We start from the raw sequence: 56,437 nt of genomic DNA, 5'->3' as shown, positions 1-56,437 counted from the left end.
GGGGCCGCCATCGCCCAGGCGGTTACCGCGCCGTATGAGAAGGAGGGCCTGGCATCGCTCGACCTCGCGCTGTCGATCAACCAGCCGCCTCCCTGCCTGACCGGCTTTCTTCCCGCATCTGAATGGCGGTCTCCGGCGGACACCAGCTCACAGCCGTTGCCGTCCGGGTTGTACTGCAAGATTCCGCAGGAGACACCGGCGAACGTGGTGCGCGGATCGCGCAACGTTCCGTGTGTCGACGTCCCCGGCAAGCGCGCTGCCACGCCGCGGGAGTGCCGCAGCGACCAACCGTACATCCCGTTGGGCACCAACCCCTGGTATGGCGACCCCAACCAGATCCGCAACTGCCCGGCGCCCGGGGCCCGGTGCGATCAGCCGGTGGATCCGGGCAGGGTGATACCGGCGCCGTCGGTCAACAACGGCCTGAACCCGGCTCCCGCCGACAAGCTACCGCCGGGGGGCTCACCGCCGCCGATCAGCGATCCGCTGCAACGGCCGGGATCAGGCACCGTGCAATGCAATGGTCAGCAACCCAACCCCTGCGTCTACACTCCCAGCCGGGGTCCCGCGGCAGTCTACAGCCCCCAAAGCGGTGAATTGGTGGGGCCCGACGGTGTGAAGTGGACGGTCGAAAGCTCGAGCAATACGGGAGACGACGGATGGCAGGACATGCTGACCCCGGTCGGCTGACTCCTACCGGCGCCCCTGATCCGTCGCTTTCGGAGGTGACGGCCGCGGATCCGGGGGGATCCGGGGCCGGAGCCGACCCGACCGGCCCGGAGGTGACGGCCGCGGATCCGGGGGGATCCGGGGCCGGAGCCGACCTGACCGGCCCGGAGGTGACGGCCGAAGTCCTGACCGGGGGCGGTGAGGATGCATCATCCGAAAGGGCGCTCGCTGTGGAGCGGGGCGCCTCGCGCCTGGGCGGTGGCTGGCTGCTTTGCATCGCCGCCGCCCTTGTGCTCCTCGCCGGCGGTGTCAGTGCGGGTGGCTATTTCGCGTTGCGAGCCCATCGTGAAGACCAGCGGATCGCCCGCGCCGACCGGACGGCCGTTGCGGCCGCGAAGGATTGTGTCGCCGCGACGCAGGCACCCGATACTGCGGCGATGGCCGCCGCCGCACAGAAGATCATCGAATGCTCTACCGGCGCTTTCGGTACCCAAGCCGTGTTGTACAGCGGCTTGCTCGTCGAGGCGTATCAGGCCGCCAACGTCCACGTTCAGGTGTCAGACATGCGGGCCGCGGTGGAGCGCAACAACGCCGACGGTTCCATCGATGTGCTGGTTGCACTCCGCGTCAAGGTGTCCAACGCTCAAGCCAAAAACCAGGAGAATGGCTATCGCCTGCGGGTGACGATGGCGCCCGATGAGGGGAAGTACAAGATTTCCAAGCTCGAACAGGTGACGAAGTGATAGCAGTGGCCGGGCAGACGACGGCCACGCATGCCGTTCGGGAAGAATCGCCGAATGACCTGGCGCGCTGGCACTTACGTGCCGGTGCTCTTGCGGTAGATCTACTGCCCGGTGTCGCGGTGGTGGTGACGACGGGGCTGACCGCCAAGGCTGTGGCGTCGCCGCTGCACGACACCTGGTTTTGGTTCTCGGTGGCTCTTGGTGGACTCGCGATCTTGCTCATGGCGGTCAACCGGTTGCTAACACCGGCAATCACCGGCTGGAGCCTGGGTCGTGCGGTTGCCGGCATCAGGGTGGTGCACCGTGATGGCGCGTCGGTCGGGCCGTGGCGGCTGCTGCTCAGGGATCTGGCCCACTTGCTGGATACCTTGTCGGTATCGGTGGGTTGGCTGTGGCCGCTGTGGGACTCGCGACGGCGGACCTTCGCCGACGTGTTGTTGCACACCGAGGTCCGGCGCGTCGAGCCGGCCCGGCGTCCCGGTGTCGTTCGTCGGTGGACCGCAGCGGCGGTAGCGGTGGCCGCGCTGGCTTGCGCATCAGGTGCCGCAGTGAGCTATTTCGTGGTGTACCTGCGTGACCGCGCCATCGACCGGGCCCGCGCGCAGATCGCCACGCAGGGCCCCAAGCTCGTGGCAGAGATGCTGAGCTACCACCCGAAAACGCTGGAGCAGGATTTTGAGCACGCACGCTCGTTGACGACCGATAACTACCGCGAGCAGCTGGCGACCCAACAGCGCGCCGTACAGAAAGGACACCCCGTCAACAACGAATATTGGGTGACCAACAGCGCGGTGCAGTCGGTGACACCGGATCGTGCGACCATGCTGTTGTTTTTGCAAGGTCAGCGCGGCGCTCCGCCCGACGAGCGGTTTATCAGCGCGACCGTTCGGGGGGCGTTTGTCAAAGGAGCGGATGCACGTTGGCGCATAGACGACCTCACCGTGCTGACTAAACCTAGAGCGGCCGGGAGCCGTAAATGAGCCCGCGCCGAAAGCTCCAGCCTGACGAGGGGCCGGTTGTTTTGGTACAGACAAGCCGGCCGCGCAGACGATTGTGGATTGTGCTGCCAGGGCAGTGGAAGCCACCGCAACACTGGGGCGTACCGCTCGCTATCAGCCTGGCGACGGCGGTCGCGGCAAGCGCCATCTCGGTGTGCGCGTTCATCCTGGTCCGGCACGAATCGCATCAACGAGTGGCAGCGAACGACAAGACGGTGCTCATCTCCGTTCGATCGTTTATGGCGGAGTTCACGTCCGTGGATCCGTTTCATGCCAACGACTATGTCGATCGCGTGTTAGCGCATGCTACCGGCGACTTCGCCAAGCAGTATCGCGGCAAGGAAAACGAGATTCTGCTACACGTCGCCCAGGCGGAACCAACCACGGGAACCGTCTTGGACGCCGGTGTGGAACGGTGGAACGACGATGGTAGTGCCAATGTCCTGGTGGTCACCGACGTGACAGCGAAATCTCCGGACGGCAAGCAGGTATTCGAGAAGACGAGTCGCTGGGCGGCAACGGCTAAGAAGGAAGGAGATCAGTGGAAGATCAGCAGTCTGCTGCAAGTGATCTGACCGACAAAACTTCCGATATCGCGTCCGCGGCCGATGCAGCGCACCGCAGCCAAGCGCCCGACACCGGTGCATGGCGAGTCGAGTCGCCAGCTCCGGAAGCTGAATCCACGCTCAATACCGACGAAAATAACTGCGCGTCAACACAATCCATCGACGATGCCCTCGATGACGCCGATGCTACCCAGGCGGACGGCATCACTGCCGACGGGGCAACGGACGAGGCCGGGGCCGCCGCTGAACAAGATGACGGGGTGGCCAGGAACCCGGTTCGCAAGCGTGTCGCCATCGCCGTTGGTGCGGCGGCGGCGTTGTTTGTGGGCTCCGCCGCCTTCGCTGGCGCAACGGTGCAGCCCTACCTCGCCGACGAGGCTACCGTGGCCACCAAGATCAACATCGCGCGGACGGCGGCCAATGCCGTCACAACGCTGTGGACCTACACCCCGGACAACTTGGATAAGCTTCCCGACCGAGCGGCGACGTATCTGAGCGGTGATTTCGAGGCCCAGTACCGCAAGTTTATCGATGCGATAGCGCCGGCCAACAAACAGGCGAAGATAACCAACAACACCCAGGTGGTCGCGGCGGCGGTGGAATCGTTGAACGGACCCGAGGCGGTCGCTATCGTCTACACCAACACCACGTCCACCAGTCCAGTGACCAAAGGTGTTCCCTCACTGAAATACCTGTCCTACCGGTTGTTCATGAAACGCGACCACGCGCGCTGGCGGGTAACCAGGATGACGACCATTACCTCGCTGGATTTGACGCCGCGCGTATAGGGCATGCGATAAAACCCGGACCCCATGACCGCTCGCCGGACCTGCCCGGGCCATGCTGAGCCTATTGCAGAAAATTCGCCGAATGACTGTGCCGTCCGTCATTGTCCCGGCTCACACTGACCCGACTTCCGCAGTTCGTAGGCATATTTCGGGGTAGCGCGGAGCGATTGTGCTGGTAGGAGGCTTGCAGAGTCACCGAAACGGCGGATTCGTGTAGGCACACGAGTTCTGGCGTGTCGCTGGACTTCACCAGCGAATATGTGCTAGCAGTGTAGGGGTGTACCTGCGGGAGACGAAGCGGCGCAACCGCGACGGGTCGACGGTGTCGTATCTGCAGCTGGCGCACAGCGAACGCCATCCGGTCACCGGGGTGCCCTCGGCGAAGGTGATCCACAACTTCGGCCGCGCTGACACCGTGGACCGCGACGCGCTGGCCCGACTGGTCGCCTCGATCTCGCGGTTCCTCGACCCGGCACAGGCGATCGCGGCCGCGCACACCGGCGAGATCGAGATCTTGGACTCGCGCCGCTTCGGCGGGGCATGGGTGCTCGACCAACTCTGGGACCGGCTGGGTGTGGGCGCGGCGCTGCGCCGGGTCGCCGCGGACCGGCGCCTGGACGCCGCGACCGTGGAGCGGGTGCTGTTCGCGCTGGTGGCGCAGCGGGCGCTGGAACCGGGCAGCAAGCTGGGCGCCACACGGTGGGTCGCCGAACGGGTCGCGATCGCCGAGTGCCCCGGGTTTTCCGATGACGCGGCGTATCGGTCGATGGACTTTTTGCTCGCCGCGCTAGGCGAGATCGCCGCGCAGATCTTCGATTCGGTCGCGCACCTGCTCAACCTGGACGTCGACATCGTCTTCATCGACACCACCTCCACCTACTGGGAGGTCGATGTGCCCGACGAACTGGCCGACCTGGCCCCCGAACCCGAGGTCGACGACGGCACCGCGAAAGCGGTCGAGCGGGCCGCGCGCCGGTTCGGCAAGTCCAAGGACCACCGCGACGACCGGCCTCAGGTGGTGATCGCGATGGCGGTGACCCGCGACGGAATCCCGGTGCGCTGCTGGACCTTTCCCGGCAGTGAGAGCGATCAGCGGATCATCCGCACGGTCAAAGACGATCTGGGATCGTGGAATCTGCACCGGCTGGTGTGGGTGGCCGACGCCGGGTTTGCTTCCGCGGCCAACCGCGCCTATCTCACCCGCGGCGGCGGGCACTACATCCACGCCGAGAAGCTGCGCCACACCAACGCCGAGGCCGCCGACGCGCTGGCCCGCCCCGGCCGTTACCACGACGTGGCCGACAACCTGCGGGTCAAGGAGATTCGGGTGGCACCCGGCGGCGGCAACAACGAGGGGGTGCGTGCGGAGCGGTTCGTGGTGTGCCACAACCCGGATGCCGCCGACCGTGACGCAGCAGTGCGTGAGCGGCTCATCGAGCACCTCTCCGGGCTGATCGATGGCTCGGACGCCTGGCCGAAACGCAAGCGCGACGAGTTCGTCGGCTCCTTGAAGGGCAAGCCCGGGCTGCGCAGGCTGTTGCGGCGCACCAAGACCGGGCTGCTGCGCATCGACCGCGCCGCCGCCCAACGTGAAGCCCACTACGACGGCAAGTGGCTGCTGCGCACTTCCGACCTCACGCTTACCGCCGAGGATTTGGCCGCCGCCTACAAGCAGCTGCTCGCGGTGGAACGCGGCTGGCGCGACGCCAAGAGCTCGCTGGGGCTGCGCCCGGTCTACCACCACCGCGAGGACCGCATCCGCGCTCACGTCCAACTGTGTTGGCTGGCACTGCTTCTCATCCGCGTCGCAGAAACCCGCACCGGCGACACCTGGCGCAATCTGCGCCACGAACTCGACCGCATGCACCTGGTCACCTTCGCCACCGCCGACGGCCGCGTGGCGCAACGCTCCGCCCTCACCGGCGATCAGAAAACCATCCTCGCCGCGCTCGACCTACCCGAACCACCCAAGTACCTCGCCTTCACACCCGGCATCGACGCCGCCGTCGCCGACTGACGAACCCCGCCCGGATCGCTGGCGTCGTGTAGTAACACGACCCAAATCGGCTCATCCCACGTTTGCGCTAGTAAACGCCCAAATCCGGCGATCCGTGTGCCCACTATCTGCGGAAGTCAGGACTGAGGGCGCCGGGTCATTTCATCACAGGAGTGCGGCTGACGTTTGCGCGAACGAGAAAATACCGGCGGCTGCTCTCAATTGAACGCGAGCCAGCCGGGCAGCGCGCGTTCATGGGAATCGCATAGCACCTGGCGGGTATCGCAGTTTCCCTTCGGCGCTCCGGAGCCGGCCCACATCCCCCCGGTATCACGGCGCAGCACGATCGCCGATGACCCGCCACCGTCGAGCAGGATCGCGGTATCACTGCCCAGACCGCGGAACAAGTCTTGCATATTGTCCGGCGTGTAGCTGCCGCCTTGGAATACATACATCTCGTCTTTCGCGGCCGAATAGCCGATGGCGGTTCGGGCCGCACTGGGCCCGCCGTCGTTGAGCTGCCCGGTGTCGCCGGGAGACAATAGCCCGATCCCGCTCACCGCTACAAACCGTGCGCCCTTGTCCACCAGGCCCTGGATGACGGGACTGGCGGCGTCGTAATCGGTCTTGCTTTTGGGCCGCACCACATATGGCGCGCCGTCGGCGGGCAAGATCATCGTTGCCAGCGCGCTCCAGTGGCCATCCCCGCCGGTGAGTGCTTGTTTGCCGGCGTAGGCGATGGTACCGGTGACCGCCTGGTTGGCCCGGCCTTGGCCGCGGGTGTTGTCGACGTAAGCGCCCACGGGTGAGCTGCAGCCCGTCTGTCGCCACGAGCCACCCTTCTGGGGGCGCACGTCGAAGAAGTTGGCATTGATGGCGATCGTCGGCTGCCCCAACACCTGCCAGGCCTGCAGTGGGGGATAGGTCTCCGAAGCCTGCCATAGCCCTTCGGATGTACGCGCGCCCGGGTTGTGTTCGCAGCGTGCCTGGTAACCGGTATGGGTATCTACCAGCAGGTGCGGTGAAAGTCGTTGTGACGCTGCCTTGATGATCATGAGATGGCCGCCGTTGTTCATGTCATACCAGTTACCGTCGGCGTTGCGCATGGGTGTGGGATGACCGGGGCCGAAGTTGTAGACCAGGTACGAGCCGCGCGTGGTGGCGATGGCCGTTGCCAGTTGGTCACGCCCTTCGGCGCGGGCGAGTGGCTGCCCCGCGGTGGCTCCCAGCGCAGCCCACAGCATCATCGCTGCGCAGCACGTCATCAGCCGACGGAAGCCGGCGGCACGACGCGGCGCGGCGCAGGCGCAGACACCCATACAACAACCACAACATCAGCCACGCAGGCAACAGCGTTGATTTGAGTAACGGTCTCGTGACGTTTTGGCGACCGAGCAATTACCTTTAGCTGCAGGGGCTTTCCCCGGCTAGCCAACAACCGCTGCCGACCAGGCGAAAACTTGCGCGATCGCCGGCCACTAACCGCCCAGTGCGGCGTTCATCTCCCAGACCAGGATTTCCGACGGCGCGCTGGCCGTTATCCGCCGGCCGTCGGCGGCGGTGAACCGCACGGCGTCACCCTCGGCAAGGTCGCCGGCACCGTCCACGTCTTCCCAGCCTTCCAAGACGAGTCGCCCACGCGCGACGAACAGGTGCACATAGGGAGCCGCCGGCAAGTCGACTTCTTTGCCGGGGTCCAGCCGTGCGCAGAGCAGCGCGGCGTTTCGGTTGTGGATCGCAATGGCGGCGTCTCGACCGGGTATTCCCGACGCGATAGGCGCCAACGCGTTGCGCAACACCTCGGTATCGAATTGGTGCTGTTGGTAGCTCGGAGCGATCCCAGTATCATCCGGGACAACCCACATTTGCACGAAACGCACTGGTTGCGTGGCCGACGCGTTCTTTTCGGAGTGCTGGATGCCGGTTCCTGCCGACATCAGCTGAGCCAGGCCGGAATTGATCACCCCGCGATTTCCGGCGGAATCTTGATGCACCAATGAACCCTGCAACACCCAGGTCGTGATCTCCATGTCGCGATGGGCGTGGGTGTCAAATCCTGCTGCTGGCGCGACGATGTCGTCGTTGTTCACCAGCAACACCCCATGGTGGGTATTGCGCGGGTCGTAGTGATCGCCGAACGAGAAGGAATGCCTGGAGATCAGCCAGGGGGTTTTGGTGATGGCCCGGTCCGCGGCGCGCCGGACCTCGACGACGGCGGGCATGGTTACAGCCTAAGCCCGAGTCCGAGCACCTTCGGCGGGGATCCTCTTGCACAAGTTCACCGTCGGGATCCTGGCCCCCGGCGTCCCGCGCCCGGCGAAGGCAGAACCATCCTCGGGTGGGGACAGTCGCGACAAACGGTCTACGCTGCCCTTGATGACGACCAGCCGGCGGGAACGGGCCTTCGCGGGTGCGGGTGGCGTGCGCATCGTCTATGACGTCTGGGAGCCCGACACGACGCCAAACGCTGTGGTTGTGCTGTCTCACGGTCTCGGTGAGCATGCCCGCCGCTACGACCACGTCGCGCAGCGGTTTGGCGAGAGCGGGCTGGTGACCTACGCGCTTGACCACCGCGGACACGGCCGCTCGGGCGGTAAGCGCGTGGCGCTGAGGGATTTGTCCGAATACACCCGGGATTTCGCCACCCTCGTCGGCGTCGCCACCAAGGAATATCCCGGCCTCACGTGTGTTGTGCTGGGACACAGCATGGGTGGCGGCGTTGTCTTCGCCTACGGCGTCGAACACCCTGATAATTACGACCTGATGGTGCTGTCGGGACCGGCGGTGGCGACACCGGCCTTCGTGCCGGCACTGCTGGCAATCACCGTCAAGGCCATGGGCGTTGTCGCGCCGAGGCTGCCGGTGCAGGAACTCGACGTCAGCGCGATATCCCGCGATCCCGCGGTGGTCACCGCGTACGAAACCGATCCGCTGGTACACCACGGCAAGGTTCCCGCCGGTATCGCCCGCGCGCTGCTGCGGCTCGGCGAGGGCATGCCCCGGTGGGCGGCGGCTTTGGGCGCGCCACTGCTGGTGGTGCACGGTTCCGAGGATCGGCTGGTGCCGGTCGAGGGCAGCCGCCGCCTGGTCGAATGTGTGGGAGCCTCCGACGTCGAGCTGAAGGTCTATCCGGGGCTCTACCACGAGGTCTTCAACGAGCCGGAGCGCCACCGGGTGCTCGATGACGTCGTCTCCTGGATCACCGCACGGTTGTGAGTATGGCGGTGCCCGGAAATGTCGTACCGCTGCTTTAGATTGGCGCTATGACTGATGAGAAGATGCTGGCCCGTATCGCCGCCTTGCTACGCCAGGCCGAAGGGACCGACAACCCGCATGAAGCCGAGGCGTTCATGGCGGCGGCGCAACGACTGGCCACGGCGACATCCATCGATTTGGCGGTGGCCCGATCGCATGCCGCCCAGCGTTCGGCCGCGCAGACGCCGATCCAGCGGACCATCACCATCGGGCCGGCGGGAACCAAGGGGTTGCGCACATACGTGCAGTTGTTCGTGCTGATCGCCGCGGCCAACGACGTCCGCTGCGACGTAGCGTCGAATTCGACATTTGTCTACGCCTACGGCTTCGCCGAGGACATCGACGTCAGCCACGCCCTGTACGCCAGCCTCGTGGTGCAGATGGTGCGGGCGTCGGACGCCTATATCGCCAGCGGGGCTCACCGTCCCACACCGGCGATCACCGCCCGGCTGAACTTCCAGTTGGCTTTCGGGGCCCGGATTGGTCAGCGGCTGGCCGAGGCCCGAGAGCAGACCCGGCGAGCGGCCGAGGGGGATCGCGATCATGCGCCGGGAACAGCTATCGCACTGCGGAACAAGGAAATCGAACTGCGTGACTATTATCGCAGTGCCTCGAAGGCGCGCGGCATCTGGCGAGCCAGCAGGGCCTCAGCCGGGTACTCGTCGGCGGCTCGGCGGGCCGGCGATCGAGCCGGCAGGCGCGCACGTCTTGGGAACAATCCGGAGCTCTCGGCGGCCTGTGCTGCGCTGGACCGGTAGGCACGCGCATGGACGCTGGGAGGTCCTCAGCCCGAGATGTCCAGCGGTCCAGGGTCTATGCGGCCGAGGGGTTCGTTCGGACCTTGTTTGACCGTGCGGCCGAGCACGGTTCACCCGCTGTGGAGTTCTTTGGCACGCCGTTGACGCTGCCACCGGAGGCGCGGTTCGGCTCGATTTCCTCGGTGCAGCGCTACGTCGACGACGTGTTAGGGTTGCCCGCGGTACGCCGCCGTTGGCCTGCGCCACCACCGCTGACGGTGCGGGCACGACGGGCCGCCACCGCGGCACACTACGAAAGCCGCGAGGGCACTGGGATTATCGCAGTGCCCGACCGGGATAGTGCCGACTGGGCGATGCGCGAGCTGGTAGTGCTCCATGAAATTGCGCATCACCTGTGCGGCGCGCAACCGGCGCACGGGCCGGAGTTCGTGGCGACGATGTGTACCCTGTCCGAGCTGGTGATGGGGCCGGAACTTGGGTACGTGTTGCGCGTCGTGTACGCCCAGGAAGGCGTTCGATTAGCGGTGAGCGGGTGAATTCCCGGCGCCGGCCGTGGTCATCACTAGCCGCATGCGCCGATGACCATGCCGGGCACGATCCAGGGGCACGCGCCGCGGGTGTGGATTCGAGCGGGTCGACAGGGGGCCGGCTCGCGGAGGGTGGTAGGCACATCCGCTGCTGTTTGCCGCGGTACGCAAGCACCCATCGACACGAGTCACGGGCTTGCCAAGGCTTTTGACAAGCCCGTGAATGCGCGCCGGATCGGTTGTTAGCTGACGGGAACCATTTCACTGCCGCAGGTGCATCGATACGAGGCGCCAGCGCCGGGGCAGTGGCATTCGTCCTCGATGCGCACCTTACAGCCGCAGCCCTCATGCGCACAGGTCAGCACGGTTCCGGACTCATAGCTTGCCATTGACGTCACCCCTTATCTGTAGGGACCGGTGATCACTTGGTGTGGGGACCGGTGATCACTTGATTACTCATTGGCGTCCTCGACCAGCCGGACGGCCGATTAAAGCATATACCCCGTATGGGTATAAAGTCACCACCTTGTGCCGTCGGCACGGTTCCGTGACGGGCTCCTCCCGGCCGGCGCGGGGCGTGCCGTCGTGTCGCTCGGGCCCTGCGGGCCCGCATCGTCGCCGGGCTGGGTGTGATGGCCCGGCTCCTTTTCGGGCCCTGCGGGCCCGCATCGTCGCCGGGCTGGGTGTGATGGCCCGGCTCCTTTTCGGGCCCTGCGGGCCCGCATCGTCGCCGGGCTAATGTGGGCTGCATGAGCCGGGAGCCAACCGCAGCGGACGTTGACGCGTTTTTGGACCACACCCTGGTGGGCGACGATCCGACGTGGTCGGCGGTGCTGGCAGCCAGCGATGCCGCCGGGCTGCCGCGGATCGCCGTCTCGCCCCAGCAGGGCAAATTCCTGTGCTTGTTGGCCGGCGCCATGCAGGCACGCCGCATCCTCGAGATCGGCACCCTGGGTGGCTTCAGCACCATCTGGCTGGCACGCGGCGCCGGGGCAGACGGGCGGGTGGTGACGCTGGAATACGAGCCCAGGCACGCGGCGGTGGCGCGCGCCAACCTGGCTCGGGCCGGCGTCGGCGACCGGGTGGAGGTGGTGGTTGGCGCCGCCTTGGACACCTTGCCCGCGGTGACCGGCGGACCCTTTGATCTGGTATTCATCGACGCCGACAAGGAAAACTATCCCGCATATGTGGAATGGGCCGTGCGGCTCACGCACCCCGGCTCGGTTATCGTGATAGACAACGTCATTCGCGACGGGGAGGTTTTAAACCCACCCGCCGAGAGCCGAGAAGCGCAGGCGACGCGCCAAACACTGCAGCTGCTGGGGGAGCATCCGCAGCTGGACACGACCGTGATCCAGACGGTCGGCGCCAAGGGGTGGGATGGGTTTGCATTCGCTTTGGTGAAATAGCGTGGCCAGCGGTGTCATCCGCAGGGCAGCAGATCCGTGGCCGCCTGCACGGCCACGGTGATCTCACCGGTCCCAGCGCCATTTGCCGGCGATGCGATCAACCTGGATCCCCGGCATTTCGGGGAGCGGCGCCAGCGGCCTGAAGCGGACGAGGGGCGACCGCCGTCGTAGCAAGCTGCCGGCGTCGAGACGGCCGAGCACTGACTGCGCACGGCTGCCCGCGTTCACAGCGACAGCGACGGGAAGCGTCGTGACCCTCCCATCACGGCAGCACCACCGTTGCGTGGCGCGGCCGACGCGGCCCGAGCCGCAGCCCGCGCGTCATCCGGTTTGGAGTTTGCTGGGCGCTACCAGCCCGAGCGTTACAACGCGGCACGCCCCGGCGACCGTGCCGGCCACTGCCGCATCGGCCGGCCCGCCTCCCATACCGGCTTGCCCCCGCGGAGTATCGCTGTGGGGGTGATCCGCGATGCCCATGGCTTACCTCGGTTTCGGCTGGTAATGCTGCGTGCCGGAGGGCGCGGGGAGGGCATCACCGCGGATGCGACGGTGGCTGCGGCGAGGGGTGTAATCGGTCCGGCGCCGAGGCTACGGGTTTTCGGCCGCGCCGGGGGCGATACTCGCCTACTCGTCGTTGCTGGCATCACGATAACGGGCGTAATCTTGGACCGGATAGAGGGGTTGCGGTAAGCCCAAAAGGCTTGCGGTATAACAGAAAGGTCACAAAATGAGCACGGTACATCCATCAATCGAACAGCACCCCGATTTGTTGGCTCTGCGGGCCGGTTATGAGCGCGCAGCCGAGTCGATGACCGCGCAGTTCACCTTCGGCCTGGCCCTGCTGACCGGGCTGTACACGGCGTTGTCGCCGTGGATCGTGGGATTTGCCACGACGAGGCAGCTAGCGCGCAACGATCTGATCGTCGGGATCGCGGTCGCGGTGCTGGCGTACGGGTTCGCGGCGGCCCTGGACCGTACCCACGGCATGACCTGGACGTTGCCGGTTTTCGGTGTCTGGCTCATGATCTCGCCGTGGGCGGTACACGGCGTCCACCCGACTGCCGGCATGATCTGGTCGAATGTGATCGCCGGGGCGCTGCTGGGCTGCCTGGGTATCACCGCCGTGTACTTCGGCATGCGCGCCCGGAGCTCCGCAGCCAAGCGGGAGTAGAACCGCAGCAGGCTCCATAACGCTCTCGATAACGCCGATGCCGACTCGCCTTGCCCGGGCCGGTCTTCCCGGTCCGGGCAGGGGCGGGTTGCTGCAACTGCGACAGGGCTCGTTTAACCGCAGACCGCCCCGATCGCTGCAGAACCTACCAGCTTGACATACTTGGCCAGCACGCCGGTGGTGTACCGGGGTGGCAGCGGCGTGAAACCTGAACGACGGGAAGCGAACTCGTCGGTATCGACGAGCACGTCCAGGGTTCCGTTGACGACATCCAGCCGGACCCGGTCACCGTCGCGCACGAACGCGATCGGACCGCCGTCGGCCGCCTCCGGAGCCACGTGTCCCACACAGGGGCCGGTGGTTCCCCCGGAGAACCGGCCGTCGGTCAATAGCAGCACATCTTTGCCCAGGCCAGCGCCCTTGATTGCGCCGGTGATGGCGAGCATCTCGCGCATTCCGGGGCCGCCCTTGGGGCCCTCGTAGCGGATCACCACCGCGTCGCCCTTGGTGATAGTTCCATCCTCCAGAGCGTCCAGTGCGGCCCGTTCTCGGTCGAAAACCCTCGCAGTGCCCTCGAATACATCAGAGTCCAGGCCAGCGGTCTTGACCACCGCGCCCTCCGGGGCGAGCGATCCGTGCAGGATGGCGATCCCACCAGTCCGGTGCAGTGGATTCTCCAGCGCGCGAACCACCTTCCCGTCCGGGTCGGGGGGGGCGATGGCGGCGAGGTTCTCGGCCATGGTCGCACCGGTTACCGTCAGGCAGTCACCGTGCAGCAGGCCGGCGTCCAGCAGCGCCTTCATGATCACCGGAACACCGCCCACGCGGTCGACGTCGAACATCACGTGGCGGCCGAACGGCTTGACGTCGGCAAGGTGGGGAACTCGCGCCCCGATGCGGCTGAAATCCTCCAGCGACAGCTTGACGTTTGCCTCATAGGCGATGGCCAGCAGGTGCAGCACCGCGTTGGTGGAGCCGCCCAACGCCATCACCACCGCAATCGCGTTCTCGAATGCCTCTTTGGTGAGGATGTCACGCGCGGTGATGCCGCGGCGCAGCAGTTCGACGACGGCCTGGCCGCTGCGGCGCGCGAAACCGTCGCGTCGCCGATCAGTGGCCGGCGGCGATGCGCTGCCCGGCAGCGACATGCCCAGGGCTTCAGCGGCACTGGCCATGGTGTTGGCGGTGTACATGCCGCCGCACGCGCCCTCGCCGGGGCAGACGGCCCGCTCGATGGCGTCGACGTCTTCGCGCCGCATCAGGCCCCGCGCACAGGCGCCCACCGCCTCGAAGGCGTCGATGATGGTGACCTCGCGCATGCTGCCGTCGGACAGCTTGGCCCAGCCGGGCAGAATCGTGCCCGCGTACAGGAAGACCGCCGCCAGGTCCAGCCGTGCGGCCGCCATCAGCATCCCGGGCAGCGACTTGTCGCAACCGGCCAGCAGCACCGAGCCGTCGAGCCGTTCGGCCTGCATCACGGTCTCGACGCTGTCGGCGATCAACTCCCGCGACGGCAGCGAAAAGTGCATGCCCTCGTGGCCCATCGAGATGCCGTCGGACACCGAAATCGTCCCGAACTCAAGGGGGTAGCCGCCCGCGGCGAATACCCCATCCTTCGCGGCTTTGGCCAGCCGATCCAACGACAGGTTGCACGGGGTGATCTCATTCCAGGATGACGCCACCCCGATCTGTGGCCTGGTGAAGTCGTCATCGCCCATCCCGACCGCCCGCAACATTCCGCGGGCGGCGGTTTTCTCCAGGCCGTCGGTGACGTCTCGGCTGCGTGGTTTGATGTCAGCGGCCTTGCGCGTCTCGGGTGTTTCGACCATCGTCCAAGTATGCGCGCTGCGCTATGCTCTCCAAAATCGGCGCAAATACCCGGTGGGGGTATCCAGGACGGAGGTGGCCCATGACGGCTGGTAGACCCGGCATCGCCGAAGCGCCGGCGGCGCCGAGAGCAACGCCGAAGACGCTAGGAGGAAAGGTGACACGCGCACACGGGTATTCGCAGCGGAAGGACGACTATGCCAAGCGGTTGCGCCGCATCGAGGGCCAAGTGCGTGGCATCGCGCGGATGATTGAGGAGGACCAATACTGCATCGACGTGCTCACCCAGATCAGCGCGGTGAACAGCGCGTTGCGGTCGGTGGCGCTGAACCTGCTCGACGAGCATTTGGGCCACTGCGTCACCCGCGCGGTGATCGCCGGGGGTGACGAGGCCAGCGTGAAGCTTGCCGAGGCTTCTGCGGCCATCGCACGACTCGTTCGCTCCTGATGTACGCGGACACACCGACCGCGTGATTGAGTAGTGGCCGTGGGGCCAGCCCGAGCGGTAGGAGCAGCGCGATCGCGCCGGCGGGCGGTCGACGCCGCGCCGCTCGGGCCCGTCGGCGAAACCCGGCCCGGTCGCACCTGGACACCGCGGATCGCCGCGCAGCTGACCGTGCTGGCCGCGGCGACCTTCATTTATGTCACTGCGGAAATCTTGCCGGTGGGCGCGTTACCCGCGATCGCGCGCGATCTGCGCGTCAGCGTGCCGGTGGTGGGCACCTTGCTCGCCTGGTATGCCCTGGTCGCGGCGCTGACGACGATCCCGTTGGTGCGCTGGACCGCGCACTGGCCGCGGCGCCGGGCATTGCTGTTGTCCCTGGTGTGTCTCACCATTTCCCAGCTGATCTCGGCACTGGCGCGCGATTTCGCGGTGCTGGCCGGTGGGCGGGCACTGTGCGCGATCACCCATGGCCTGCTGTTGTCGGTGGTTGCCCCGATCGCCACCAGGCTGGTGCCTGCCAGCCACTCCGGACGCGCGACGACCGCGATCTACGCGGGTATCAGCCTGGCCGTGGTGGCGGGCAGCCCGCTTACCGCGGCGCTGAGCCTGTCGTGGGGCTGGCGGCCGACGGTCGCCGCCGTCACCGTGGTTGCCGCGAGCGTGACCCTGGCGGCGTGGGCGGTGCTACCGCCGCTGGCGCTGAGCGCCGACCAGCTCGTGCGCGTCGGGGCCCGCGCACACCATCACCGCAACCTGCGGCTGGTCACCGTGAGCCTGCTGACGTTGATCGCGGTGACCGGTCACTACATCGCCTACACCTATATCGTGGTGATCATTCGCGACGTCGTGGGGGTGCGCGGACCGAACGTGGCCTGGCTGCTTGCCGCCTACGGCGTCGCCGGCCTGGCGGCGATGCCGCTGGTGGCCCGGCCGGTGGACCGCCACCCCAGGGCGACCGTCATCGTCTGCATGGCCGGCATTTCGGGGGCCTTCGTCGTGCTGAGCGCCCTGGCCTTCGGCGCGCGGCCGACCACCGTGACAGCCCTGGCCGGCGCCGGCGCTTTCGTGCTGTGGGGCGCGGCGGCCAACGCCGGGTCACCGATGCTGCAGGCCGCGGCGATGCGCGCCGGCGCCGACGATCCGGACGGCGCATCGGGCCTGTACATGGCCGCGTTCCAGGTTGGCATCATGGCCGGTTCGCTGGCCGGGGGGCTGCTCTACCAGCACAGCGTTCCGTTGATGCTGGTCGCATCGGCGATTCTGGTGGGGGTGGCGCTGGCCGGGACGATGGCGAGCCGGCACATGTTCGACGTCCCCGTCGTTAGCGAACGCCGGTAACGCCCATGCCGGAGGCGCCCGGCAGGCCTCAGGCGCGCCGCATACGGCGGTTTTGCCGGAAAAATCGGGGCGCTGCCGGGATGCGCGGCGGCAGAAACGACGACCGGCCTTGGCGCTGTGCGACACTGGGCGCAGTAGGTGACTGGAGGTATGCAGAGGTATGCAGATGTCGCGATCGACGAGGGGGACGCTTCTCGCGGCTCTCAGCACGGCCGGCCTGGCGCTCGGGCTGACATTGGTCAGCGGGCCGGCCACGGCCGACCCCGACCAGCCGCTCCCCGGTGAGCCGTCGGCGGCGGACGCCCCACCCGCGGGCCCGCCGGCGCCGGCACCTGACCCGTCGGAAAGCTCTCCGGCGCCCCTCCAGGCTGCCGCGGCGCCCGTGGGCCCCGTCGCCGGACAAAACCCGGCGCCCTTCGTCGGCGAGCCACCGTTTCTGCCGCCGACGTTCAACCCGGTCAACGGCTCGACGGTCGGGGTGGCCCAGCCGATCATCATCAACTTTCAGCGGCCCATCGCAGACCGGCCGATGGCCGAGCAGGCGATTCACATCTCGTCGGACCCGCCGGTTCCCGGCAAGTTCTACTGGCTGACCCCGACCCAGGTGCGGTGGCGTCCGTTCAGCTTCTGGCCGGCCAACACCGTGGTCAAAATCGATGCGGCCGGCACCACGTCGAGTTTCCGGACCGGGGACGCGCTGGTGGCGACCGCCGACGATGCGACCCATCAGCTGACCGTCACCCGCAACGGGAAGGTGGAGAAAACCATCCCCATGTCGATGGGCATGGCGGCGGGCAACCATCAAACCCCCAACGGCATTTACTACGTTCAAGAGAAGATGCCGACGGTGGTGATGGACTCCTCGACATACGGGGTTCCGGTCGACTCCGCTTGGGGCTATAAGGTGACGGTTACCGATGCCGTCCGCTTCGACAACAGCGGCGATTTCGTGCACAGCGCGCCATGGTCGGTGTCGGATCAGGGCTACCGCGACGTCAGCCATGGCTGCATCAACATCAGCCCCTCCAACGCGAAGTGGTTCTACGACAACTTCGGTGCCGGTGACCCCATCGTGGTGAAGAACTCCGTGGGCACCTATTCGAAAAACGACGGATCCAACGACTGGCAGATGTGACCCGCTAACACCGCGCCGAGGGTGCGACCAGCGGTCATGTTAGCCGGGCAATGCGCCGCTGGTTGCACGTTCGGCGACGGCTAGTTCCAAATCTTGACCCGCCGCTGTGGCTCCAGGTAGAGCCGGTCGCCTGGGCTGACACCAAAGGCGTCATAGAAGGCGTCGATGTTGCGGATCACGCCGTTGCACCGGAATTCCGGCGGCGCGTGCGGATCCACCGCCAGCCGGCGGATCGCCTCAGCCGCACGTGATTTGGCGCGCCACACCTGGGCCCAGCCGAAGAACACCCGCTGCACCCCACTCAGGCCGTCGATAACCGGGGCCGGCCGGCCGCCCAGCGACACCTGGTAGGCCAGCAGCGCGATGGACAACCCGCCCAGGTCCCCGATGTTCTCCCCTACCGTGAACGCACCTTGGACATGAGGCGGGTCGGGTTGGCCCACAAGGTCTCTGGGGATGTAGGCGTCGTACTGCTCGATGAGCGCCTTGGTGCGGGCGGCGAACTCGGCGCGGTCCTCCTCGGTCCACCAGTCGACCAGGTTGCCGTCCCCGTCGAATTTGGCACCCTGGTCGTCGAAGCCGTGGCCGATCTCGTGGCCGATCACCGCTCCGATACCGCCGTAGTTGGCGGCGTCATCCGCCTCGGGATCGAAGAAGGGTGGTTGCAAAATCGCTGCCGGGAAAACGATTTCGTTCATCCCCGGGTTGTAGTAGGCATTGACCGTCTGCGGGGTCATAAACCACTCGTCGCGATCGACGGGTCCGCCGAGCTTGGCCAGCTCGCGATCGTAGTTGACCGCGTAGCCGCGTTGGTAGTTGCCGTACAGGTCGCCGCGGTCGATCACCAGCGTGGAGTAGTCCCGCCACTTCCTCGGGTAGCCGACCTTGGCGGTGAACTTGTCCAGCTTGGCCAGCGCCCGCTCCCGGGTCTGCGGCGTCATCCAGTCCAGAGCGCCGATGCTGATCCGGTAGGCCTTGAGCAGGTTGTCCACCAGGGCGTCGATGCGGGCTTTGGCGTGGGGCGGGAAATGCCGCGCGACGTAAAGCCTTCCGACGGCATCGCCCATCAGCCGCTCCACCAGGGACACGCCCCGCTTCCAGCGCTCGCGGATCTGCTCGGCGCCGGTGAGCAGCCGGCCGTAGAACGCGAAGTCCTCGGCGACCAAATCGCTGGTCAACCATGCGGCGCGGGCGTGGATCACCCGCCAGCGCGCCCAGTGTTTCCAGTCGTCGAGGTGTTCGCTGCCCCACAGCCGGGCGAACGCGCTCAGGTAGTCGGGCTGGCGCGCCACCAGCTCCGCGGCCGACTCCGGCGAACTGCCCAGCGCATGCACCCAGCCGGCCCAGTCGAAACCCACCGCCGCGGCCTGCAGCTCTGCAAAAGTACGCAGGTTGTAGGCGAGATCGGCGTCGCGACGCTTGACGACGTCCCAGTGCGCGGCCGCGATCTTGGTCTCCAGCGCCACGATCCGCGCCGCGGTGTGGGCGTGGTCCGCGGGCGCTCCCCCATACACCAGGGCGAACATCCGGGCGATGTGACCCGGGTAGGCCGCCAGCACGTCGGCGTGCTGCTCGTCGCGGTAGTAGGACTCGTCGGGCAAGCCGATGCCGGACTGGGTGAGGTTGACGAGATAGCGCGTTGAGTCCTTGGCATCGGTGTCGACGTACACCCCGACGCCGCCGCCGACCCCGGCGCGTTGCAGCACGCCCATGACCGTCGCCAGGCCGGCGGGATCGGCGGCGGCGTCGATCAGGGCTAACTCGTCGAGCAGCGGCTGCACACCCCGGCGCTCGACGGTGTCTTCGTCGAGGAAGCTGGCGTACAAGTCGCCGATGCGCTGCTCATCGGTTCCCGCCGGCGCCGCGGTTTCGCTGGCCTCGGTAAGCAGATCCCGTACGTGGGCTTCGGCGCGGTCGAACAGGGCCCGGAAGGCGCCGTCGGTCGCGCGGTCGGCGGGTATGGCGTAGTCCGCCAGCCAGCGGCCATTGACGTGCCCGAACAAGTCGTCTTGGGGGCGGATGTCAGCGTCGAGATGGCTCAGGTCGATACCGGATCGCAGGGCTGGTGCCGTCACGTCGCCATCCTCGCATGTGCGGCGGCGCGGGCACCGCCGCGGTGGTCGCCGCCGGGGTCGAAACCACTGCCCGGGGCCGGGTACCCTCACGGCCATGCCAGAGACGGGGCCCACCGAGTCACCGGACGACCGCGACGCCGTTGCGCCCCCGAACGGCCGGGTCTTCTCGGCCTATGGAATCGCGTCTGCCGCTTTGGGAGTGCTGTCGGCCGGGGCGGTCGCGCTGGCCGTGGTCATCTGGCTGGCGCACCGGGACGACGTCGGCGAGCGCCATTACCAGAGCCGGGTGCTGCGGACCGCCGCCGAGTGGACGGGCGTGCTGATCAATATGAACACCGACAACGTCGACGCCAGCCTGCGGCGCTTGCACGACGAAACCGTCGGCGAGCTCAACGTCGATTTCGATGCCGTGATGGCGCCCTACCGGCAGGTGGTGCAGCGGCTGAAGGCGCGCAGCACCGGCCGCATCGAGGCGGTGGCGATCGAATCGGTGCGCCGCGATCCGGGCGCCCAGCCGGACACCGGCCGGCCCACCTCGGATCCGCTGCCGCGCGCGCTCGCCACCCGCACCGACACCGTCATGGTGGTCGCCACATCGGTCGCCGAAAACGCCGGCGGTAAGCCACAGACGGTGCGCTGGAATCTGCGCCTGGACGTCTCCGATGTCGACGGCAAACTGATGATCTCGCGGGTCGGGTCCATCCGATGAGAAACCTGTGGCGGGTAGTGGCGTTCGACCTCGCGGCACCACTGGGCGCCGTCGCCGCGCTGCTGATGATTGGCGTGGTCCTCGGCTGGCCGCGGTGGTGGGTGGCGGTGTGCTCGGTGCTGGTGCTGCTGATCGTGGAGGGCATGGTAGTCAACTTCCTGCTGTTGCGCCGTGATTCGGTGACCCTCGGCACCGATGACGATGCACCCGGGCTGCGCCTGGCGGTCGTCGCGGTTTGCGCGGCCGCCCTGGTGGCGGCGGTGTGGACCGGGTATAGCCGCTGGTCGATACCCGACCGCGAGCTGAAGAGCGACTCGCAAGAGGTCGTGCGGATCGCCTCCGGTATGGCCGAGGCGACGGCGACGTTCTCCCCACACGATCCGATGGCCTCCATCGACCGGGCTGCGGCACTGATGGCTCCGGAGCAGGCGACCGCATTCAAAGACCAATTCGCCAAGTCCACGGCGGATCTCGCCCACCGCGATGTCACCGCGCAGGCGCAGACGCTGGCCGCCGGCGTGGAGGCGATCGGGCCGTCGGCGGCCAGTGTGGCGGTGATCCTGCGCTCCACCCAGGACACGCCGGGCCAGCAGCCCAGCCGGGCGGTGCTGGCGCTGCGGGTGGCACTGACCAAACGCAGCGGCCACTGGCTGGTCCTCGACGTGTCGCCGATCAATACCCGTTAGTGACCCGTTGATGGCGAACGCTAAACCGGCCGAACGCTAAACCGCCGAACGCTAACCGGCCACGCTGACCGGGCCAGCGACGCTGCGCGCCGATCAGCTCAGGCGTCGCCGCCGGAACGGCGGGACCTGACTTTGACGAATCGGTCGGACAGGCGACGCATCCGGATCATCAGCGACGCCGATGGGCTGACTTCGGCGTTGAGGTAAGCGGCCAACTCTTCCGGGAGCACGCCGATACGAGACGCGAACTCCTGCTGGCCCAAGCCGGATCGTGCCATCAGCAGCCGCACATGGCGGGCCACCTCCGCGCGTTCGTCGGCCTCCAGGTGGGCGCGGGCGCGCTCGAGCACCTCCTGCAGCGCCTTGGAAATGCCGTACGGCCGGCTGCCTTCCAGGATCTCCTCGACTTGGCGGGCGGTCCGCCCGTAGGGGTCGCGTTTAAGGGCCGCGGCGATGTGTTTCCAGGTCGTGATGTCCCCGCCGTCCAACGCCGAGCGGATAGCGGCCGTCGACCAGAGTTCGACGGGCTGGCTGGCATCGCCCGGTGGTGGGGCGCTGGATGGGTGGGGCATCGCTTCAACGGGTGGGCCCGCCGGCGGCGGCTGAGCACCCGGCGAGGGCCGCCGGTCCGCCGCAGACGGCCGGGGGAGGGACCCGGAGCGCCGGTCCGCCGCCAACGTCACCTCACCTCGCCTCCTCCAGCATCGCCACGGCCACCGATAGGCAGCGCCGCCTGACTTCCTCCCAGTCTGCCGCGTCCGAGGGGGACCACGGCTCATCATCGACCGCAGACGGATGTGGATCCGCGAGCCGGCGAACCAGTTGGGTGGCGATCCATCGCTGCCGGGATGGTTGACAACCGTAATACCTATCCATTCCGGCCAGCACCGCCGCGGCGGTTTCGGGTTCCACCGCATCAACCAACTCGGCAAATTCCGCATAGTCACGGCTGCTGTTGCGGCACATGATCAGGTAGGCCTTGAATCGCAGCGTTTCGGCGCAGGTCGGGATCTGTAACCGATCACCGGTGGGCAGCTGGACGTTGGTGGTTTCCACCGGACTGCGCCGCGTGTACGCCGGGACCGCAACGCCCGGACCGGCAGCCCCGGTCTGCAGCGCGTCGAGGGCGACGGATAGCCGTCCCCGCCACAGGGTGACCGGATGAAGCGGCCCGACGGTCCGCGGATTGGCACGACCATTGCGGTGCGGCAAACCACCGACGAGCTTTCTGGCCAGATAATGGCCGTCGCCGGTCGCCGCCTGGGCCAGCGCTGTCCGCTGTGTCGGGGACTCGTCGCCGCTGGTGACCCGGCGTTGCGGATCCCCGCGGGGTAGGCAGCCGGTGAAGGCCAGCGGGTCGGCCACGCTGACGGTGTCCGGAGCCAGGCGCGTGAACTTGGCTGCCGATTTGAGTACCGCCCGCAGGTCGGATCCGGGCACCGCCGCCGCGGGGATGTCGTCGGGGATGACGGTGACACCGCAAAGATCGACTTCAGGCAGTGGCCGTTCGAAGTCCACGGAGGGCAGAACGCGGGCCAGCCAGCGGGGCAGCCACCAGTTCCACTGGGCGAACATCGCCATCAGGGCAGGGACCAGCACCAGCCGCACCACGGTGGCGTCTACCGCGATCGCGATGGCGTTCGCGACCCCTAGCTCGGCGACCAGCGGCATGCCGGCGAACGCGAAGCCGATGAACACCGCGATCATGATCAACGCCGCACTGGTGATGGTGCGCGCGCTGGTGCTTACACCGCAGGCGACCGCGTCGCGGGTGTTCCCGGTTTGCAGGAAGCGTTCCCGGATGCGGGTCAGCAGGAAGATCTCGTAGTCCATCGACAAACCGAAGGTCAGCGCCAGCACCAGCGGCGGGATCGTGCTGTCGATCGAGCCGGTGGGCGTGAATCCGAGCTTTTCCAGCCAGCCCCACTGAAACACCATCACCAGGCCGCCGTAGGCGGCGGCCACCGACAGCGCGGTCATGAGGACACCCTTGAACGCCAAGAACACCGAACGAATGGAAATCAGCAACATCACGAACGCGATCGACGCGACGAAAGCCAGCACCAGGGGCTGGGTTTTCGACACCCGCTCGTCGAAGTCTTTGATCAGCGCGGTCGGGCCGCCCACGTCCACCCGCGCCGACCCGATGCCGGCCACCTGGGGTAGATGCGCTCGCATCCAGTCGACGGTTTGCCGGGCGCGCAGGTCCTCGGGATCCACCGATAGCACCGCATTCAGCAGCGCGCTGCCGTTATCGTCGGCGAACAGCGGCGGCGGCACCGCGGCGATGTTGGGAGCGCGACCCATTTCGTGGCGGATCGCGCTGAGTGCCCGGCGGTGCGCGGCGGAGGACGCATCGGCGTGGGGAAACGTCACCAGCACGTGAACCGGCCCGAGTGCTCCGGGCCCGAGCGCTTGGGCCGCCGCGGCCGCCCCGGCGCGGATTTCGTGTGACGAGTCGAACTGCCGCAGCAGGCTGTTGCCCAGCGACATCGACAACGCCGGAGCCGCCATGGCAATCAAAAATGCCGACGCTATCAGCGCGGACGCCCAGGGGCGGTGCATCACCCCGCCTACCCAGCGGGCCCAAAAGCGCGACTGGGTGCTCTCCGGGCGCCGCGACCAGCGCAGCATCGCCGCCCTCTTGGCGGTCGCGCGGCCGAACGTCGCCAGCACCGCCGGGGTCAGGGTTGCCGAGGTCAGCATCGCGACCGTGACCGCGAGAATCGCGCCGGTAGCCATCGACGCCAACGCCGGGGTGTCGATCAGGTAGATGCCGGTGAGTGAAGCGATGACGGTCATCCCGGACAACACCACCGCAAGCCCGGAGGTCGCCATCGCCGCGTCTACGGCCTCCTGCGGCTGGCGCCCGACGCGCAGCTCCTCGCGGAAGCGCATCAAAATGAACAGGGAGTAGTCGACGGCGAGCGCAATTCCGAACATCGACACCGTCGAGCTCACGAACACCGACATCGTGACGTAGGTCGACAGCCGGTAGACCAAGCCCATGGTGATCACCACCGTGCAGACACCAAGGGCCAGCGGTATTGCCGCTGCGGCAAGCGAGCCGAAGACCGCAAGCAGGACGATCAGGATGATCGGCAGGTTCCACCGTTCCGCCTCGGCGATGTCGTGTTTGGTGTTCGCCGCCGCGGCCGCGCTGAGCGCGCCCTGCCCGACCACATACAGCCGCACCCGCCCGTTGCCGATCTGTCCGGGCCGATCACCGTTAACGCCGATCTTTTGGCGAAGCCTTTTAGCGGCGTCGCTGGCGCTGGCGCTGGCGGACGTCAACCGCAGCGGCACCACGTAGGGCCGGTCGGGCTGTGGGGCCGGCTGGGGCGGGCCAGCCACCACCGACAGCCCGGGGACCTCGCCGGCGACCCGCTTCAGCAGCTCGACGGCGGTGGCCATGTCCTGGTAGCTGGCATCGGCACGGGGCGCCGCTACCAGCGCCAGCGGCGAAGCCCCCTGCTCGGGGTAATGCTCCTCGAGCTGGTCGTGGACCCGCAGTGACTGCGACCCGGTCACCTCGAAACCGCCGCCGGTGAGGTGGCCCGCCTGGGTGATCGCCAGATAGATCGCCGGCACCAACGCCAGCACCCACGCGGTGAAGACCAGCCAGCGAAGTTTACGCAGCTTGCCGCTGAGGTGCATCATGAACTGTTGGATTTTCGGTCTCCCCCTCCGGCCTTCTTCGGCGTTTTCCGGTGTTACGTGCCAGCGAGCCTACCGCAGCGTGGGGTGCAGCAACCCGGCTTTTCGGTCGCTGAACTGCTACGACTCGACAGCGACGGGCCAGCCGCGACGACGGGCACACCCAGGAACGACCGTCGCCGCCGATAGTGGCGATCGCACCGCCGAGCATGGCAGGATGACGCATGGTCGGTCGCGGGGTTGGAGATCGGCTGCCGATGAAGCTTACCGGCGACGAGACCCGCCGCGTAGCGTCGGGCGGGTGACCGGGAGATCCGACCACCGCCGTTTGCCGAGCACCGACATTTGTCATCATTTGTCATCCGTGAGGAGTTATCGATGAAGACGAGCGCTGCGTTGCTGGGTATCCTGATCGCCGCGGGGCTGGGTGGCGGCGCAGCCGGTGCTCTCACCGGGCCGGCGGTGCGCGCGGCATCCGATCCCTGCGCCGCCAGCGAGGTCGCGAAAACAGCCGGCGCGGTCGCCAAGTCGACGGGTGACTATCTGGACTCGCATCCGGAGACCAACCAGGCGATGACCGCCATCTTGCGCCAGCCCGCCGGTGCGCCATCCGTTACTTTGCTGAAGAACTACTTCGACGCCAACCCCAAGGTGGCGACCGATCTGCAGACGATCTCCCAGCCACTGACCGGCCTGTCCGCGCAGTGCAACCTGGCGATCACGATACCGCAGGTGCTCGGCTTCATGCAGGCGGCCCAAGGCCAGGGCGGGGCACCCGGTTTGTCACCCGGCTTGTCCGGTCCGGCCGCTGCACCGCAGCCGGCGACCGGGACCCCGGTTAGCGCGCCCGGGGCGCCCAAGCCCCCGGCCCCGCCGGTACCGGCGGGGCCCCTTCCAGGCCCCCCGCCGACGGCGCCGGCCGTTAGCGGCTAGACCCATCCGCGGCCAGGCCGAGGGGCCAGCGGTGCGGCCGTTTACTCCGGCGTCATCGGCTACTTCGGCGTCGTCGTCGGGCCCAAACCGCCGTTTTCGGTGTCGGGCTCGGCCTCGTTGGCGGTGCGGAACATGACGAAGAACACCACCCAGCCGATAGCCGCGATGAGCAACCAACTGATCGCCCGATAGATCAGCATGGCCGAAACGGCGTCCGGTAGGGACATGCCGCTAGACACCAGGCCGGGCACCAGCACCGCCTCGACGACCAGCAGGCCACCCGGCATCAGCGGGATCGTGCCGACCGCGCGGGCGGCCGCGTAGGCGACCGTCAACCCGGCCACCGAGGCGTTACCGCCGGCGGCGTACGCGGCGAAGCCGAGGCAGGCGACATCGGCGCCCCAATTGAAAAGCGACCAGCTAAACGCCGCCGTCAAGTCGCGGCGGTTCAGGGTGACCGACTCCAGCTGGGCAAGCGTCTCGCGCCATTTGTCCACACCGGTGCCGGGTGCTTTGCCGCGAATGGAGTTGGCCCACGACAGGACGCGCACCCCGATTCCGTCGATCAGCTCGGGCCGCGACGCCACCGCCTGAGCCAGCAGCAGCAATGCACCAAAGCCACCGAGCGTGAACAGCAGCGAGAACGGGTTGTTCTTCGCGCCGAGGAAAAAGGCCCCGCCCAGGCCGAGCACCGCCAGGCCGGCGGCCTGCAACACCCCCGACATCACCAGCTGCCACGAGGCCACCAACGTCGAAGCCCCCCACATCCGTTGCTGCCGAAGCAGAAACGTTGCCGACAGCACCGGCCCGCCCGGCAGCGTGGTGCTCAGCGAGTTAGCGGCGTAGTAGGCGGCTTCCGACCGCCATTGCTTGACCCGCACTCCGGCAGATTTCAGTAGCGTGCGCTGGATTTGGGCGAAGCTGTGCATCGAGGCGCCCGCCGCCAGTCCCGCGGCGACCAGCCACCACCAATTGGCCGAGAAGAGACTCGTCCACGCCTTGGCCAGCTGGTCCCATACCAGCGCAATCTCCACCGCGAGCACGGTGGCCACAACGCCAAGGGTGACCCACCGGATCCACCAGTATCTGCCGCGGGCAGCCTCCTCGTGCTGACGGCGGACGTTACGGGCCGGTGCGTCAAAGGGCACGTGGTTTAGGGTAGCCGTGCCGGTGCCGCCACAAGCGCTTTCGCGGCCGGCGGTCGTGTCGCTTGCCGTTGGCCGGCGCAGCGGGCGGACGCCGGGGAACCGCAAGATTACGCTTACCGCATGCCGGCGAGCCGCGACGACGACTCGGTTGAGCCCATAGTTCGCAAAACCGCGGCCTGGGCTTGGCGCTTGTTGGTGATCCTGGTCGCGCTGGTGGTATTCCTGTGGGCCGTCGAGCGGCTGGAAATCATCGTCGTTCCGGTGTTGCTGGCGTTGATATTGTCGGCGCTGCTGGTGCCGGCGGTGGACTGGCTGCACCGGCGGGGCGCGCCGCGCGGCGCAGCGGTGACCCTGGTCTTGCTCGGTGGCGTCGCGGTGGTCGGCGGCATCCTGGCGTTTGTCATCAGTCAGTTCGTCATCGGTCTGCCCGCCCTGGTTGCCGAGGTGACCCGCAGCATCGAGACCACCCGCCGGTGGCTGATCCACGGTCCGCTGCATTTGAGCCGCCAGCAGATTGACAACGCGGGCAACGCGGCGATCGAGGCGCTCCGTCACAATCAGGCCAAGATCACCAGCGGCGCGGTGTCCACGGCGGCCACCATCACCGAAATGGTCACCGCCTCGTTGCTGATGGTGTTTACGCTGATCTTCTTCCTCTACGACGGCCGGAACATCTGGCACTACGCCACCAGGATCTTCCCGGTCAGCGTCCGTGAGCGGGTGCGTGCGGCGGGCCGTGCGGGATTCGGGACGCTCATCGGTTACGTGCGGGCCACCTTCCTGGTGGCGCTGGTGGACGCGGCGGGCGTCGGCACCGGCCTGGCAATCATGGGTGTGCCGCTGGCCCTGCCGTTAGCCTCGGTGGTGTTCCTCGGCGCCTTCATCCCGCTGGTCGGCGCCGTGATCAGCGGGTTTCTGGCCGTCGTGGTGGCCCTGCTCGCGAAGGGATTCCTATACGCGCTGATCACGCTGGGTTTGCTCATCGGGGTGAACCAACTGGAGGCGCACGTTCTGCAACCGCTGGTCATGGGGCGAGCGGTGTCGATCCATCCCCTGGCAGTGGTGTTGGCGATCTCGTCGGGTGGTGTGCTCGCCGGAGTCGTCGGCGCTTTGCTGGCCGTTCCGACGGTCGCGTTCTTCAACAACGCCTTCCAGGTTTTGCTGGCGTCGCGGCCATCCGCTGAAACTGCGATACGCGGCGCCGGGCTGGTCACCCTTGAGGAGCAACCAGACAGCGCGGAACCCGACCCCCAGCGGCACGACGGCTCCGGCCCGGTTCGCTAAACCCATCCTTCCCGGCGCAGCAGATCCTGGGCGCTGAGACCCCCGCCGCGGCGGGGGCGGGCGCTCTCAACCTCGACGCTGTCGTCGCCGCGTCCGCAGGTGCGGAGTTTTTCGGTGGACGGTTCGGGGTCGTCGGCGCCCGCTCGCGAGACCGGACGGGCGGGAGCGGACCCGGGTGCGCGCCCGGCTGCGTTGCCGTCGGGATTCGCCGAAACCGGCATGGCGCGGGTCTGATCCTCCGATGGCGCTACCGGCCCGGCGCTACCCGGCCCGCGAATGTCAGTGGGTCGAGCACCGCGCTCGGGGTTATTGCGCAGCTCGCCGAGCCACGATTCGATGTCGCGGTCGCCCCCGTGAGCGGGCGGTACGCCCGGCGGCGATTCGGTGTCAGGCCTACCCCGGGTGGCCGGCGGCGTGTTCGGCGCGGCGTTCTCGGGTCTGAGAAAACGCGTCGTCGGCTGCGCAGCTTCCTTCCCGCCGGCCGGCCTGCGGGTGATGCTCGCGCCAGACCCGGGCGGGGCGGTCTGCATGGGCGGTCGGCGCGCGGGAGGGCGCTCGGCGCGCGCCGCGCCCGGCCGGGAAGGATTGTCTGGTGGGCGCTGCGCCGTGCCACCGGATCCGCGCGCGGCGACGGGAGACCGTTCAACCCCGGGGATGACCGCGGGTCGCAGCTTGCGCTCGGCGGGCAGGTGGATCTCGCCGAGCCCAATGCGGGTCTGCAGGCGTTTCATCCAGCGCGGCGCCCACCAACAGTCGTCGCCGAGCAGCTTCATCACCGACGGCACCAAAAACATCCGTACCACCGTGGCATCCAGCAGCAAAGCCGCGATCAACCCGAACGCCAAGTACTTCATCATCACCAGATCGGAGAACACGAACGCTCCGGCAACCACCGCCAGAATCAGGGCGGCGGCGGTGATGATGCGCCCAGTGGTCGCGGTGCCGACCCGGATGGCCTCGGCGGTGGACATGCCACGCTCTCGCGTTTCGACCATCCGGGAGACCAGGAACACCTCGTAGTCGGTGGCCAACCCGTAACCCACCGCGATGACCAGACCAATCACCGGCGCCGTCAATGGTGTCGGCGTGAAATTCAGCAGCGTGGAGAAGTGCCCGTCGACGAAGATCCAGGTCAATATGCCCAGCGTGGATCCCAGCGTGAGCGCGCTCATCACCGCGGCTTTCACCGGCAGCACCACCGATCCGAACGCCAGGAACATCAACACCGTGGTGGTGCTGATCAGAATCACCAGCATCAACGGCAGCTTCGCGAACAGCACGTGAATGCTGTCCTGCTCCAGTGCCGGGGTACCGCCGACCCACACGGTGACCCCCTTGGGGGGCGTGATAGCGCGTAACTCGCGGATCTTCTTCGCCGCGTCGTTGCGGTTGATCAAGCCGTTTTGGATGACCCGAACCGACGGGTTTTTCGACGCGCCCGGCGCGTATGGGCGCTCCTGCCACATCTGCGCCGGATCGTGGTTGGGGTCGGTAAACCCGCTGATCGCCATCGCTTGGTTGCGAACGTCGGCGATCTGGCGGGGGGTGACCGGCTTATGGTTGATGGTCTGGATCACCAGCGTCAGCGGTTCGGTGCGGTAGCCGGGGAAGAGCTTGTCGAACTCTTCCTGCGCCTGGCGTACCGGGTTGCCCGGCGGCAGATACTTTTCGCTGATACCCCCCAGGCGCAAATTGCCCAGCGGGATGATCAGCACAACCATGGCGATGACAATCGGGACGGCGAACACCAAGGGACGCTTCATGACGCGGTTGACCAGCTTGCCCCAGAAGCCGGCCTCTACCTCTTCGCGTGTCTTGGTTCGCTGCAGGAGGTCGGCAAGCCAGTTCAGATACCCGCGGGAGACCTTCCAGTTCGCCAGGAACGGCACCCGGAGCAGTGTTCGAACGCCCAGCGCGTCCACGTGGCCGCCCAGCACCCCGAGGCAAGCCGGCAGCACCGTAATGGACAGCACCGCCGAGAGCATCACCGATGCGACCATGGCGTAGGTCAGCGACCTCAGGAAGCCCTGCGGGAAGAGCAGCAGCCCGCTTGCCGAGGCCACGATGATCACGGCCGAGAACGTCACCGTGCGCCCGGCCGTCATAACGGCGCGGCGCACCGCGGCCGCGGTGTCATAGCCCTCGGCGATTTCCTCACGGAACCGGCTCACCACGAAAAGCCCGTAATCGATGGCCAGACCGAGGCCGACCAACGTCACCACCGGCTGGGCGAAATAGTGCACCGGGCCGAACAGGGCGACGCACCGCATGATGCCCAGCGCGCCCGCGATGGCAAGGCCACCGACCATCACCGGCAGCGCTGCGGCGATCACCCCCCCGAAGACAAAGAACAGCACCACCGCCACCAACGGCAGCGCGAGGACTTCGGCTCGCTGCTGGTCTTTGGCGATCGTGCCGGTCAACGCGTTGGCCACCGGCTCCAGGCCGGCGAGTTTGACCTTGCCGTCATCGAGCTTCTGCAGGTCCGGCGCGACGGCCTTGTAGTTGTTGAGGATGGTGTCGTCGTCATCGCCTTTGAGCGGGATGCTGACGAACGTGTACTTCTTATCCGGGGTCACCATGCCCTGAACTGCCGGGCTCGTCGAGTCGGGTGCCCGCAGATAGCCGACCCATCCGAGGACCTGCTTGGGGTGATCCTTCTGGAACCGGTTGAGCTCGGCGACGATCTTCTTCGACCATGCCGGGTCGGTGACGGTCTTGCCCTTGGGCGCGCGGAAGATCGCCACGATGTGACCGGTCCGGTCGCGGCCGTAGACCTCGTCGGCCAACTTCGAGGCCTTCACCGACTGGCTGGCGTCGTCATAGAACCCGCTTTGGGTGACGTGCTTGCCAAGACTCATCCCGAAGATGCCGCCGCCGAGGCACAGCGCCACCATGACCCCGATCACGATGAACCGGTACCGGTAGACAATTCGACCCAACCAGGCGAACACGTAGTCTCCTTACTGGTTCTGTGGCGACCCCGCGCGTTGATCCACCAGTGTCACATACGTGAGGTCAGCAGCGAGGACAACGGCCGGAACGGCTGCAGCCACGCTCCCTGCTCAGGCAGCGAATCCAGGCCGATCCGCGGCAGCGGCTCCCGGAAAACACCGGCGATGTCCTCCAGGTCGACGAAGTCCAAGGTATCCGACGCTAGCGCCCAACTGGCGTGTTCGCGAAATCCGAGGACCTGGACGGGTACCCCGACACGCGCGATTTCCTCCAGCGGCCGGCGGAAGGCCTGACCGTCCGCCGAGGCCACCACCAGTGCTGCCAGCCCTTCTTTGCGCCGCAAGTCAATGTGGCGAAGCATATCGCCGTCGATATCGCTATCCTCGTCGACTTTGGGCTTAGCGAAGACCGCGAACCCAACATTGCGCAATGCGTCTACCCACGGGCGAACGACCTCGGCGCTGCCCGGGGCGACGTTGGTGAACACGGTGGCCTCGGGTTCAATCGCAACGCCCGGACGCCGAGCCGCGATCTCGGCGGCGCGGGCCAGCAGCCAGCGGCCCAGGGCGTCGAACCGCGGGCGTTCCAGGGCCGTCGGTCGACGCCCGAGAATCGAACCCAGACCCATGTCCAGGTTGGGAGCGTCCCACACCAGCAGCACACGGTAACCCGGCGCGGTGAAACCGCACACTTCGTCAAGCGACGGCACCGCCGCGGGAGGCGACAGCGCGGCGCCGGGGTCGGCCGACGTCGCGGTGGCTTGTTGCGTCAGGGTCATCTCAGCGTCGTTCCCAGAGGAGCTCGAAGACCGGGCTGCCCGCAAGCCGGGCCTTCGTCTCGTACTTGGTGGTTGGCCGGGCAACCGAAATCGCCAGCGGTTGCTTGTCGGGATCGACGCGACACAGCCGGGGTTCGGCAGCGGCGCCCTCGATGATCTGTGCGGCATAGCCGGCGTGGTCGGTGGCGACGTGCAGCAGGCCGCCGACCCGCAGCCGGTCGGCGATCAGGATGATGGTGGCCGGTTGCAGCAGGCGGCGCTTGTGGTGGCGCGCCTTGGGCCACGGATCGGGAAAGAACACCCGGACACCGGTCAGCGAACCCGGCGCGATCAGACGTTCGAGCACGTCGAGGGCGTGCCCGCGGATCAGCCGGACGTTGTCGACGTGCTCTCGGGCGATCGCCGAGAGCAGCTGCGCCAGCCCTCGCCGATACACGTCCACCGCGATCACGTTGACACCCGGCTCACATTTCGCCATCGCCAGGGTGGAAGTGCCGCTGCCACAGCCAATTTCGAGAACGAGTGGGGCATCACGGCCAAACCAGGTGGCGGTGTCCAGCCGCGCGGCCCCCGAGGGGCTTAGTGCCGTGGCTTCCGCACCCAACGTGGGCCATAGCCGTTCCCAGGCGTCTTTCTGGGCGCTCGAAAGAGCCGAACGGGCCGACCGCAAACCGGTGGTCCGGGGATAGCGGCTCGCAGCACGCCACGGGGACGACCTGGCCTCCGGTGGCTGGGGCGAAGTAACCAATCCCGCCTCGCGCTGCGCGTGCATTTGTCTATGGTGGCCCATAAACCCATGATGTGGCCGCAATGTGGGGCAGATCGATATCCAACGGTTGTTTTCCACCGCGAGCGGGTGGGGTGGCTCGCGTCTGGCAGGCACGGGTGACACCATGCGGGCACGGCTCACCCATGCGGGCCGGGGTGGTTCCCGCGGCCGCTGGGAAAGCTGGGTCAATGGACCGGCCTGGCGACGATGCGACATGCGTGGACAGGGGCACCAGATTTTCGTCAACGAGTTGAACCGATTCGCTGCCGACGCCGCCGATCCGAGGGTGGCCGCGATCGCCCGCCGGGTCGCCGCACCACTGCGGGTCAGCGTGTCGGGACGCCGCGGGGTGGGTCGTGGCACCGTCGCCCACGCCCTCGACCGTGCGGGCTCCCGGCGCGGGATCGTGGTGACCCCACCGTCCGGTGCCGCGGACGTGGCAGTGTATGTCATCGCGGAGGTGGTCAAACCCGAGGACCGGGACGCTATCGTCGCAGCGCGCCACCCGGTTTTGGTGGTGCTGAACAAGGCGGATTTGACCGCCCCGCCGTCCGGCCGGGTGCCGGACGGTCCGATCGCGGTGGCGCGCGGCCGTTGCCGCTATTTTTCGATGCTCACCGGAGCGCCGACGGAGCCGATGGCCGGGTTGCTCGCCGTCGCCGCGCTCGACGATCTGCTCGATGACGGGCTCTGGGCCGCGCTGCGAGCGCTTGCCCGGAGCCTCTACTCGGATACGCCGGACCCCCTGGCGGCCGCCCGGCCCGCCGTCTCCGCCGCGGTGTGGCGGCGATTGGTGGACACTCTCGACGCGTTCGGCATCACGCTGGCGGTCGCCGCGGTCCAACAGGGCCGGCCGGATCGGGACGTCCGCACGCTCCTGCGCCACGTCAGCGGTGTTGACGCCGTCGTCGAGCAGATCACCGCCCTCGGTGCAGAAGCTCTCTACCTGCGGATACTCGATGCGGTCGCCGAACTGGAGGCGCTTGCTGTCACCGACGGCCGGCTTCGGGAGTTTCTGTCCAGCGACGACACGGTGATCGCCCGGATGGCCGCTGCGCAACGGGTCGTCGGCGAGGCCGGCCCGGAGGCCGAACGGTCCGACGACCCGGTCCGGCACCTGTTGCGCGCGGTGCGCTGGCAGCGCTACGGCCGGGCTCCGCTGAGCGTGGTGCACCGCTGCTGCGGCGCGGACATCGTGCGAGGATCGCTGCGGCTCTGGTCGCGCTGTGATGGCTCACCTCGATCTTCCACCCCTGTCGCAGGCGGGCGAACCGGGGACTCGCCATGAGCGCCATGAGCAATGCGACCCCCGATGGCCCCGTCGCCGAGGTCGACGCGCTGGTGGCCGCGATCAGGCCCCGGTTGACGGCACCCGCTATCCGCCATCGTGACCTCGTGCTCGTGACGGGTCCGTGGCTGGCCGGGGTCAGCAGCGTGGTCGCGGCGCTACGTGAGCGGCTGCCCCAGTATGCCTTCGCCGAGTCGAATGATCTCGCACCCGGCGACGCGCCACGGGCAGTGGTATTCGTCGTGTCGGCGGCCGCCGTTTTGACCGGCTCCGACTGCGCGGTGCTCGACGCCGCTGCGGCCAACACCGATGTGGTGATCGCGGTGGTGTCCAAGATCGACGTGCACCACAAGTGGCGCGACACCCTGGCCGCCGACCGCGAGCTTTTGGCGGCGCATGCATCGCGTTATGGCCAGGTGCCTTGGGTAGGGGTGGCTGCCGCGCCCGACGCCGGTGACCCCCGGCTGGATGATCTGGTCGCCGTGCTCGAAGAGCGGCTCGCCGATCCGGGTATCGAGCGGCGAAACAGGTTGCGCGCGTGGGAATCCCGACTGCAGGGAATCGCAGTTCGCTACCATCGCGACGCCGAGGGCGCCGACCGGCGGGCGCGCGTCGACGCACTGCGTGAGCAGCGCAGCGCCATCCTGCGGCAGCGGCGGCTGTCGAAGTCCGAGCGCACCGCCGCGCTGCGCAGCCAGATCCAGCAGGCGCGGGTTCAGCTGTCCTACTTCGCGCGCAACCGGTGCGCGTCGGTGCGCTCTGAGCTGCAGGAAGACACGTCCGGCCTCACTCGGCGGAGATTGCCGGAGTTCGCCGCCTACGCACGCGGGCGGATGCAGACCGTGATCGCCGAGGTAGACGAGGGGGCCACCGCGCACTTGACCGACGTGGTGCAGGTGCTCAACCTGCCAGTGGACCTGCCTCCCGGCGGGGAGCAGCCCCGGCTCGAGATCGCAGACCCGCCGCTGAAATCCCGGCGGCAGGAGGCCCGGCTGACCATGGTGTTGGGCGCCGGTTTCGGGCTTGGGGTCGCGCTGACGCTGACTCGGCTGTTGGTCAACCTCGCCCCCGGGCTGGCCGCCCTCGGGATCGCCGGGTGCATGGCAATCGGGCTGGCGGTCACGGTCTGGGTGGTGGGCATCCGAGGATTGCTGCATGACCGTGCGGTGCTGGACCGGTGGGTGGGCGAAGCCATCGGGTCGTTGCGTGCGGCGTTGGAGCAGCTCGTCGCGACCCGGGTGCTGGCCGCCGAGTCGGCGCTGAGCGCCGCGCTGGGCGAACGGGACGAGCTCGAGAACGCCCGGGTGGCCGGGCAGGTCAGTGCGATCGATAGCGAGTTGCGGGAGCATACTATCGCGGCGGCGCGGGCCGCAGCCCGGCGCGACCGGGAGATGCCGACATTGCAGGCGGCGCTCGACGCGGTGCGGGCGGAGTTGGCCGGATCGGACAAACCTGAAACCGACGAACAGGTCAATGCGGTGGCGGCACGGTTGGGTTTCGACGACGCCCGCGGCGACGACGCTCGGCCGGGCGCGACGAGCGCGAGCGACAACGCAGATCACGGCTCGGAATCGTGCCGGTGAGCGAGCCGATACCAGGCCGGCATATTTCCGATAAGTCACCCGCGATAACCTGGATTAGGCAATCGTAACGTCGTATGCGCCTAATGCGTGCCCGACGTCCACGACGATGCCGGCGCCGCAATGACACCGAGTAGGCGAGTAGGAGAGAGTGATGACGTCAGCGACCATTCCCGGGCTGGATAGCGCACCGACAAATCACCAGGGGCTGTTGTCCTGGGTTGAAGAGGTGGCCGAGCTCACCCAGCCCGAGCGGGTGGTCTTCGCCGACGGCTCCGACGAGGAGTGGCACCGGCTCGCCGAGCATCTGGTCGAAGTGGGCACGTTCAAACGGCTCAATGACAAGGAGTACCCAAACTCCTATCTGGCGCTTTCCGATCCCTCGGACGTGGCGCGAGTAGAGGCCCGCACATTTATTTGCTCCGAGCGGGAGATCGACGCCGGACCAACTAATAATTGGATGGACCCCAACGAAATGCGGTCCGTCTTGACGGAGTTATACCGCGGATGCATGCGCGGCCGCACAATGTGGGTGGTGCCGTTCTGCATGGGCCCGCTTGGTGCCGACGATCCCAAGCTGGGCGTGGAAATCACCGACTCCGAATACGTTGTCGTCTCAATGAAGATTATGACCCGGATGGGAACACCCGCCCTGGAGAAGATCGGCGACAACGGGTTTTTCGTCAAGGCGCTGCATTCTGTCGGCGCCCCGCTGGAGCCGGGCCAAAAAGATGTGCCGTGGCCATGCAACGACACCAAGTACATCACGCACTTTCCGGAAACGCGCGAGATCTGGAGCTACGGCTCCGGCTACGGCGGCAACGCGCTTCTCGGCAAGAAGTGCTATTCGCTGCGCATCGCCTCGGTCATGGCCCGCGACGAGGGCTGGCTGGCCGAGCACATGCTAATCCTCAAGCTGATCTCCCCTGAGAACAAGGTGTACTACATCGCGGCGGCCTTCCCATCGGCGTGCGGCAAGACCAACCTGGCGATGATCCAGCCGACGATCCCGGGCTGGCGTGCCGAAACCCTGGGGGATGACATCGCCTGGATGCGATTCGGGAAAGACGGCCGACTGTACGCGGTCAATCCGGAAGCCGGGTTTTTCGGGGTGGCACCGGGCACCAACTGGAAGTCCAATCCCAACGCGATGCGTACCATTACCGCGGGCAACACGGTGTTCACCAATGTCGCGCTCACCGACGACGACGAGGTGTGGTGGGAAGGCCTGGAAGGTGACCCGCAGCACCTCATCGACTGGCGGGGCAACGACTGGTACTTCCGGGAGACGGAAACCACTGCCGCACACCCGAATTCACGTTACTGCACACCGATGGCGCAATGCCCGATCCTAGCACCAGAATGGGACGATCCCCAGGGTGTGCCGATCTCGGCGATCTTGTTCGGCGGTCGCCGCAAAACCACCGTGCCGTTGGTCACCCAGGCGCGCGACTGGCACCACGGTGTGTTCATCGGCGCCACCCTGGGTAGCGAGCAGACCGCTGCGGCCGAAGGCAAAGTCGGCACCGTGCGCCGGGACCCGATGGCCATGCGCCCGTTCTGCGGCTACAACATCGGTGACTATTTCCAGCACTGGATTGACATCGGGAAGAACTCCGACGAGTCCAAGCTGCCGAAGGTGTTCTTTGTCAACTGGTTCCGCCGCGGTGACGACGGGCGCTTTCTGTGGCCCGGCTTCGGTGAGAACAGTCGCGTGCTGAAATGGATCGTCGATCGGATCGAGCACCGGGCCGGCGGCACCACGACGCCGATAGGCATCGTTCCCGCCGTCGGGGATTTGGATCTCGACGGGCTGGACATCGACCCCGCTGATGTCGCGGAAGCGCTTGAGGTCAACGCCGATGAATGGCGCAGGGAACTTCCGCTTATCGAGGAGTGGCTGGACTTCGTCGGGGAAAAGTTGCCCAGCGGCGTGCGAGACGAGTTCGAAGCGCTTAAACAGCGGCTCGCAGGCTAAGCGCGAGCGGCTCGCAGGCTAAGCGCTCAGCAGGCACCGAACGACCAATCACCGCTGGCCGCAACGATTTCGGCAGGTAGACTGCAGCGGGCCCGGTGACCCGGCGCACCTCCTTTCACCGGCCGCCAGGCTCTGATGCCACCGTGGCCGGTCCGGATCGTCCGGCGCGGGTGGGCGGCGGACTGATCACCGGGTGGCACGACGCCAGCACCTCACACCCGCTGGTGCTGGAGGTCGTCGCGGGGTCAGACCTGGCCGCGGCGGCATACCAGCAGGCCGTCGACCACGGCTATCGCTGGCACGAATTGGCGATGGCACGCTGCTGCCGGAGCGAAAAGATGGGTGGCTCGAACGGCGGCCTGCGGACCCGAGCAGCTGACACCCGTCAAGCCTGGCGGCTGGGGATGGCAGCGTTTTGTGGACGGATTCAAGCGCAGCGGGATTCGGTGTTCGGGCTGCCCGAGCTGAGCCTTGGACTGATTCTCGGAGCAGGCGGCACCGTCAGCGCGACGCAGCGGGTAGACGTTAGCGCACAGCGTATCTGGCTCTTGCAGGTAAGATCATCGATCCGACGCCAGCGTTGCGGTAGGGACTGGTCGATGCCGTGACGTCCGACGACAGTCGTTAGGAGACAGTGCTCTCGACCGGGGCGGGGCTTAGTGCCTCGATTTGGCGGGCGATTTCGACGGCGTGATCGCCAAGCCGCTCCAGCAGGCGGGCGATCAAGCCCATTTCCAGCAGAACGGGTTTCCTGATATCCGCTGACGCCAACTCCGCGCTCAGGCTGGCATGGAGTTCGTCAAGTTCATCGTCGTCTTCCTCGGTGTCGTCCGCGATCTCCACGGAGCCGCTCAAATACACCGCGACCAGCTGCTGCCACATTTGCGCAGCGCCGTCAATTGATTCGCTGATCAGGCAGCGCACCCGCTCGGGCAACTCCCCCGCAAGGCCGGTAAGGCCCCTGCGGGCCAACTGCGCAGCTTGCTCGTGCGCGCTGACCAGCTCCGGCAGAATCCGGAACACCGTCAGCAGGAACTTCAATTCCCCTGCGAAAACGGGTGCCTGGCGAACGAACTGATTCATCACCAGTCGCTCCACCTGTTCGTAGAAATCCTCGATCTCCTGCTCGCTGGCTTCCACTGCGTCAGCGGCCTTTTCATCGGCTTCCAGAAACGCTGCACCCGCGTTGCGTATGTCTCGCTCAACCAGCGAGATCATCTGCTGGACGGCCACGTCGATGTCTTTGAAGCGTTGGTGATACGGCACCTGCATCTCTGTCACGAAAGGCACCATATCGCCGCGTCACGGCGGGTGCACGAGCAATCTCACGGAATCGTCAGAACCGTCGCTTCCTGTACCTTTCGTGTTCACCGGCCGGCTACGCATCATCCAACCTCGGTGTGTGGTGATCCCGTCAGCAGCGCCGAGCGCCGAGCGTGCGGATAAGAAACCCGACCGACGACGAATGTGGTCGGCGCTTAACCGGGCCACGTCGCGCCCCGCGTCTCGGTGTCTGGACGTCCGTTAGTTAGCCGTCGAGTACGCCGTGCTCGCGAAAGAACCGCACTGTCGCGTCGATCATGCCGGGGCCGTCGAGCAATTGCGGACTGTTGTGGCCCGCCCCCGGAACGAGGACGAATTGCTTTGGCCCGCAAGCGGCATCATAGAGCCGTCGGCTGAATTCGGCAGGGACCAGGGTGTCGCGGTCGCCGGCGATCACCAGCAGCGGCACGGTCAGCCCGGCGATCCGGTCGATTGACGGATACCGGTCGGTTAGCACTGCCGCGACCGGTAGCCACGGGTAATGCAACCGCCCGACGTCGGTCAGCGAGGTGAACGGCGAGCGCAGCACCAGCGCAGCCGGCAGCGCCTCGAGTGCCAGCCGAATCACCACCGCCGCGCCCAGCGACTCACCGAAGTAGACGATGCGGCCGGGATCGACGTCCGGGCGAGCGGCCAAGAATGCCAGCGCTGCTCGAGCGTCGGCGGCCAGCCCGCGCTCCGAGGGGTGGCCGGGGTTGCCGCCGTAGCCGCGATAGTCGAACAGCAGCACCGCCAGGCCCGCTCTGTGCAGGGCGGCGGCCAGCGGTGCCCGCATCATTCGGTCGCCCGCGTTGCCGTTGCAGACCAGCACCGCCGGCCCGCCGGCGGGGGCCGGCAAAAACCAAGCGCCCAGACGGATTCCGTCTTCGGTCTGCAGCACGACGTCCTGGCCGCCGGGCAGCACGCCGGCGACGGAGGGCACCGGCTCGCGCGACGGAAAGTAGATCAACCGCCTTTGCGCCGATGCCAGCAGCGGGACGCCAATCACGAAGCGGCGCATTTGCGAACCCGCGCAGATTCGCTCGCGTGTCTATCGCGGCACGGCACCCCGGCGGCGCTGATCATCACGGCCGACAGCACCAGCCGCACCGCTTCCAGCTGAGCCAAGAGCGCCGACTTTTGCCGGGTCGTCAACGCAGGTAGCGGCAGCATGGCGATGCGGTCGAGCACAGCATCAAGGTCGCCGATCGCGGCAAGGGCGTTCTTCGCTTCATTCGTAACCATGTGGGAACGCTATCCCTCGGCACCGACAATGCGGCGAGCCGATAACTCCGCAGCGGAAGGGCGCAAACCAGCTCGGCGAACCAAGCGCGTGCGCCGCACTATCGCTCGGGATCGCGGCAATGACGTCAGGCTCGCAGAGTAGTCAGCAATTGCACGCGGTTCCCGAGAGCGCGATCCAGGCCAAACGGCCAAAAACGGTCGCAAACGGAAGCGGTTGTGTGCATCGCACCACCGTGGCCGCGCCCCGGGCGGCCAACGGGACCGTTCACCCCGGCAGCGGCCACCTAACCGCGCCTACGGCCCGTCGTCGTCTTCTTCGTCGCGCAGCAGTTTTTCGGGGTGATGGTAGGTGTTGGTGCGGGGTTGTCCGTGGTCTCGATGGGCAGGGGGGATCCATTCGGTGTCGCCGTTGGCTCGTTTGCGGGTTTTCCAGCCGCCGGATGTGACCAGCTGATGGTGCGGGCCACAACCGAGGGTGAGGTCGTCGATATGGGTTTCTTTGGTCTCGGCGAACTCCGTCACGTGGTGCACTTCGGTTAGGTACCCGGGCACATCGCAGCCCGGGAAGCTACACCCGCGATCCTTGGCGTGCAACACTATCCGTTGTCCCGGAGAGGCCAGCCGTTTGGTGTGATAGAGCCCGAGCGCACGCCCCTTGTCGAAGATCGCCAAATAGTGGTGCGCGTGAGAGGCCAGCCGGATCACATCACTCATCGGCAGCAGCGTGCCGCCGCCGGTGAGCGCCTTGCCGGCACCGGATTCGAGCTCGGCCAAGGTGGTGGTGACGATGATGGTGGCCGGCAGCCCGTTATGCTGACCGAGCTCACCTGAGGCCAGCATGGCCCGCAGCGCAGCACCTACGGCGTCATGGGCCCGCTGCGATGCCGTGCGGGTGTCGGCCTCGATGGCCGCCTGGCAGGGGGTGCCGTCCACGCATGGGGTTTGATCCTCCGGGTTGCACATGCCAGGGGCCGCCAATCTGGCCAGCACGGCATCGATCGTGGCGCGCAGTTCGGGGGTCAGATAGCCGCGAATCGGGCTCATGCCGTCGATGTCTTGCTTGCCCAGGATCAGGCTGCGCCGGCGGGCTCGATCGGTATCGGTGAAATCGCCGTCGGGGTTAAGACAATCGGCCAGTTTGTCGGCAAGCTTGGCCAGCTGGTCCGGCCGATACTGCTGGGCCAGCCCGGCCAGATGCGCCTCGGCCTTCTCCCGGGTGGGAGTGTCGACGAAGCAGGGCAGCCGGTGCCAGAACTCCCGGATCACCCGCACGTGGGCGGCCCCGATCCGTCCCGCGCGCTGCGCGGCAGCCGTCGCGGTCAAGACCGGCGCCAAGGGTTCTCCAGTGAGCGCGCGGCGCGGACCCAGATCGGCGGCCTCGGCGATACGCCGGGAGGCCTCCCCGCGGGTGATGCGTAACCGCTCGGCCAGCGCGAATGCCAACTTGCCGCCCAGTTCGGTCTGATCGGCATGCTCGGCGACCTTATTGATCAACGGGTGCTCGATCGTCGGCAGCAGGCGCCGCACTATCTCACAGCGCCGCAGTAACGCCAAGCACTCCGGAGTGGTCAACGAGTCGACCGACAACTCGCAGGCGCGGCGCACGTCAGCCTCGAGCTCGTTGAAGACCTCGACGATCTCCGCGTGACTCGAACACATGTTTGAATAATACCGTAACGATCCGACGGTCGCAGAAGTTATCCACAGGAGGAACTGGCGTGGCGCAATTGTTTTGAGTGCTCTCAAAGATCGGCGACTTCGGCTTGACCGGCCTTCTCGCTTCTTTCGACATCATGCGGCGACGGTATCCTCAACGCCGAAATGCAATAGTGGGTGGATCACCAGCTCAAACGTGGCCCGCGGGCTTCGCAGGTTCCCTCCCAGCGGACTGGCAGGCGCGCTGCCTGCTGATGCTGCCTAGATCCCGCCGCGGGCGACCAGCTGCCCGGCGATGATGTTGCGCTGAATCTCGTTGGTGCCCTCACCGACGATCATCAGGGGGGCGTCGCGAAAGTAGCGTTCGACGTCGTATTCGGTGGAGTAGCCATAGCCCCCGTGGATGCGTACGGCGTTCAACGCGATCTCCATCGCCACCTCGGAGGCGAACAGCTTGGCCATCCCGGCCTCCATGTCGCAGCGCTGGCCGCTGTCATAGCGCTCGGCGGCGTAGCGGGTGAGCTGACGCGCGGCGGTGAGCTTGGTTGCCATGTCGGCCAGGTAATTGCCGATGGCCTGATGCTTCCAGATCGGCCGGCCGAAGCTCTCCCGCTGCCGGGCATACGCCAGCGCATCCTCCAGCGCGGCGGTCGCGACCCCCAAAGCCCGCGCCGCCACCTGGATGCGACCGGTCTCTAAGCCCTTCATCATCTGCGCGAAGCCCCGCCCGGGCACCCCGCCCAGGATCGCCGAGCGGGGCACGCGGAAACCGTCGAACGACAGCTCGCAGGCTTCCACGCCCTTATACCCCAGCTTGGGTAGGTCCCGGGACACCGTCAGACCCGGGCCGGGCTCGGCCAGCACCACCGAGATGCCCTGATGGCGTGGCGTGGCCTTCGGATCGGTCTTACACAGCAGCGCGATCAGCCCGGAGTGTCGCGCGTTGGAAATCCAGGTCTTAGACCCGTGGATCACCAGCTGATCTCCCTGCGGCAACGCGGTGGTCGACAAGTTCTGCAGGTCTGAGCCGCCACCGGGCTCGGTCAGCGCCATGGTGGCCCGCAGCTCACCGGTGGCCATCGCCGGCAAATACCGCCGCTGTTGTTCCTCGGTGCCAAACAGCGCCAGCAGCCTGGCGACGACGGTGTGTCCGCCCATCGCGCCCGCCAGGCTCATCCAGCCGCGCGCCAGCTCCTGGGTGACCAGCACATAGCAGGGCATCGACACCGGTGACCCGCCGTATTCCTCGGCGATGGCCAGCCCGAATATGCCGATGCGTTTCATCTGCTCGATCCATGCCTCGGGGTAGGTGTTGGCGTGTTCGAGTTCGCGTACGCTCGGCTTCACGTCCCGGTCGATGAACGCCCGCACGGTTGCGACCAGCATGGCTTCTTCGTCGGTCAACTCGTTGCTCAGCATTGCTACCTCCACAGCGGGGCCGTGTTGACCCGCCGTTCACAAGACTGCCAGCATGTGGCGTTGTGACTTCGAGCGGCGGGCAGACCGGCTCGCGGGCGGGCGGGCCGTACTTCGACGATCTCTCGGTGGGCCAGGTCTTTGACTCTGCGCCGGCGATGACGCTGACCCCCGGGCTGGCGGCGGTGCATCAGGCGATTGTGGGGGACCGGCTGCGACTTGTCCTGGATGCCGATCTGGCCGCCGCGGTTACCGGCGCGCCAGCGGCGCTTGCGCATCCGGCGCTGGTGTGCGATGTGGCGATCGGGCAAAGCACGCTGGTCACTCAGCGCGTCAAAGCCAACCTGTTCTACCGCGGGTTGGCGTTTCACCGGTTCCCGGTGATCGGCGACACCCTTTTCACCCGCACCGAGGTGGTTGGGTTGCGCGCCAATGCACTTAGGCCAGGCCGCGCGCCGACCGGGCTGGCGGCGCTGCGGATGACCACCGTCGACCAGGCCGACCGGTTGGTGCTCGACTTCTACCGGTGCGCGATGCTGCCCGCCAGCTCCGGGTGGCACCCCGACGACGCGGTCCGTGGCGACGATGTGTCCGCCATCGGCGCCGACGCGGCGGCGCCGGCGTCCGACCCGACCGCCGACTGGGACGGCCGGGCATTCCGCAGACGGGTGCCGGGCCCGCATTTCGACGTGAGCCTGGCCGGCACCGTGTGGCACAGCACCGGCGATGTGGTCTCCAGCGCCCCCGAGCTTGCCCGTCTCACCTTGAATATCGCCGCCACCCATCACGATTCCCGGGTCGGGGGGCGCCGGCTGGTGTACGGCGGGCACACCATCGGGTTGGCGCTGGCCCAGGCCAGCCGGCTGCTGCCGAACCTGGCCACGGTGCTGAGCTGGCAGTCCTGCGACCACACCGGCCCGGTGCACGAGGGTGACACCTTGTACAGCGAGTTGCACGTCGAGTCCGCCGAACCGACCGCCCGGGGTGGCGTGCTGGGTTTGCGGTCGCTGGTCTACGCGGTCAGTGACCGCGACGACGAGCCCGACCGGCAAGTGCTGGATTGGCGTTTCACCGCGCTGCAGTTCTAAGCGCGAGCGGGCGCGAGGCCGGCCACGGGCACAGTGGCCACAATGGCCGCCAGGAAGATCCTGCATGACTTTCAGCGTGGGCCGGGCGGGGACGCCGCGACGGTATCGAGCGCTTGCGAGCCCACCACGTGGAGAAGCCGCTTGAACTCGCGACGCTCGGCCGGTGTCAGGGGAGCCAGCAGTCGCTCGTCGGCAACGCGCACGGCCGCTTCGGCACGCTTCAACAGCGCCCTGCCCTTGCTGGTAAGCCGGGCCGGCAGCGCCCGGCCCGACGACACCGTTGTCGGGCGGGTGACCGCACCCATGTCTTGCAGGCCTCGCAGCACCAGGTTCATCGCCTGCGGCGACACGTTGGTGTTACGGGCCAGCTCGGCGCTGGACTGCCCGGGCAACGTGGACAGAATCCGCAGGCACACGAACTCCGGCAACCCCAATCCCACCGGCCCCAGCTCGGCTGCCACCTGGGGTCGCAGCACCGACATCACCCGGTAGAGCAGATAGCCCAGCGGCTGATCCTCGTATTCACTCATATCAAACATCTTGACACATATCAACTGACTTGATAGCAATGAGGTCGTGAGCGAAAACGTCGATGTCGACTTCGATTCGGTCTACCGTGGCGAATCCGCCCAATTTGGAGTGGGCGTGCGTCCCCCGTGGAGCCTTGGGGAGCCCCAGCCCGAGTTGGCCGCGCTGATCGAGCAGGGCAAGTTTCACGGCGACGTTCTCGATGTCGGCTGCGGAGAAGCCGCCATCTCGCTATACCTTGCCGAACGCGGCTACACCACGGTGGGGCTGGACCTCTCACCCACCGCCATCGACTTGGCCCGCCGCGAGGCCGAAAAGCGCGGCCTGACCAATGCCAGGTTCGAGGTGGCCGATATCAGCTCGTTCGCCGGGTACCCACCCGGCTCAGAAGGCAGGTTCGGCACCATCGTCGACAGCACGCTGTTTCACTCCATCCCGGTCGAGGCCCGCGAGGGTTACCAGCGAGCGATAGTGCGAGCTGCCGCGCCCGGCGCCTCCTATTTCGTGCTGGTCTTCGACAAGGCCGCGGTCCCCGCGGGCCCACCATATGCCGTCACCGAAGATGAACTGCGCCAGGTGGTCTCGACGTACTGGGTGATCGACGAGATCAAGCCCGCCCGCATCTATGGGAACTTCCCGAGGGGTTTCGCGGATGCGCCGGGTGCGCCCCAGATGAAGTTCCAGGACGAGCCCGGCGGCCGCAAGTCGGTCGCCGCCTGGCTGTTGTCGGCCCATTTGGACTGACGACATCTGCCACCTGGGTCCGCGCTGGAGCCGTGCGGGTACGAGTGTCGGCACAAGCTCGTCGGATCAGCCGTTTTCCCGCTGGACCGCCGGGGACGCCGGCTGGGAAGGCCGTGGATGCGCCTCAGGCCGGGCCGCATGGCGGTCGGATTCACCCAGCGGCGCAGCCGTGAACACGCCCCAGGCCTGGCGTGCACGCAGGCCGCTAGCAGTTAGATCAACTATGTTGACGTATATCAAGATGATTGATTACTCTGGGCATGGCGACCGCGAGATCGGTCGACTCATGGGATTAAGAAGAAAGGACGACAGATATGGGTTATGGCGCATTCGCCGGGGGGCCCGGCTTCGGCTTCGGATTTGATGGTCCCGGCCTCGGTGGGCCCGGATTTGATGGTCCCGGCTTCGGTGGGCGGGGCTGGGGTGGCCCCGGCTTCGGCTTTGGCGGTCCCGGCTTTGGTGGGCCCGGATTTGGGCGGGGATTCGGCAAGCCCCGCTTTCTCAAGCGGGCGGCATTCGGCACCCTGGCACTCTTGCTCGACGGCCCGGCCGATGCCGCACAGATTGTGCAACGCACCACCGAGGCGACCGAGGGCGCTTTTACCCCGCCGCGGGAGCTCGTAGAGCTCGCCATCGGGGTGCTCGCCGGTCGCGGCTTGGTGAGCGTCGACAATGGCGTGGCGTCCCTGACCGAGCTTGGCAAGAATCTCTTGGCGTGGCGCGGTGTCAGCAGCGAGACTGCTCACGCGTTTTTCGCGCGAGCAGCCCAGTTCGGCGATGTCATCAAGATCCGGTGGGGGCTTTTCGAACTTGCCGGACTGGCGCGCAAGATCGTCTGGTCTGGCACGGATGAGCAGAAAGCAAAGCTCGCCGACGCCAGGGCTAAGGTTTTGGCCGCAATCACCGAGGCCAACAAGTCGCTGCACGGCGCGCTCGCCGAGGGCTAAGCGCGCCGTGCCCACCCCGGCGTGCTCGCCGGCGGCGCATGGCCGACATCACCCCGCGGGCCCAGGGAGTGAAGGCCGAGGCACCGCGGTCAGGTATGCCTGTTGGCAGGCGATCTGGGAATCTACCCAGATCGACTCGACGACAGGACGACGACATGCAGCTGCTATTGGTGCGCCACGCCGTGCCGCTGCGTAGCGAGCACGGCCAGGGCTCCGACCCGGAGCTGTCCGACGACGGGCTGGCACAGACCGCGCGGTTACCCCAAGCGCTGGCCAGATATCCGATTTCCCGGGTGGTCAGCAGCCCGCAGCGCCGCGCGGTGCAGACCGCGGCGCCGGTGGCGGCGGCGCGCGGTCTGCCCGTCGAGGTCGATGAGCGGTTCGCTGAATATGACCGTGAGCTACCGGCGTATATCCCCGTCGAGCAGATTCGCGAGGAGCACCCGCAGCAGTGGGCGCGCCTGGCGTCCGGGCAGTTGCCCAATTCGGTTGACGAGGAGGCATTCCGGGCCCGGGTCCGGGCGGGTGTCGAGGACGTTGTCAGCATGGCCGATCATCGGGACACCGTGGCGGTGTTCAGCCATGGAGGGGTGATAAATGTCGTGCTGCACGAGATTCTGGGCACCACGCGGTTGCTGTCGTTTCCCATCGACTATGCGTCGGTGACCCGGCTGCTGTTCTCTCGCGCCGCTCGGGCCAGTGTCGTGACGGTCAACTGCACCGACCATGTGTGGGATCTATTGCCGCGGAACCGTCGCTACCGCGGCGAAGACGGAAAGCCATGACTTGGCGCACCAGAAGATCGCCCGGGTGAGCCTTCGCGGCCGCACTCGCACTTCGTGCTAGCGCCGGGCGGCACCCTTCTTGGCTGCCCGGCGCAGCTGATAAATGCGCGCGGTACCGGCCAGCACGGTGATCAACCCACCGCCCACGGCCGCGAGCAGAATAGCCACCCCGAGCGGCAGGCTCCAGTGCCAGCCCAGAAAGGTGAACGGCACCGAGGCGGGATTTTGGGTGATAAAGATCAGGAGCACGATCAGGATCAAGAACCCCACTGTCAGCGACGTCCACACGGCACCCGTACGGGTGAACATGACCGTCGGGCCCGGGGCCGCGTCGTGCTCCGCACCCGGCGGCGCCGCGCCCTGCGGCTGATCGGACGGGGCAGGGGGAGTGCTGCTCATAGTGTTATCTTTGCCCTTTCCTGCGGTGAAGGTAACCAACCAAGCGCGGTCGTTGCCTGGCTGGGAAGACCGGGAGCCGTAGCCTACGGTAGACCCGTGAGTGCAGCCTCAGATCCGACGCAGCGCGTCTGGCCGGCGACTTTGACCTGGCGGGCACCCGATAGCTCGCGCATGGAACAGGTGCGGGTGCAGTTGTCGGGTAAGCGAATCAAGGCCAACGGTCAGATTGTGGCCGCCGCCACGAAAACGCAGCCGGCGTTTAGCGCCTACTACGACGTGCAGACCGATGAGACCGGCGCTACCAAGCGAATTGGGCTTACCGTCACGCTGGCGGAACGGGAGCGGCAGCTCTCCATCGCCCGCGACGAGGAGAACATGTGGTTGCTGACAGACCATCGGGGCGAGTCCCGCGCACCTTACGACGGCGCCCTCGACGTCGACGTCGTCTTCAGCCTTTTCTTCAATGCCCTGGCGATTCGCCGCACCGGCCTGCACGAGCGGGCGGACTCGGTTACGTTACCGCTGGTCTACGTGTACCTGCCGGATATCGCCGTCGATGCGGCCACGGTGAGCTACACCAGCACGGGCCCGGGCGATCTCCAGCCGATCAAGGTGAAGTCGCCGGTCGCCGACGTCACCGTGCTGGTCGACGCCGACGGGTTCATCGTGGACTATCCAGGCTTGGCAGAGCGGATCTGATCACCCCGCCGGCCCGGCCCGCGGCCGCCAGCTCTTCACGCCAGTTGGGGGCACCGATGACGACGGTGATGATCTCGGTGCGAGGGAAGCTGTCGTAGCGGGTTCGGGCGGCATGGCCCGCTTCGACAAGCTCTGCGACCGAGCCGTTGCCGGCCAGCGAATCCCGGGCACGGCTGAGCAGCCCGATGACCCGATCCAGTCTCGACAGCAGTTGCGCGGCGTTGCCTTCGCACATCGCCCGCACCAGATCGGGTGGGCTCGCCGCGACCCGGGTGCCGTCCCGGAACGACCCGGCGGCCAGCGCGAAGGCCAGCGGCACCTCGGCAGCGGTGACGGCAAGCGCCTCGGCGAGCAGGTGCGGCAGATGCGAAATCGCGGCCGCGGCGGCGTCATGCTCGTCGGATCGGGCCGGCACCACGACCGCCCCGCAATCCAGCGCCAACGTCATCACCGTCGACCACACCGCGGCGTCCACGTGATCATCCACGCTGAGCACCCAGGGGGCTCCGGTGAACAATTGAGCGTGGCCGGCCGCCCAACCCGAGTGCGCGGTGCCCGCCATCGGGTGGCCACCGACGAATCGTGCCTGCAAACCGGCGGCGACGACTTCCTTGAGCACGGCGGTTTTGACGCTGGTGACGTCCGTTAGCGGGCAGTTGGGAGCGGATTTCCGGATCCGCGCGAGCATGGGCGGCACCGCCGGCATCGGAACCGCGAGCACGATCAGGGCTCCGGTATCGGCGGCTCGGACCAGCGCCTCGCCGAGGTCGGTGGTGGCGTCAAAGCCGTCGGATCGGGCAGCCTGGGCACCATCCACCGAGCGGTTGTAACCGAAGACCTCACGGCCCGCCGCCGCGGCGGCCCGCATGATGGAACCGCCTATCAGCCCCAACCCGAGTACGCACACCGGTGTCCTGGCCACCCTCCAAGGTTGGCACATCTCCCAAAGGGATCCGCCTCCCAGGAGGTGCGGGCCGTCGCTGACGGCTGCGGCCCGGGCAGCGGGCCGGCGAGCAGGGGGCATTTCGCGTCCCACCGGCCCCGTGAAACCCCGGTCGATCGGCTGGTCAAGAGGACTGGTCAGCGACTAGCGTTGCGCGCATGGGAGCACAGGGTGTCTCCGCGCGCGCCGATAAGCCAGAGGGCTTCGGCGTTGCCGTCGTGCGGGAAGAGGGGAAATGGCGGTGCTTCCCGATGCGGCCCACGGCGCTGACGAGTCTTGCCGCCGCCGAAACAGAATTGCGTGAACTACGCAGCGCGGGAGCGGTTTTCGGTCTTCTCAACGTCGATGACGAATTCTTCGTCATCGTGCGGCCCGGGCCCTCAGGGACCCGGCTGCTGTTGTCGGACGCCACCGCCGCGCTGGATTACGACATCGCCGCCGAGGTCCTGGAGAACCTCGACGCCGACCTCGACCCCGAGGATCTCGAGGACGCCGAGCCGTTCGAGGAAGGCGACTTGGGGTTGTTATCCGACGTCGGGCTGCCCGAGGCCGTGCTGGGTGTCATCCTGGACGAGACCGACCTGTACGCAGATGAGCAACTGGGCCGGATAGCGCGGGAAATGGGGTTCGCCGAGGAGCTGTCGGCGGTGCTCGAGCGTCTGGGTCGGTGATTGCCGACGAAGAGCTGATCCGAGCAGCCTTGGCGGTGGCCGCCACCGCCGGGCCGCGCGACGTGCCGGTGGGCGCGGTGGTCGTGGCCCCCGATGGAACCGAACTCGCCCGCGCGGTCAACGCCCGTGAAGCGCTGGGCGACCCCACTGCGCACGCGGAGATCCTGGCGTTGCGTGCGGCGGCGCGGGCGCTCGGGGCCGGCTGGCGGCTGACGGGCACCACGCTGGCGGTCACCGTCGAGCCGTGCACGATGTGCGCGGGTGCGCTGGTGTTGGCGCGCATCGCCCGCTTGGTGTTCGGTGCCTGGGAGCCCAAGACGGGCGCGGTCGGCTCGCTGTGGGATGTGGTGCGCGATCGCCGGCTGAACCACCGCCCGGCGGTGCGGGGCGGTGTGCTGGCCGACGAGTGCGCCGCGCTGCTGGAAGACTTCTTCGCCCGCCAGCGATTGGGGTGAGCGGCGAGCGGTTCGGTAAGCTGCTCGGCGGTGGTGTGTCCGAGCGGCCTAAGGAGCACGCCTCGAAAGCGTGTGACGGGTAGCCCCCGTCCGAGGGTTCAAATCCCTCCGCCACCGCCACAGTTCTGCTGCGCCGCCGCAGCCGGAATCCGGAATCCGTGCTAGCTAGCTCGTTGCACCCGCATTACCGCCTGATGCCGCTATGCGGTATGGCGGCGCTGCTGCCCAGCCACCTCTATGATGGGCTGCCGTGCCGGGTGGATGTGCAGGGGCACCCCGGGGCGGCACCAGCGGTCACTACGACCGGCTGGCGAACGTCTACGACCGGCACTGGGCCCACAGCTCGGCGTTCGTCTCCTGGATGAACGGGCGGATCGTGGATTACCTGCGGCCGGTGGGTTGCTCGCAGGTCGTCGATCTGGGCTGTGGAACGGGCCTTTACTGCCGCGGACTCGGCGACGTCGCCGCACGGGTTATCTGTGTGGATCCCTGCGCGGCCATGCTCGCACGGCTGCCCGAGAAGGCCACCTACATTCCGGTGCAGGCAACGGCCGAGGACCTGGCAGCCGGTCGGTCGACGCTACCAGTGGCCACGGTGAACCGCTTGCTGATCAAAGACGCGGTGCACCACTTCTGTGACCCGGCATCGACGCTGGCGGGCCTGGCACGGTTGCTCGCCGACGACGGACGGCTCCTGATCGTCATGCTGCCGACCCGCATCGAGTATCCGCTATTTCGCGCCGCCCTTAGGCTTTTCGAGTCGCTGCAGCCGCACCCGGAGGCGATCGCAGGCTATCTGCGCGATGCCGGGTTGCAGACGTCGGTGAGCTATGAGTCCTTCCGCCAGCGCTTGCCCACGCACGTGTACCTGGACATGGTCAAAAGCCGATACCTGTCGGTGCTGTCGGAATTCGACGACGACGAACTGGCCGCCGGCGTCGACGAGATCCGAAAGACCCACCGTTCCAAGGTCCTGTGCTTCACCGACCGGTTCGCGTTTGTGTTGGGACGCAAGCGGGTGTGGTGATACGCCTACGGAACCTGTCGACACAAAGCCGCATCCGGCCGTTCCGCCGGTGCCAGCGGCTCGGCGAGTCGTGAGAGCGCCCGCGGCCTCGTCTAGGCGCGCCTCGGCCCGGAACGACGATCCGGGAATCACCGGTTCGGGTCAAGGGGTCGCAAACGCGCCGAAGCGCCGCTAAACGGCCGGTTCCACGGGTGTAATGGGCTAATGGAACTGATATCGCCCGTCGATGCCATGTTTTTGATGTTCGAAAGCCGTGAGCACCCCATGCACGTGGGTAGTTTGCAGCTATTCGAGCCGCCCGAAGGCGCCGGCCCGGAGTTCATCGGGGAGATCTATAAGGACATGATCGCCGTTCAGGACGTTCAGCCCACGTTTCGCAAGCGTCCGGCGACGATCTTCGGCGGGATCGCCAACCTGGGCTGGGCCTACGACGACGAGATCGACCTCGACTACCATGTGCGGCGGTCCGCGCTGGCCGCACCGGGGCGGGTTCGTGACTTGTTGGTGCTGACTTCCCGGTTGCACAGCAGCCTGCTCGATCGTCATCGTCCGTTGTGGGAACTGCACCTGGTGGAGGGGCTCGACGACGGGCGGTTCGCGGTGTACGCCAAGCTCCATCATGCCCTGATCGACGGTGTCTCGGCCCTGAAGCTGATGCAGCGCGCGCTTTCGACCGACCCGGGTGATCCTGAGGTGCAAGCGATCTGGAGCCTACCTCGACGTCGACGGGCGCGTGGATCGTCATCCCGACTGCAAACGCTCATCCGCACAACGGGATCTGTTGTTGGGCTTGGTCCCTCGATGCTGCATCTAGCGCGCGCCGCGCTGTGGGAGCAGCAGCTGACGTTGCCGTTCGCGGCGCCGCGCACCATGTTCAACGTCAAGATCGGGGGAGCACGACGGTGCGCGGCCCAGTCGTGGCCGCTGGCTCGCGTCAAAAGCGTCAAGCAAGCAGCCGGGGTGACGGTCAACGACGTGGCGCTGGCCATGTGCGCGGGCGCGCTGCGCTATTACCTGATGGAACAAAGCGCACTGCCGGACACGCCGCTGATCGCGATGGTTCCGGTCAGCCTGCGCTCTCAGGATGAGTCCGACAGCGGCGGTAATCTCGTCGGGACGATCCTGTGCAATCTGGCCACCAACACCGACGACCCTGCCAAACGGCTGGAGACCATCAGCGCATCGATGCGTCGCAACAAGAAAGTCTTCGCTGAGCTGCCCCGGCTTCAGGCACTGGTGTTGTCGGCGTTCACTATTGCACCGTTAGCCCTGGTGGCGGTCCCCGGCTTCATTGCCGCCACGCCACCGCCATTCAACATCGTCATCTCCAACGTGCCGGGACCGGCCGAGCCGATGTATTGCCGGGGTGCCCGGCTCGACGGCAACTATCCGCTATCCATCGCCCTGGACGGGCAAGCGCTGAACATCACCCTGGTCAGCAACGCCGGCAACCTGGATTTCGGCTTGGTGGGGTGCCGGCGCAGTGTACCGCATCTGCAGCGCCTGCTCCATCATCTGGAGATGTCGCTGACGGACCTGGAACACGCCACCGGGGTGTAGCACCCATGCCCAAACTCAGCGCAGGCCTGCTGCTGTATCGGATCAAAAACGGTGTCGTCGAAGTGCTCATCGCACATCCCGGCGGCCCGTTCTGGGCCGACAAGGACGACGGGGCGTGGTCGATCCCGAAAGGGGAGTACGCCGAGGGCGAAGATCCCTGGGCCGCCGCTCAGCGCGAGTTCACCGAAGAGATTGGACTGCCCGTGCCGGCCGGGCAGCGAATCGAGCTCGGTTCGCGGAAACAACCCAGCGGAAAGGTTGTCAGCGTCTTCGCCGTGCACGGTGATCTCGATGTGACCGGCGCGCATAGCAACACCTTCGAACTGGAGTGGCCCAAGGGGTCCGGGCGGATTCAAGCCTTTCCCGAGATCGACCGGGCCGCATGGTTTCCGGTAGCGCGGGCCCGCCGCAAGCTGGTCAGCGGTCAGCGCGCGTTTCTCGATCGGTTGATGGCCCATCCGGCGGTTGCGGGACTCGGTGAGGAGAGCTGACCGCGCATCTCGCCCAGCCCTGCCGAAGGGCTGGATACCGGCGTGCGGCACCGCACCCAGCAGAGTGTCTGCAGAGGCTAAGTGTCCACCAAGCGATTTCGTGCAGGGCACGTCAGGTGGCCTCCCGTGACGCGCTGGCCGAGCGAAGACCGGGAATGCGAAGACCGGGAATGATGTCGCCGAGGCCGACGGCGCCCGGGTGTTGGAGTTGCGCATAGGTGCAGGAGCGCGGGTCACGCTCGGGGCGCCAGCGGTTGAACTGGGCGGTATGGCGGAATCGGTCGCCTTCCATGTCGTCGTAGCGGACCTCGACTACCCGCTCGGGTCGCAGCGGCACGAAGGAGAGATCCTTGCCCGCGTTCCAGCGCGAGGTTTCGCTTTTGCGTGAGGCGCGTTGGCCGGCGTGGTGAGCGGCCCAGCTCCACGGGTGGGCATCGAAGGTGGTGACCAGGGGTTGCAGCTCGGCGAACAGCCGCCGTCGTTCGGCCGCCGGGAAGGCGCCGATGACACCTACCGGGGCGAGGGCGCCGTCGTCGTGGTAGAGCCCCAGCAGCAGCGAGCCGATGGCGTTGTCCTCGCGGGTGTGCACCCGGTAGCCGGCGACCACGCAGTCGGCGGTCCGCTCGTGTTTGACCTTGAACATGACACGTTTGCCCGGCTGGTAGGTGAGGGTCGGTGGCTTGGCGACGATCCCGTCCAGACCCGCCCCCGCAAACCTTTCGAACCAGCGGCGAGCGGTCGCCATGTCGGTGGTCGCCGGCGTGACATGAACCGAGCGGATCGAACGGGCCCCCACAGAAACCCCGCAAGGAGCCACGGCATCGACAAGCGCAGCCCGGCGTTCACTGAACGGCCGCCCGGTGTAGTCGGCATCGCCGAGCGCAAGCACGTCGAACACGATGAAGGAGGCCGAGGTTTGTTCGGCGAGCCGGCGCACTCGCGATTCGGCAGGGTGGATGCGTTGTTGCAGCGCAGTGAAATCCAGGCCGTGGCCGGTGGCGATGACGATCTCACCATCGACCACGCACCGCGGCGGCAGCTCGGCCTTGATCGCCACGACCAGTTCGGGGAAGTACCGGGTCATCGACCTTTCGTTACGGCTACCCAGCTCGACCTCGTCGAGGTCGCGGAAGCAGATCGACCGGAAGCCATCCCATTTGGGCTCGTAGTATGCGCCGGGCGGGATCGACGGAACCGCTTTGGCTAGCATTGGGGCCACCGGCGGCATGACGGGCAGCTTCACCGGCTCATTGTGCCCCTGTGGCGCGCAACGGGTTCACCCGCCGCGTGAGCGGGCATCGGCGCGGCGGCAAGTAGCGTGTGCGGGCGCGGATCTATTCGGACACGGCCACGCTGCTGCAGGATGACGCTGGGGGCTTGTGCGCGTCGGCAACCCCCACGCTTACCGGTGCCCACACCAGCCCTGCCCTAAAAGGTTGGAGCCGCAATGGCAAGTGCTGCAGAGCAACTCGACATTGATGGAGTAAAGGTCCAGCTGACCAACCTAGACCGGGTGTATTTTCCCAAGCTGGGTCTCAACGGCACAAAGGGCAAGCTCGTCGCGTATTACCGGGCCCTCGCGGACGGGCCGATGCTGACCGCGCTGCGTGACCGCCCCACCTATCTGCAGCGGTTCCCCGCCGGCATCGACGGGGCGGAGATCTACCAAAAGCGGATACCGCCGCGCCACCCCGACTACCTGCGCACCTGCCGGGTGACGTTTCCGTCGGGACGAACCGCCGAAACGCTGCAGATCACCCACCCCGCCGCCATCGTGTGGGCGGCGCAGATGGGTACCATCACGCTGCACCCATGGCCGGTGCGCTGCCCCGACACCGAGCACCCCGATGAGTTGCGCATCGACCTGGACCCGCAGCCCGGTGTCGGGTTCGGCCAGGCCCGCGCGGTGGCCGTCGACGTGTTGCGCCCGCTGCTCGACGAGCTCGGCCTGGTGGGCTTCCCGAAAACATCCGGCGGGCGCGGCGTGCACGTGTTTCTACGCATCGCCACCGACTGGGATTTCATCCTGGTACGCCGAGCGGGCATCGCGTTGGCCCGAGAGCTGGAACGCCGCGCAGCCGGCGCGGTGACGACGTCGTGGTGGAAAGAGGAACGCGGCCCGCGTGTCTTCGTCGACTTCAACCAAAACGCTCGCGATCGCACCATGGCATCGGCGTATTCGGTGCGCCCCACCCCGATTGCGACCGTGTCGATGCCGCTGACCTGGGACGAGCTGGCCGATGCCGAGCCCGACCACTACACCATGACCACCGTGCCCGGGCTGGTGGCGCGCCGCGAGGACCCCTGGGCCGGCATGGACGCGACCGCTCAGTCGATCACCCCGCTGCTGACACTGGCGCGGGTCGACGAAGAGCGCGGCCTGGGCGACCTGCCCTACCCGCCGAACTATCCGAAGATGCCGGGCGAACCCAAGCGCGTGCAGCCGAGCCGGCGGGCCGCGGCACCGGTTAGTCGCGATTCCCGGTGCGGTTGGTCGGCGACCCCTACGCCGCCCAAGAATCGAGGTTAGACGTTCTTCTCGGCGTCCTCTCGGCGTCCTCTCAGCGATGGCCACCGAAGCCAACACTGGCGGTATCCGCGGAACGTGCTGCGCATGCCGAGCACCCCAACGCGCATCGTGCTCGCACACCGCATTCCAGGCCACGCGGCGCTGTTGGCGCCACCGCGCCGCACCGCTGTCATGGGCAGCCTACTTTGTGGCACCTTCCGCAAGGGCGTGGTCCAGCCAAGTTCTGAGCGCCGTGACGGGGGCGGCACCAGCCTGCCGCGCGAGCAGTCGGCCGTGGTCAACGATCAGCAGTGTGGGCACGGCCTGCACTCCGAAACGTCGGGAGACCGCGGGCGCGGTATCCACGTTGATCTTGACGAGTTTCAGTTCACCCGCACGTTCGGCGGCTAACTGTGCGAGCAGCGGACTGACCATTCGGCACGGCCCGCACCAGGGGGCCCAGAGATCCACCAGCACAGGAACCGAGGACTTCTCGACGACCTCGGC

The 56,437-nt window shown here is 67.1% G+C and carries 54 protein-coding genes and 1 tRNA gene (2 of these 55 only partly in view); 34 read left to right on the top strand and 21 right to left on the bottom strand.

Annotation, left to right across the window (positions count from 1 at the left end):
* The 6 genes from MSM1_RS05655 to MSM1_RS05630 all read left to right on the top strand — a co-directional run.
* Positions 1-690 carry the final stretch of a virulence factor Mce family protein gene (locus tag MSM1_RS05655; protein WP_213440573.1) on the top strand. The gene continues 873 nt to the left of window position 1, outside the view, so the window shows 690 of its 1,563 coding nt (coding positions 874-1,563); its start codon lies off the left edge, out of view; the stop codon is at positions 688-690.
* A complete protein-coding gene (locus MSM1_RS05650; RefSeq protein ID WP_236054758.1) occupies positions 660-1,412 on the top strand; it encodes a hypothetical protein in 753 nt (250 codons plus the stop codon). The genes MSM1_RS05655 and MSM1_RS05650 overlap by 31 nt, the downstream gene beginning before the upstream one ends.
* Positions 1,412-2,392 carry an RDD family protein gene (locus MSM1_RS05645; RefSeq protein ID WP_374101693.1) on the top strand — a complete coding sequence of 327 codons (981 nt, stop codon included), beginning with the start codon at positions 1,412-1,414 and terminating at the stop codon, positions 2,390-2,392. Before MSM1_RS05650 ends, MSM1_RS05645 begins: the two co-directional genes overlap by 1 nt.
* On the top strand, positions 2,389-2,985 hold the full coding sequence (locus MSM1_RS05640) for a mammalian cell entry protein (RefSeq protein WP_213440571.1): 597 nt from the start codon (positions 2,389-2,391) through the stop codon (positions 2,983-2,985). Before MSM1_RS05645 ends, MSM1_RS05640 begins: the two co-directional genes overlap by 4 nt.
* Positions 2,952-3,764, top strand: a complete 813-nt coding sequence (locus MSM1_RS05635; protein WP_213440570.1) for a mammalian cell entry protein — start codon at positions 2,952-2,954, stop codon at positions 3,762-3,764. Before MSM1_RS05640 ends, MSM1_RS05635 begins: the two co-directional genes overlap by 34 nt.
* A 277-nt stretch (positions 3,765-4,041) precedes the next feature.
* Positions 4,042-5,781, top strand: a complete 1,740-nt coding sequence (locus MSM1_RS05630; RefSeq protein ID WP_213440569.1) for an IS1634 family transposase — start codon at positions 4,042-4,044, stop codon at positions 5,779-5,781.
* Between the two features lie 197 nt (positions 5,782-5,978).
* On the opposite strand, the gene MSM1_RS05625 is transcribed toward MSM1_RS05630, so the two are convergent.
* Positions 5,979-7,079 (bottom strand): phosphodiester glycosidase family protein, encoded by a 1,101-nt coding sequence (locus tag MSM1_RS05625; RefSeq protein WP_213440568.1) that lies wholly within the window; start codon positions 7,077-7,079, stop codon positions 5,979-5,981.
* 159 nt (positions 7,080-7,238) lie between these two features.
* Entirely contained in the window at positions 7,239-7,982 is a 744-nt protein-coding gene (locus tag MSM1_RS05620) for a pirin-like bicupin family protein (RefSeq protein ID WP_213440567.1), read from the bottom strand.
* 154 nt (positions 7,983-8,136) lie between these two features.
* Here MSM1_RS05620 and MSM1_RS05615 point away from each other — a divergent pair, with 154 nt between their 5' ends.
* From MSM1_RS05615 to MSM1_RS05605, 3 genes are read left to right on the top strand one after another with little or no spacing between them, the layout of a single operon-like run.
* Positions 8,137-8,976, top strand: coding sequence for an alpha/beta hydrolase (locus tag MSM1_RS05615; RefSeq protein ID WP_213440566.1), 840 nt, complete (start codon positions 8,137-8,139; stop codon positions 8,974-8,976).
* A 47-nt stretch (positions 8,977-9,023) separates the two neighbouring features.
* Positions 9,024-9,773: a DUF2786 domain-containing protein gene (locus MSM1_RS05610; protein WP_213440565.1), complete on the top strand. Its 750-nt coding sequence runs from the start codon at positions 9,024-9,026 to the stop codon at positions 9,771-9,773.
* 8 nt (positions 9,774-9,781) lie between these two features.
* On the top strand, positions 9,782-10,309 hold the full coding sequence (locus tag MSM1_RS05605; protein WP_213440564.1) for a TIGR04338 family metallohydrolase: 528 nt from the start codon (positions 9,782-9,784) through the stop codon (positions 10,307-10,309).
* A gap of 233 nt (positions 10,310-10,542) precedes the next feature.
* Here MSM1_RS05605 and MSM1_RS21545 read toward each other — a convergent pair whose 3' ends face one another.
* Complete coding sequence (locus tag MSM1_RS21545) at positions 10,543-10,689, bottom strand: metallothionein (RefSeq protein WP_236054757.1); 147 nt, start codon at positions 10,687-10,689, stop codon at positions 10,543-10,545.
* A 360-nt stretch (positions 10,690-11,049) separates the two neighbouring features.
* Between MSM1_RS21545 and MSM1_RS05600 the strand changes: the two genes are divergently transcribed.
* Together MSM1_RS05600 and MSM1_RS05595 are read left to right on the top strand one after the other, a co-directional pair.
* Positions 11,050-11,709: an O-methyltransferase gene (locus MSM1_RS05600; protein ID WP_213440563.1), complete on the top strand. Its 660-nt coding sequence runs from the start codon at positions 11,050-11,052 to the stop codon at positions 11,707-11,709.
* Between the two features lie 727 nt (positions 11,710-12,436).
* Complete coding sequence (locus MSM1_RS05595) at positions 12,437-12,880, top strand: SPW repeat protein (protein ID WP_213440562.1); 444 nt, start codon at positions 12,437-12,439, stop codon at positions 12,878-12,880.
* A gap of 113 nt (positions 12,881-12,993) precedes the next feature.
* On the opposite strand, the gene ilvD is transcribed toward MSM1_RS05595, so the two are convergent.
* The gene (ilvD, locus tag MSM1_RS05590) at positions 12,994-14,709 is read right to left on the bottom strand and encodes a dihydroxy-acid dehydratase (protein WP_213440561.1); all 1,716 of its coding nucleotides are present in this window, start codon (positions 14,707-14,709) and stop codon (positions 12,994-12,996) included.
* Positions 14,710-14,864: 155 nt separating this feature from the next.
* On the opposite strand from ilvD, the gene MSM1_RS05585 reads away from it, so the two are divergent.
* The 3 genes from MSM1_RS05585 to MSM1_RS05575 all read left to right on the top strand — a co-directional run bounded on the left by MSM1_RS05585 (position 14,865) and on the right by MSM1_RS05575 (position 17,625).
* Complete coding sequence (locus MSM1_RS05585; RefSeq protein ID WP_213441478.1) at positions 14,865-15,155, top strand: metal-sensitive transcriptional regulator; 291 nt, start codon at positions 14,865-14,867, stop codon at positions 15,153-15,155.
* A 150-nt stretch (positions 15,156-15,305) separates the two neighbouring features.
* Positions 15,306-16,490, top strand: coding sequence for an MFS transporter (locus MSM1_RS05580; RefSeq protein ID WP_307857337.1), 1,185 nt, complete (start codon positions 15,306-15,308; stop codon positions 16,488-16,490).
* Between the two features lie 166 nt (positions 16,491-16,656).
* Entirely contained in the window at positions 16,657-17,625 is a 969-nt protein-coding gene (locus MSM1_RS05575; RefSeq protein ID WP_213440559.1) for an Ig-like domain-containing protein, read from the top strand.
* Between the two features lie 80 nt (positions 17,626-17,705).
* Here the strand turns inward: MSM1_RS05575 and MSM1_RS05570 are convergent, their stop codons facing one another.
* On the bottom strand, positions 17,706-19,700 hold the full coding sequence (locus MSM1_RS05570) for a M13 family metallopeptidase (RefSeq protein WP_307857289.1): 1,995 nt from the start codon (positions 19,698-19,700) through the stop codon (positions 17,706-17,708).
* 94 nt (positions 19,701-19,794) lie between these two features.
* Here MSM1_RS05570 and MSM1_RS05565 point away from each other — a divergent pair, with 94 nt between their 5' ends.
* Complete coding sequence (locus tag MSM1_RS05565; protein ID WP_213440557.1) at positions 19,795-20,409, top strand: hypothetical protein; 615 nt, start codon at positions 19,795-19,797, stop codon at positions 20,407-20,409.
* Positions 20,406-21,095 carry a hypothetical protein gene (locus MSM1_RS05560; protein ID WP_213440556.1) on the top strand — a complete coding sequence of 230 codons (690 nt, stop codon included), beginning with the start codon at positions 20,406-20,408 and terminating at the stop codon, positions 21,093-21,095. Before MSM1_RS05565 ends, MSM1_RS05560 begins: the two co-directional genes overlap by 4 nt.
* Positions 21,096-21,193: 98 nt before the next feature.
* Here the strand turns inward: MSM1_RS05560 and MSM1_RS05555 are convergent, their stop codons facing one another.
* Together MSM1_RS05555 and MSM1_RS05550 are read right to left on the bottom strand one after the other, a co-directional pair.
* The gene (locus tag MSM1_RS05555) at positions 21,194-21,778 is read right to left on the bottom strand and encodes a helix-turn-helix domain-containing protein (protein ID WP_374101657.1); all 585 of its coding nucleotides are present in this window, start codon (positions 21,776-21,778) and stop codon (positions 21,194-21,196) included.
* A 1-nt stretch (position 21,779) separates the two neighbouring features.
* Complete coding sequence (locus MSM1_RS05550; protein WP_213440555.1) at positions 21,780-24,755, bottom strand: efflux RND transporter permease subunit; 2,976 nt, start codon at positions 24,753-24,755, stop codon at positions 21,780-21,782.
* 375 nt (positions 24,756-25,130) lie between these two features.
* Between MSM1_RS05550 and MSM1_RS05545 the strand changes: the two genes are divergently transcribed.
* Positions 25,131-25,685, top strand: coding sequence for a hemophore (locus tag MSM1_RS05545; protein ID WP_213440554.1), 555 nt, complete (start codon positions 25,131-25,133; stop codon positions 25,683-25,685).
* A gap of 59 nt (positions 25,686-25,744) precedes the next feature.
* Here MSM1_RS05545 and MSM1_RS05540 read toward each other — a convergent pair whose 3' ends face one another.
* Positions 25,745-26,833, bottom strand: coding sequence for a YbhN family protein (locus MSM1_RS05540; protein ID WP_213440553.1), 1,089 nt, complete (start codon positions 26,831-26,833; stop codon positions 25,745-25,747).
* Between the two features lie 120 nt (positions 26,834-26,953).
* Between MSM1_RS05540 and MSM1_RS05535 the strand changes: the two genes are divergently transcribed.
* The gene (locus MSM1_RS05535) at positions 26,954-28,117 is read left to right on the top strand and encodes an AI-2E family transporter (protein ID WP_213440552.1); all 1,164 of its coding nucleotides are present in this window, start codon (positions 26,954-26,956) and stop codon (positions 28,115-28,117) included.
* Here the strand turns inward: MSM1_RS05535 and MSM1_RS05530 are convergent.
* Genes MSM1_RS05530 through trmB form a run of 3 tightly spaced genes read right to left on the bottom strand, consistent with a single transcriptional unit; the run spans position 28,114 to position 32,640 of the window.
* Positions 28,114-31,071, bottom strand: a complete 2,958-nt coding sequence (locus MSM1_RS05530) for an MMPL family transporter (protein ID WP_213440551.1) — start codon at positions 31,069-31,071, stop codon at positions 28,114-28,116. The two genes, MSM1_RS05535 and MSM1_RS05530, sit on opposite strands and share 4 nt — an antisense overlap.
* Positions 31,072-31,121: 50 nt before the next feature.
* Entirely contained in the window at positions 31,122-31,850 is a 729-nt protein-coding gene (locus MSM1_RS05525) for an NYN domain-containing protein (RefSeq protein ID WP_213440550.1), read from the bottom strand.
* A 1-nt stretch (position 31,851) separates the two neighbouring features.
* Complete coding sequence (gene trmB / locus MSM1_RS05520) at positions 31,852-32,640, bottom strand: tRNA (guanosine(46)-N7)-methyltransferase TrmB (protein ID WP_213440549.1); 789 nt, start codon at positions 32,638-32,640, stop codon at positions 31,852-31,854.
* A 193-nt stretch (positions 32,641-32,833) separates the two neighbouring features.
* On the opposite strand from trmB, the gene MSM1_RS05515 reads away from it, so the two are divergent.
* From MSM1_RS05515 to MSM1_RS22880, 4 genes are all read left to right on the top strand, one after another.
* Entirely contained in the window at positions 32,834-33,907 is a 1,074-nt protein-coding gene (locus MSM1_RS05515) for a hypothetical protein (protein WP_213440548.1), read from the top strand.
* Between the two features lie 5 nt (positions 33,908-33,912).
* Positions 33,913-35,490: a hypothetical protein gene (locus MSM1_RS05510; RefSeq protein WP_236054755.1), complete on the top strand. Its 1,578-nt coding sequence runs from the start codon at positions 33,913-33,915 to the stop codon at positions 35,488-35,490.
* Positions 35,491-35,641: 151 nt separating this feature from the next.
* Positions 35,642-37,465 (top strand): phosphoenolpyruvate carboxykinase (GTP), encoded by a 1,824-nt coding sequence (locus MSM1_RS05505; protein ID WP_213440547.1) that lies wholly within the window; start codon positions 35,642-35,644, stop codon positions 37,463-37,465.
* Positions 37,466-37,608: 143 nt separating this feature from the next.
* Positions 37,609-38,073, top strand: a complete 465-nt coding sequence (locus MSM1_RS22880) for a hypothetical protein (protein ID WP_374101656.1) — start codon at positions 37,609-37,611, stop codon at positions 38,071-38,073.
* Between the two features lie 16 nt (positions 38,074-38,089).
* Here the strand turns inward: MSM1_RS22880 and MSM1_RS05495 are convergent, their stop codons facing one another.
* From MSM1_RS05495 to MSM1_RS05475, 5 genes are all read right to left on the bottom strand, one after another.
* Positions 38,090-38,737 carry a PhoU domain-containing protein gene (locus MSM1_RS05495; RefSeq protein WP_236055495.1) on the bottom strand — a complete coding sequence of 216 codons (648 nt, stop codon included), beginning with the start codon at positions 38,735-38,737 and terminating at the stop codon, positions 38,090-38,092.
* Between the two features lie 256 nt (positions 38,738-38,993).
* Positions 38,994-39,788: an alpha/beta hydrolase gene (locus MSM1_RS05490; protein WP_213440545.1), complete on the bottom strand. Its 795-nt coding sequence runs from the start codon at positions 39,786-39,788 to the stop codon at positions 38,994-38,996.
* A complete protein-coding gene (locus tag MSM1_RS05485; RefSeq protein ID WP_213440544.1) occupies positions 39,773-40,012 on the bottom strand; it encodes a hypothetical protein in 240 nt (79 codons plus the stop codon). The genes MSM1_RS05490 and MSM1_RS05485 overlap by 16 nt, the downstream gene beginning before the upstream one ends.
* A gap of 294 nt (positions 40,013-40,306) precedes the next feature.
* Positions 40,307-41,671, bottom strand: coding sequence for an HNH endonuclease signature motif containing protein (locus tag MSM1_RS05480; protein ID WP_213440543.1), 1,365 nt, complete (start codon positions 41,669-41,671; stop codon positions 40,307-40,309).
* A gap of 258 nt (positions 41,672-41,929) precedes the next feature.
* A complete protein-coding gene (locus MSM1_RS05475) occupies positions 41,930-43,087 on the bottom strand; it encodes an acyl-CoA dehydrogenase family protein (protein WP_213440542.1) in 1,158 nt (385 codons plus the stop codon).
* A 62-nt stretch (positions 43,088-43,149) separates the two neighbouring features.
* Between MSM1_RS05475 and MSM1_RS05470 the strand changes: the two genes are divergently transcribed.
* A complete protein-coding gene (locus MSM1_RS05470) occupies positions 43,150-44,172 on the top strand; it encodes a MaoC family dehydratase (protein ID WP_213440541.1) in 1,023 nt (340 codons plus the stop codon).
* Positions 44,173-44,243: 71 nt separating this feature from the next.
* Here MSM1_RS05470 and MSM1_RS05465 read toward each other — a convergent pair whose 3' ends face one another.
* A complete protein-coding gene (locus tag MSM1_RS05465) occupies positions 44,244-44,711 on the bottom strand; it encodes a MarR family winged helix-turn-helix transcriptional regulator (protein ID WP_374101655.1) in 468 nt (155 codons plus the stop codon).
* Between the two features lie 37 nt (positions 44,712-44,748).
* Here MSM1_RS05465 and MSM1_RS05460 point away from each other — a divergent pair, with 37 nt between their 5' ends.
* The 3 genes from MSM1_RS05460 to MSM1_RS05450 all read left to right on the top strand — a co-directional run bounded on the left by MSM1_RS05460 (position 44,749) and on the right by MSM1_RS05450 (position 47,176).
* A complete protein-coding gene (locus tag MSM1_RS05460; RefSeq protein ID WP_213440539.1) occupies positions 44,749-45,444 on the top strand; it encodes a class I SAM-dependent methyltransferase in 696 nt (231 codons plus the stop codon).
* Positions 45,445-45,758: 314 nt separating this feature from the next.
* Positions 45,759-46,391, top strand: a complete 633-nt coding sequence (locus MSM1_RS05455; protein ID WP_213440538.1) for a hypothetical protein — start codon at positions 45,759-45,761, stop codon at positions 46,389-46,391.
* Between the two features lie 155 nt (positions 46,392-46,546).
* Complete coding sequence (locus MSM1_RS05450) at positions 46,547-47,176, top strand: histidine phosphatase family protein (protein WP_213440537.1); 630 nt, start codon at positions 46,547-46,549, stop codon at positions 47,174-47,176.
* Positions 47,177-47,233: 57 nt separating this feature from the next.
* Here the strand turns inward: MSM1_RS05450 and MSM1_RS05445 are convergent, their stop codons facing one another.
* Complete coding sequence (locus tag MSM1_RS05445; protein ID WP_213440536.1) at positions 47,234-47,575, bottom strand: lipopolysaccharide assembly LapA domain-containing protein; 342 nt, start codon at positions 47,573-47,575, stop codon at positions 47,234-47,236.
* Positions 47,576-47,746: 171 nt separating this feature from the next.
* Here MSM1_RS05445 and MSM1_RS05440 point away from each other — a divergent pair, with 171 nt between their 5' ends.
* Positions 47,747-48,274, top strand: a complete 528-nt coding sequence (locus tag MSM1_RS05440; protein ID WP_236055491.1) for a putative glycolipid-binding domain-containing protein — start codon at positions 47,747-47,749, stop codon at positions 48,272-48,274.
* Here MSM1_RS05440 and MSM1_RS05435 read toward each other — a convergent pair.
* Positions 48,237-49,181 (bottom strand): prephenate dehydrogenase, encoded by a 945-nt coding sequence (locus MSM1_RS05435; protein ID WP_307857336.1) that lies wholly within the window; start codon positions 49,179-49,181, stop codon positions 48,237-48,239. The two genes, MSM1_RS05440 and MSM1_RS05435, sit on opposite strands and share 38 nt — an antisense overlap.
* A gap of 194 nt (positions 49,182-49,375) precedes the next feature.
* Here MSM1_RS05435 and MSM1_RS05430 point away from each other — a divergent pair, with 194 nt between their 5' ends.
* The 6 genes from MSM1_RS05430 to MSM1_RS05405 all read left to right on the top strand — a co-directional run bounded on the left by MSM1_RS05430 (position 49,376) and on the right by MSM1_RS05405 (position 53,421).
* Complete coding sequence (locus tag MSM1_RS05430; protein ID WP_213440533.1) at positions 49,376-49,888, top strand: tRNA adenosine deaminase-associated protein; 513 nt, start codon at positions 49,376-49,378, stop codon at positions 49,886-49,888.
* Positions 49,885-50,343 carry a nucleoside deaminase gene (locus tag MSM1_RS05425; RefSeq protein WP_213440532.1) on the top strand — a complete coding sequence of 153 codons (459 nt, stop codon included), beginning with the start codon at positions 49,885-49,887 and terminating at the stop codon, positions 50,341-50,343. The genes MSM1_RS05430 and MSM1_RS05425 overlap by 4 nt, the downstream gene beginning before the upstream one ends.
* Before the next feature lie 29 nt (positions 50,344-50,372).
* Positions 50,373-50,463, top strand: a tRNA-Ser gene (locus tag MSM1_RS05420).
* Between the two features lie 130 nt (positions 50,464-50,593).
* On the top strand, positions 50,594-51,370 hold the full coding sequence (locus tag MSM1_RS05415; protein ID WP_213440531.1) for a class I SAM-dependent methyltransferase: 777 nt from the start codon (positions 50,594-50,596) through the stop codon (positions 51,368-51,370).
* Positions 51,371-51,574: 204 nt separating this feature from the next.
* Entirely contained in the window at positions 51,575-52,930 is a 1,356-nt protein-coding gene (locus MSM1_RS05410; RefSeq protein ID WP_213440530.1) for a wax ester/triacylglycerol synthase family O-acyltransferase, read from the top strand.
* A 5-nt stretch (positions 52,931-52,935) separates the two neighbouring features.
* The gene (locus tag MSM1_RS05405; RefSeq protein WP_213440529.1) at positions 52,936-53,421 is read left to right on the top strand and encodes an NUDIX domain-containing protein; all 486 of its coding nucleotides are present in this window, start codon (positions 52,936-52,938) and stop codon (positions 53,419-53,421) included.
* Positions 53,422-53,533: 112 nt separating this feature from the next.
* Here MSM1_RS05405 and MSM1_RS05400 read toward each other — a convergent pair whose 3' ends face one another.
* Positions 53,534-54,664, bottom strand: a complete 1,131-nt coding sequence (locus MSM1_RS05400) for an ATP-dependent DNA ligase (protein WP_213440528.1) — start codon at positions 54,662-54,664, stop codon at positions 53,534-53,536.
* A gap of 204 nt (positions 54,665-54,868) precedes the next feature.
* Here MSM1_RS05400 and MSM1_RS05395 point away from each other — a divergent pair, with 204 nt between their 5' ends.
* On the top strand, positions 54,869-55,951 hold the full coding sequence (locus MSM1_RS05395) for a DNA polymerase domain-containing protein (RefSeq protein WP_236054754.1): 1,083 nt from the start codon (positions 54,869-54,871) through the stop codon (positions 55,949-55,951).
* A 180-nt stretch (positions 55,952-56,131) separates the two neighbouring features.
* On the opposite strand, the gene trxA is transcribed toward MSM1_RS05395, so the two are convergent.
* Positions 56,132-56,437: the 3' portion of a thioredoxin gene (trxA, locus tag MSM1_RS05390; RefSeq protein ID WP_213440527.1), read on the bottom strand. It continues 135 nt past the right edge of the window; only the last 306 of its 441 coding nucleotides appear in the window; its start codon lies off the right edge, out of view; the stop codon is at positions 56,132-56,134.

It is taken from the genome of Mycobacterium sp. SM1, assembly GCF_018361265.1.
GTDB lineage: Bacteria > Actinomycetota > Actinomycetes > Mycobacteriales > Mycobacteriaceae > Mycobacterium.
This window is presented reverse-complemented; position numbering and strand designations above follow the sequence as displayed.

Excerpts from the sequence above, each read along its gene's own strand:
- MSM1_RS05600 (WP_213440563.1), top strand. The coding sequence starts at position 11,050 with ATGAGCCGGGAGCCAACCGCAGCGGACGTTGACGCGTTTTTGGACCAC.
- MSM1_RS05620 (WP_213440567.1), bottom strand. The coding sequence starts at position 7,982 with ATGCCCGCCGTCGTCGAGGTCCGGCGCGCCGCGGACCGGGCCATCACC.
- MSM1_RS05480 (WP_213440543.1), bottom strand. The coding sequence starts at position 41,671 with ATGTGTTCGAGTCACGCGGAGATCGTCGAGGTCTTCAACGAGCTCGAG.
- MSM1_RS05510 (WP_236054755.1), top strand. The coding sequence starts at position 33,913 with ATGAGCAATGCGACCCCCGATGGCCCCGTCGCCGAGGTCGACGCGCTG.
- MSM1_RS05525 (WP_213440550.1), bottom strand. The coding sequence starts at position 31,850 with ATGACCCTGACGCAACAAGCCACCGCGACGTCGGCCGACCCCGGCGCC.
- MSM1_RS05450 (WP_213440537.1), top strand. The coding sequence starts at position 46,547 with ATGCAGCTGCTATTGGTGCGCCACGCCGTGCCGCTGCGTAGCGAGCAC.
- MSM1_RS05515 (WP_213440548.1), top strand. The coding sequence starts at position 32,834 with ATGCGTGGACAGGGGCACCAGATTTTCGTCAACGAGTTGAACCGATTC.
- MSM1_RS05565 (WP_213440557.1), top strand. The coding sequence starts at position 19,795 with ATGCCAGAGACGGGGCCCACCGAGTCACCGGACGACCGCGACGCCGTT.
- MSM1_RS21545 (WP_236054757.1), bottom strand. The coding sequence starts at position 10,689 with ATGGCAAGCTATGAGTCCGGAACCGTGCTGACCTGTGCGCATGAGGGC.
- MSM1_RS05445 (WP_213440536.1), bottom strand. The coding sequence starts at position 47,575 with ATGAGCAGCACTCCCCCTGCCCCGTCCGATCAGCCGCAGGGCGCGGCG.
- MSM1_RS05475 (WP_213440542.1), bottom strand. The coding sequence starts at position 43,087 with ATGCTGAGCAACGAGTTGACCGACGAAGAAGCCATGCTGGTCGCAACC.
- MSM1_RS05615 (WP_213440566.1), top strand. The coding sequence starts at position 8,137 with ATGACGACCAGCCGGCGGGAACGGGCCTTCGCGGGTGCGGGTGGCGTG.
- MSM1_RS05545 (WP_213440554.1), top strand. The coding sequence starts at position 25,131 with ATGAAGACGAGCGCTGCGTTGCTGGGTATCCTGATCGCCGCGGGGCTG.
- MSM1_RS05575 (WP_213440559.1), top strand. The coding sequence starts at position 16,657 with ATGTCGCGATCGACGAGGGGGACGCTTCTCGCGGCTCTCAGCACGGCC.
- MSM1_RS05395 (WP_236054754.1), top strand. The coding sequence starts at position 54,869 with ATGGCAAGTGCTGCAGAGCAACTCGACATTGATGGAGTAAAGGTCCAG.
- MSM1_RS05485 (WP_213440544.1), bottom strand. The coding sequence starts at position 40,012 with ATGGTTACGAATGAAGCGAAGAACGCCCTTGCCGCGATCGGCGACCTT.
- MSM1_RS05605 (WP_213440564.1), top strand. The coding sequence starts at position 9,782 with ATGGACGCTGGGAGGTCCTCAGCCCGAGATGTCCAGCGGTCCAGGGTC.
- MSM1_RS05650 (WP_236054758.1), top strand. The coding sequence starts at position 660 with ATGGCAGGACATGCTGACCCCGGTCGGCTGACTCCTACCGGCGCCCCT.
- MSM1_RS05455 (WP_213440538.1), top strand. The coding sequence starts at position 45,759 with ATGGGTTATGGCGCATTCGCCGGGGGGCCCGGCTTCGGCTTCGGATTT.
- MSM1_RS05535 (WP_213440552.1), top strand. The coding sequence starts at position 26,954 with ATGCCGGCGAGCCGCGACGACGACTCGGTTGAGCCCATAGTTCGCAAA.
- MSM1_RS05610 (WP_213440565.1), top strand. The coding sequence starts at position 9,024 with ATGACTGATGAGAAGATGCTGGCCCGTATCGCCGCCTTGCTACGCCAG.
- MSM1_RS05505 (WP_213440547.1), top strand. The coding sequence starts at position 35,642 with ATGACGTCAGCGACCATTCCCGGGCTGGATAGCGCACCGACAAATCAC.
- MSM1_RS05640 (WP_213440571.1), top strand. The coding sequence starts at position 2,389 with ATGAGCCCGCGCCGAAAGCTCCAGCCTGACGAGGGGCCGGTTGTTTTG.
- MSM1_RS05410 (WP_213440530.1), top strand. The coding sequence starts at position 51,575 with ATGGAACTGATATCGCCCGTCGATGCCATGTTTTTGATGTTCGAAAGC.
- MSM1_RS05465 (WP_374101655.1), bottom strand. The coding sequence starts at position 44,711 with ATGTTTGATATGAGTGAATACGAGGATCAGCCGCTGGGCTATCTGCTC.
- MSM1_RS05430 (WP_213440533.1), top strand. The coding sequence starts at position 49,376 with ATGGGAGCACAGGGTGTCTCCGCGCGCGCCGATAAGCCAGAGGGCTTC.
- ilvD (WP_213440561.1), bottom strand. The coding sequence starts at position 14,709 with ATGGTCGAAACACCCGAGACGCGCAAGGCCGCTGACATCAAACCACGC.
- MSM1_RS05495 (WP_236055495.1), bottom strand. The coding sequence starts at position 38,737 with ATGCAGGTGCCGTATCACCAACGCTTCAAAGACATCGACGTGGCCGTC.
- trmB (WP_213440549.1), bottom strand. The coding sequence starts at position 32,640 with ATGGGCCACCATAGACAAATGCACGCGCAGCGCGAGGCGGGATTGGTT.
- MSM1_RS05550 (WP_213440555.1), bottom strand. The coding sequence starts at position 24,755 with ATGATGCACCTCAGCGGCAAGCTGCGTAAACTTCGCTGGCTGGTCTTC.
- MSM1_RS05405 (WP_213440529.1), top strand. The coding sequence starts at position 52,936 with ATGCCCAAACTCAGCGCAGGCCTGCTGCTGTATCGGATCAAAAACGGT.
- MSM1_RS05560 (WP_213440556.1), top strand. The coding sequence starts at position 20,406 with ATGAGAAACCTGTGGCGGGTAGTGGCGTTCGACCTCGCGGCACCACTG.
- MSM1_RS05440 (WP_236055491.1), top strand. The coding sequence starts at position 47,747 with ATGGAACAGGTGCGGGTGCAGTTGTCGGGTAAGCGAATCAAGGCCAAC.
- MSM1_RS05595 (WP_213440562.1), top strand. The coding sequence starts at position 12,437 with ATGAGCACGGTACATCCATCAATCGAACAGCACCCCGATTTGTTGGCT.
- MSM1_RS05625 (WP_213440568.1), bottom strand. The coding sequence starts at position 7,079 with ATGGGTGTCTGCGCCTGCGCCGCGCCGCGTCGTGCCGCCGGCTTCCGT.
- MSM1_RS05490 (WP_213440545.1), bottom strand. The coding sequence starts at position 39,788 with ATGCGCCGCTTCGTGATTGGCGTCCCGCTGCTGGCATCGGCGCAAAGG.